Below are 56,620 nucleotides of genomic sequence, written 5' to 3'. Positions count from 1 at the left end.
CTCCGGAGGCTTCGAGCGTCATTCCTGAGGTCAGGTGCAGCACGCACTCCGTTCGAAAGCCGGTGCCGTCGCGGGCCACGGTCACATGACCCGAATAGCCGCCGTCGAAATATTTCGACAATGCACCCGCCACACGCGCCTGAACCTGAGACCGGAGGGCTTCGCCGATATCGAGGTTCTTGCCGGATACCCTCAACGTCATCGCATTCTCCTCGCCTGGAGCATCGGACCGATGCCCAATCCCTTGAGTGCCGCATCGTCGGGCAAACCCGGAAGGCCGCACGATGCGCCCGCGCCTCGCTTGGATGCGATCCTTCATGGGTGGCGCGTGGGTCAGATGATGATCCTTAGCCCGGCCAATGCAAGTGTTCAGGTGGGGGCCGGCCCGGTCAGGATGCGAGCCCATGCCCTCTGCGGCGGATTGCCGAGGACGGAATCCGGAGGGCTTCCCGGTACTTGGCCACCGTGCGCCGGGCGACCGCAATACCTTCCTGTTTCAGTTTCCGGGCAATTGCCTCATCCGAGAGCACATCCTTCGGGCTCTCGCCTGCGACCAGCTGCCTGATTCGGTGCCGGACGGCCTTTGCCGAATGCTCGCCCTCCCCCGTGGCGGCGCTGAAGAAGAACCGCATGGGATAGGTGCCGCGTTCGGTGCCCATGGCCTTGTTGGCGGCGACCCGCGACACGGTGGATTCGTGCATCCCGACCGCCTCCGCCACGGCTTTCAGGGTCATGGGGCGCAGGGCCGAAACGCCCTCGCGGAAGAAATCCTCCTGCTGCCGTGCGATCTCGGCGGCGACCTTGAGGATGGTCCGGGCCCGCTGATCGAGGCTGCGCGTGAGCCAGCTTGCCGTCTGGAAGCAATCGGACAGGAAGCTCTTGTCCTCGTCCTTGCGCACCGCCTTCGCCACCTCCGCGTAATAGGACCGGTTGAGCAGGATGCGCGGCAGGGTTTCGGGATTGAGCTCCACCAGGAAGGTGCCGTCGGGGGCGGTTCGCACCAGCACGTCGGGCACGAGCACGTCGATGGTCGCAGGCGTGAAGCTCAAGCCAGGCTTGGGCTCGAGGCGGCGGATCTCGGCCAGCATACCGGCGAGATCCTCCCGGTCGACGCCGCATGCGGCTAGAAGGCCGGCAAAATCCTGCCGGGCGACGAGATGGAGATGGGCCAGAAGCGCCTGCATGGCCGGATCGAGCCGGTCGCGTTCACGCAGCTGAATGGCGAGGCATTCGGCGAGATTGCGGGCACCGACCCCGGAGGGCTCGAAGGTCTGGACCAGCCGCAGCGCAGCCTCGGCCTCGTCCGGTGCAGCCTGAAGCCGGGCCGCAATCTCCGCCGGATCCTCGGTGAGATACCCGGCCTCGTTGAGGCTGTGGATCAGATGCCTGCCGATGGCGCGAAGCCTCGCATCGGCGGTGGCAAGATCGAGCTGCGCCTCCAGATGCTCGGCAAGGCTCGCGGCGCGGGCGAGCGTCGCCTCCATGCCGGCATCGAGTTCGCCGCGGCCGGACACGGAGCCTGGCGAGGACGAGCCCGACACGGCCGCACCGCGCAACGGTGCCGGCCCGGGCACGATCCGTGCGCCTGCGGCTTCGGCCTTCTGCTTGGCCCGAAGAAAGTCGGCGAGGCTCGGCACGGGCGCATCGGCCCGGGTCTCGGCCTCCTGCAGGAGGGGGTTGCGCTCGAGCTCCGCCTCCACATAGGCGGAGAGCTCCGCATGGGAGAGCTGCAGCAGCTTGATGGATTGGACGAGCTGGGGGGTCATGGTCAGGGACTGACCCTGGCGCAGTTCCAGCCGCTGCATCGCACTCATGGCATCACCCGGCAAACGGTCAGGCATGCTTCTTGCATGCCCTTCACGTTACCGCGACCCCTTACCTTCCGTCAAAAGGCAAATGGCACCTCGGTCAGAGACGGAAATCTTCGCCCAGATAGAGGCGGCGCACCTCTTCGTTCGACACGATGGCATCGGGCGTGCCTTCGGTGAGAACGCGACCGGAGTGAATGATGTAGGCGCGGTCGATGAGGCCCAGGGTCTCGCGCACGTTGTGGTCCGTGATGAGCACGCCGAGGCCGCGCCGAGTCAGGTGCCGCACCAGGTTCTGGATGTCGCCCACCGCGATCGGGTCGATGCCCGCGAAGGGCTCGTCGAGAAGCATGAAGGTCGGCTCGCCCGCGAGCGCCCGGGCGATCTCGCAGCGCCGCCGCTCGCCGCCGGAAAGGGCGATGGAGGGCGCCTTGCGCAGGCGCGTGATGTTGAACTCGTCGAGCAGCGCATCGAGCCTGCGCTCGCGCTCCTTGCGGCTGGGCTCCACGATTTCGAGCACGGCGCGGATGTTGTCCTCGACGGTGAGGCCCCGGAAGATGGAGGCCTCCTGGGGCAGGTAGCCGATGCCGAGACGGGCGCGGCGGTACATGGGCAGGCCGGTGACGTCATGGCCGTCCAGGCTGATCACCCCACGATCGGCGGCCACGAGGCCCGTGATCATGTAGAAGATCGTGGTCTTGCCGGCGCCGTTGGGGCCGAGCAGGCCGACCGCTTCTCCGGCACGCAGGTTCAAGCCTGCATCCTGCACCACGGTGCGCCCGCGGTAGCTCTTCTGCAGACCCTTCACGGCCAGGATGCCGGGGCCGCCGAAAGCGGCCTCGCCCTCGGGCCGGCGGGCAACATGAGGGCCCGATCCGGCTGGATGGGAATCCAGGAGGCTCACGTTGGAAGCACCGGGCTGAGAACGGTTGAAGAGCGGTTTCACAGGTGGATCACTGGATGAGGAATCGGAAAAGCGGAGGGCTCAAGCCTCCGGCTTCAGTTCGTCGCCGGTCGCTGCTGTTGGGGCCTTGGCTTGGCGTTGCCGGCTGCAGGCGCTCCGCCGCCGGCCCCCGTGGGGGCAGGGCCGCCGTTGCCGGGCACGAACAGCGCCCGCACGCGGCCGCCGGGCGTCGTCTCGATATTGGCGATGCCGGTATTGATGTCGTAGAGCACCCGCTCGCCCTTGGTGACGTTCGGTCCGTCGCTCAGGGTCGCGTTGCCGGTCAGCATGATCTTGTTGGAGCCCCGGTCGAAGGTGGCGTTCTCGCCTGTCGCGACCTGAGTGCGCGACACGATGGTGACCGGGCCCTTGCAGTCGATCTTCTTGATGGCGCTGTCATCGGCGCCCTGCGGGGCTGGAGCGGCAGCCTGCCCGCCACTCTGGTCCCGCTGCTCGTAGAAGACCGTCATGGTCGTGCACTTCATGGTGCTCTCGCCCTGAACCGCAACCACGTCGCCGGCGAACACCGCACGGCCTTCCTTGTCGAACACATCGAGCTTGTTGGCATCGATCTTGATCGGCTCCTTGCTGGAGCCGAAATTGCCGAAGCCGACCGCCCGCTCCCTGCCGGCTTGAGCCCAGGCCGCCTGCATCGACAGGGGAGTAAGAAGCGCGAGGGCCAGAGCGGCGCGTGTGAAGCTCATCATGGACGGATACTTGTCTGTTGGGCTGGGGGAGCTGCGGAGCCCGTGCCAGCAGCTTCCGGGGCGGGTGGGGTGGATTCCGATGTGGGCTCGAAGACCGTGCGCACGCGGCCCGCAAAGCTCATGACCTTGCCGTTCTCGGTGACCTTGAGGCCTTCTGCCTGAATCTGACCGTTGGTGAATGATACCGTCACAGGGTCGTTGGACGTGACCGTGCCCGCCTTGAAGCGCACGAAAGCCGTCCGGAGCTTGACCTCATGACCCCCGTCAGTGGTGACGAGGATGTTCTCGCGCAGCCTCATCTGCTCCTTCTGGGTATCCAGAACCCCGGAGGAGGCCTGAAGCCTTGCGACGCTGCCGCGCTCGTCGGTCACGATGCGGGCCTTCAGGTCCTTGAGCTGAACGAAATTGGGCTTGCGCACGTCCTGCGTGGCTGCGCTCGCGGTTACCTCATAGGGGCGGTTGTCGTTCTTGAAGCCGGTCAGCTTAGGGCTTTCCATGGTGACATTGGTGCCGCTGACGCCGATGGAGCCGAAGCTCAGATTCTCGATCTTCCGGAATGGGTCGTAATAGATCACGAAGCCGACCCCTGCCATGCCCAGAATGGAGCCGAGCGGAATGGCAACCTTGGCGAAGCGAACCCAGCGGGAATGCCGGCGAGCCTTGCTGAAGGCGCGCGATCGCACGGCCGGCCTCGAGGCCGGGCCGTCATGCATCGTGGTGCCCTGAATTCCCGCCACTGTGTTCAATCCCTTCCGCCTAACCCTCGGCACGGCCCCATGACCCACGGTCATGGCGATGTTATGACGGATAGATATGTTTTATGGGCGAAAGTTTAAGCGCCCGTCAAGAATGGGCGAAAATATCCGTGTCCGGCCAGCCGAGAAGATCGAGCTGGGCCCGGGTCGGCAGGAAGCTGAAGCATTGATGGGCGATGCCGAGCCTGTTCTCCCGCTCCAGCATTCGGTCGAGCTTGTCCTTCAGGGCATGCAGATGCAGCACGTCGGAGGCGGCATAGTCGAGCTGGGCCTGGGTCAGGGTTTCGGCTCCCCAGTCCGAGGATTGCTGCTGCTTGGACAGCTCCACGCCGAGCTGCTCGCGCACCAGCTCCTTCAAACCGTGCCGGTCGGTATAGGTGCGCACGAGCCGGGAGGCCACCTTGGTGCAGTAGACCGGGCGCGGCATCACCCCGAAGGTATGGAACAGCACCGCGAGATCGAAGCGGGCGTAGTGGAAGATCTTAAGCACGCTCTCATCGGACAGGACGCGGATCAGGTTTTCCGGCAGTGGGCTGTCCCGGACGATCTGCACCACGTCCGCGGTGCCGTCACCCCTCGAGATCTGAACCACGCAGAGCCTGTCCCGGTGCGGGTTGAGGCCAAGCGTCTCGGTATCGATCGCGATGGCAGGACCGGGCTGGTAATCCGCCGGCAGGTCGCCGCGGTGAAAGCGTGTTGTCATGGAGGATCCAAAAATGCGCCTAAACAGGCTCTAACCTGTCTCGGCGGCATCTTCAACGCATGAGAAAAGCCCCGCAACGGACGGGGTCTTCCGGATGGCGGCTGCTTGACGGAACCCGACAGCAAACCGAACGCCTGCCCATGAGGGCAAACGACCCCGCCACGCCCGAAGAACCGTCAGGGGGGCGTAAGAGATCAGCATCCAAGGGGAGATCAAGGCTTCGACAGCGGATCCGGGGGCAAGGTGATCTCCTCGCCTGCCGGAACGGCAAGCCGACCGAGAACGCTCAGCAGGGATTCTCGGCTTACGGGCTTTTCCAGCCATGGCACGTCCCGCAGCTCCGGCGGGCAGTCGGCCTTGGGCGGCAGCCCGGAATAGATGGCGAAAGGAACGCCGAGGCTTTTCAAGGCGCGGGCGACCTCCAGGGAGGTTCCATCCTTGATCATGATGTCGAGCACCGCAATGTCGGGTGCATTGCCCTCAAGCCACTGCAGGGCTTGGGCATTGCTCATGAAGACGCCGGCTACCTGGAAACCGGCCTCCTCCAGGGAGGCCTCCAGGGACATGCCGATCAGCGCCTGGTCTTCTACAATCATGCAGCGTGTTTGAGCCATGATGTCCATTGTCCGGTGCCTTGCTTGACGGGGGAAGGGCATCACCGAAAGGCGGCAGCCGGAATGCCTGCAGGGCGAGGAGTGGATAGCGTCCCCGATAGATAAACCTTCATACCTTCATTTTCAGGCAGGTTCATTGACTCATGTAAATCTTGGCCGCAGGTGGGCTCCTTGCGCTTGGGCTGCCGCAGGATTGATCATGGACGCTGTTCCCAATCTCCCCTAAGGTGCGTACGGCAAGCAGCACGACCTGACGCCAGCAAGAGCGGCCCCACACGTCTCCCGGATCGCTTGCAATGGCTCCCTGACGGATTAAGGCCAGGCTTCGCATAGGTTAATGCGGCAGGTGCTCAGGCAGGGTCTTCTTCAGGTCCAAGCTGGAAGGGGTTGGAAGAGTGTCAGTCGAAAACTCCCTGAAGCAGCAGATGCTGGCTTCCATCCCTCATCTGCGGGCTTTCGCCATCTCCTTGTGCGGCAGCGTCGACAGGGCCGACGACCTGGTGCAGAACACCCTGCTCAAAGGCTTGAGCAATTTCGACAAGTTCCAGCCCGGCACCAGCATGCAGGCCTGGCTTTTCACCATCCTGCGCAACGACTTCCTCACCCAGGCTCGCAGGAGCAAGCGCGAGGTCGAGGATCCGGAGGGAACCTGGGCCGAGAAGGTGGCCGTCATGCCCGAGCAGGGCGCGCGGCTCGATTTCACAGATATGCTGAAGGCCTTGAGCAAGCTCCCCGTGGACCAGCGTGAGGCGCTCCTTCTGGTCAGCGCCGAGGGCCTGTCCTACGAGGATGCGGCGCGGATCTGCGGCACCAACATCGGCACCATCAAGAGCCGGATCAACCGCGCCCGCAATCGCCTGGCCGAGATGATGAAGTTCGACACGAGCGACGATCTCGGCCCGGACGGCCTCGTGAAGGCCGCCCTGTTCATGCACGCCTCGCCCTGAGCCTGGCAAGACGCGAGCCCGCCCGACGCAGCTTCCGCGTCCTGATTGCACCGGCCGCGGCATCATATTCGGCCGCCGCCCGCGGATCGAAACGCGACAATGCCTCGACGACCGCATCGATCCGGGACCTCGGCTTCAGCTCGGGCAGGATCCCGTTCGCCACCTGTTCGAGGACGAGCTCGTCCCGCGCCCATGACAGCAGGATGGTGCGCTTCTCCTGTGCGGTGAACCAGGGATGCGCGACCACCTCGGCAGGGCTCCCGAACACCCCTGCGGGCTCGACCAGGGCCTCCGCATAGGACGGTGTCGCGATGGACGGCGGATCGGCCGCAGGCGCGCAACCCTGCATGCCGGTGTTTCCGGGGCAGCGGTCGGTAGGTGTCAGTTGGTTCATCCGATCCCTTCCTCGATGAGCCGACAGGGCGCCCGGACGACCGGGCGCCCGTTGCGGGCGGCTAATGCTTGGTCTTCTCGCCCGCATGGTTGATGGCGATACGCTTCACCTGCGCGCTCGTCTGAGCCGATCGGGGCAGGGTCACGGTGAGAACGCCATTCTCGAAGGTGGCGTCGACCTTGTCCTCCTCGACCGCCTCGCCGAGGTGGATGCGGCGCTCGAAGCGGCCGTAATAGCGCTCGCTGAAAGCGCGCTCCTTGTCCTCGATCTCGGACTTCTTCTCGCCGCGGATGGTCAGAACGCCGTCATGCATCAGCACCTCGACATCCTTGCCGTCGAGGCCCGGCAGCTCTGCCGACACGCGAATGCTCTTGTCGGTTTCGACGACTTCCACCTGCGGCCAGCCTGCCATGCGGCCCATGGAGGCCAGCGGCATCGTGTCGAAGCCCCGGAAAACATCGTCGAAGAGCCGGTTCATCTCGCGGTGCAGGGTCATGAAGGGATCGCCCTCGTCGCGATAGCGGCTCGGGGTCGTCTGCTGGTTGCGACCCCAGGGGATGAGATCGCGCATGTTCATGGTGTCTTCCTCCTTTCCCGTAGACAGGTGGGTTCGGCGCCGGAGGCCTGCCGGCGCCGAGGGTTTTCGATGATCAGGGCTTAAGCGGCTTTGCCGTGCTCGATCTGCTGGGGGCGGCTGCCCTGGTTCAAGCTCTTCACCCCATGGCCGGAATTGATCTCGATCCGGCGGGGCTTGAGCGCTTCGGGCACCTCGCGCTTGAGATCCACCGTCAGCAGGCCGTTCTCCAGGCTCGCACCGGTGACCTTCACATGGTCGGCCAGATTGAAGGTCTGCTTGAAGGCGCGGGTCGCGATCCCGCGATGCAGGTACTGCTTGCCCTCTTCAGAGCCCTTTTTCTGGCCCGTGACCAGAAGCTGGCTCTCTTTCTGGGTCAGCTCGATCTCATCGGGCGAGAAGCCGGCGATGGCCATGGTGATGACGTACTGGTCCTCGCCCGCCTTCTCGATGTTGTAGGGCGGCCAGTTGGTCATGGGCTCGACCTGGGCGGTTTGATCGAGCATGTCGAGCAGACGGTCGTAGCCGACCGTCGAGCGATACAGGGGTGAGAAATCGAAGGCTGATCTCATAACCATATCCTCCATTGAGCAACATGGACATGACAGCGCCGGACACCCGCCGGCGCCCGCAACGCCAAGCCTTTGAAAGGCCTCGGCAATTATAATGTTAGGAACGATTTTTCCGGTTTTCAAGGGGGTCTGAGAACCTCATTCACGAAATCAGGAGCCTCCCGAAACGGGCTGGTCACCGGGCCTGCCCGGCACTACCATCGGGTCGCTTCGACCAAGGAACGACAGACATGCTTCGTGCCCTCTCCCTTGCCGTCCTCACAGCCTTGGCCCTTCCGTCCCTTGCGACGGAGGCCCCTGCCGACAACACGGTCGTCGCCCAGAGCAGCCCGGCTCCGCAGCAAACACCCAAGCGGGATTGCGAGAAGAAGCAGGACGAGGGCGTCAGCGCCTGAGGCCACTGCAGCGGCGGCCGCCCGTCAGGGTTGGACCAGGGGGGCCGGCTCCGCGAGGAGAGGGGCGGATCGCCCGCCCGGCGCCTCGTCCGCCGGTGATTTCCGTCGGCGCAAGGCCGCGTTGACCTCGGCCCCGAAGATGAAGATCGCCGCTGAGATCTGCAGGAAGATGAGGACCGTGAGAATGCCCGCGAGGCCCGCATAGGTGGCCTTCACATGGGTGACGTTGGCCAGGAACTCGCCATAAAGGGTCGCGCCCACGAGCCAGAGAACCAGGGTGGCGGCAACACCCGGCACCACATCCGTCAGGCGCCGGCGGGTGTCGGGCAGCCAGAGATGGGTTGCGGCAAGGCCCGCCACCAGCACGATGGACGCAAGCGCGTAGCGGACCACGTCATAGGTTGGACGCAGGGCTCTCAGATCCGGCATGTAGGACACGGCCGTGCGCCAGATCGAAGGCCAGAGCACCACCAGCACCGACGAGGCGACGAGGGCTGCGGCTCCGATCAGGATGAAGCCCACGCCGATTAGCCTCGCCTGCCACCAGGGCCGGAACCGCTCGACCCGGTAGGCCCGGCACAGGGCGACCCGTAGGCTCTCGACCCCGTTCGTGGCAACGAGCAAGGTCAGGACCGCGCTGATCGTCAGCACGTTCCGGCGTGGGACAAGACCCTTGTCGGCCTCGCGGGCCAGGGGACCCGCCACCCCTTCGGGCCAGAAGTCGAAGAGCAGATGGACGATCTGCGTGGAGATACGGCCAGCGCCGAGAAAGGCCGCGAGCGCCGCAACGCAAACCAGAAAGGGAAACAGCGCGATCACCAGCGACAGGGCCACATGACTGGCCATGGCCAGGCCATCGTTGCGCGAAAAGCTCACGCCCGCATCGGCAATGGCGGCAAGAGCGGACCGGGTGCGGGCAGGAGCGGCGGAAGAAGGCATTTCATTCTGCGGGCTCGGAGGATCGGCAGATCGTGCAGGCTGGCATCTTGCCCGATCCTTGGCCTCGATGCCGTCACGGACGCATCAAGGCCAGGGTCCATTGTGTCCCATCCGGATGACCAGAACCTTACCCGGTAACCCTCCTGCCCCGCCTTCGAGTTTTCCCTTGCGTCATAGCAGGCTGGACTACCCCTCCGATCGGCAGCAGTATGGGGGCTCAAGCGGTTGGCTGAGGATCCCATGAATCCGATGAGCCCGCAGAAGCAGAAGGTCGAGCGGCGGCTGGCGGCTCTCTTTGCCGCCGACGTGGCAGGCTACTCGCGGCTCATGGAGGCCGACGAGGTTGGGACGCTTCGTACCCTCGCGGCCCATCGCGCGATCATGGACGGCCTCATCGGCGAGCATGGGGGCCGCATCGCCAACACAGCCGGCGACAGCATCCTGGCCGAGTTCCCCAGCGCCGTCGACGCGATCCAATGCGCTGTCGAAATCCAGGAGCAGCTCGATCATGCGCCGGAGGGCCGACGCCTCCAGTTCCGCATCGGCGTGCATGTGGGCGACGTGGCGGTTCAGGGCGGCGATCTTCTCGGCGACGGCGTCAACGTCGCCGCCCGTCTGCAGGAGCTCGCCCATCCCGGCTGCATCTGCGTCTCGGAGGCGGCCTATCATTCCGTGCGCAAGCTCCTGCCCTTCGCATTCAGCGATATGGGGCCGCAGAAGGTGAAGAACATGGAAGAGCCGGTCAGGGCTTACGCCCTCAAGACGAGATCCCTCGCACCGGCGCTCCCGGAATACGCCAAGCCCCTGCCGCTTCCCGACAAGCCCTCGATCGCGGTTCTCCCTTTCACGAACCTGAGCGGAGACCCGCAGCAGGAGTATTTCGCGGATGGTCTGGTGGAGGACATCATCACGGGTCTGAGCCGGGTGAAGTCCTTCTTCGTGATCGCTCGAAACTCCTCCTTCACCTACAAGGGGCGGGCCGTCGACGTGCGCCAGGTCTCCCGCGAGCTGGGCGTGCAATACGTTCTGGAAGGGAGCATCCGGAAGGCGGGCACGCGGGTTCGCATCGTCGGCCAGCTGATCGATGCGATCACCGGGCACCATGTCTGGGCCGACCGCTTCGACGGGGACATGAACGACATCTTCGAATTGCAGGACCGGATCACGGAGAGCGTCGTGGGCGCGGTCGAGCCCAGCATCCGGCTGGAGGAAATCCGGCAGGCTCACAACAAGCCGACCGACTACGTCAGCGCCTACGACCTGTACCTGCGCGCCCTGCCCTGCTTCTACAAGATGACCCAGGAGGGCTTTGCCGATGTGCGCAAGCTGACGAACGAGGCCTTGAGCATCGATCCCAACTTCACCCTGGCCAAAGCGCTCGGCGCCTATATCCGCAGCATCTCGGTGAGCCAGTGCTGGCACGAGCCGGACGATATTCGCGTGGCGATCCGCATGGCGCGCGAGGTAATGTCCGAGGCGCGCGACGATCCGACGAGCCTGCGGTTTGCCGCGCAGGTTCTCGCCTACAGCGCGAAGGAATACGAGGCGGCGCTGGGCGCCATCGAGCGCTCGCTTTATCTCAACCCGAACTCGGCCCAGAGCTACACGAGCAGCGGATGGGTGAACACCCACGCGAGCCGCCCCCTCGTCGGCATCGATCATTTCCACAAGGCGATGCGCCTCAGCCCCGTGGACCCCGAAAAAGGGATCGCGCTCTCGGGAATCGGCATGTGCTACCTCATGCTCCAACACTACGAGGACGCGCTGAAATGGGGCGAGGATGCCTTACGCGAGATGCCAGGATACGGCTCGTCCTACCGGGTCGTCATCGGAGCGCTCGTAGGGCTTGGACGACTGGACGAGGCACGCAAGGCGGCCGGCCGCCTGATGGAGGCTTTTCCCACCTATACGCTGAGCCTGCAGCGGCAGATCAATCCCTGGCGCGACCAGGCCTTTGCCCAGCGCTATCTCGACGCGCTTCAGATCGCAGGCGTTCCCGAGTGACCGCCGCTTCACGCGTCCCGGCTTCGAGCCTCGTTCGCCAGTTTGATGAGCATCGGGCGCACTTCGTGCGGGCCTGACAGGGGCTTTGGGAAGGGCAAGCGCAGGATCTCGTCGCCCAGCGCCATCTGGATTCCCTCGGGATCGATCCCGATCAGCTGCCACGCCCCTTCCCGCGCACCGCAGAGCCGGGCGGCATAGAGCGCCACCGCATCGGCGTGGTCAGCGTTCATGTGCTCGATGGCGCCGGCCTCGAAATCGTAAAAATCGAAGAAGCCGGAGATGTCGGTGAGCAGATCCTCCGCCGTCATCCGGTAGGCCCGCCCGAAGCCGCCATTGAGGCTGCCCGATGCGACGGCAAGGCGCCAGAAGGCGAAGTCGGGAAAGTCCGCATAGAGCGCGGCCTTGGGATGCTGCAGCAGGTAGCGGCGGCGGATCTGCCCGTCCCGCTCGGAGCCGCGCTCGATCCGCTCCGCCCGGGCCAGCAGGGTCAGGCGCGGGTGGGCGAGCGGATCGCCCTTGCCGATGGCGGACAGGAGCAGCGAGCAGCGCGGGTCCGCCTCCATCAGCCGGGTATGCACCGACAGTTGCGAGGTCAGGAGAACGGGCGACCCATCGAGATCGGACCCGACCGCCACGAGGCTCGCGAAAGGGATGCCGCTTTCGGCATCGTTGGTGGCAAGGGCGCCGGAGCGCACGGTCCGCATCAGCTTTTTTGCAAGCCCGCGGGCCTCGTCGTCGACGGGCAGGACCGGATCTTTCGCCATGAGGCCTCATCTGCTCCTTGTCTTGTAGCACGCGGCCCGGCGGTGCTTCCCGCGAAGGCCTCGAACCGCGCAACCCGATCGGCCTTCAGGCTCCGGTCCTCGTTGCGGGAGCGGTTGCCGAGGAACGGCGGGTCGACGACGTAGATGGACCGGCGGCCATCCATCCTCAAGGGGCCGCCGATAGAGCTCATTCTGAGCTCATGAGAGCGGCGCATCCACGGTGCAGACCACGCCTCCGGTGCGGAACTCCATGCGGACCGTTCCATTGAGATCGTGGGCCAGGCTCCGCTCGATCAGCCGGGAGCCGAAGCCCTTGCGGGCAGGCGCCTGGACGGGTGGCCCTCCGCTTTCCTCCCACCATAGATGGAGATAGCCTGAAGGCTCGGCCTGCTTCACCTCCCAGGCGATCCTGATCTCTCCCGTGGCATTGGACAGGGCGCCGTACTTCACGGCGTTCGTTGCCAGCTCCTGAAGCATCATCGCAAGCGACAGGGCCGTACGGGGCGGCAGGCGAACCTTCGGTCCCTGCAGGTGAAGACGGTCCTCCCCACGGCTGGAATAGGGAGCGACGGCCTGCTCCACGATCTCGTAGAGGTCCGCCCCCTCTCAGTTCTCCCGCGTCAGGACGTCATGGGCCCGCGACAGGGCGAACAGGCGGCCCTCTATGGCCGTCTTGGCCTCCGCTGCGGTTTCCGCGTTGCGCAGGGTCTGGCTTGTAATGGACTGGACGGTGGCCAGGGTGTTCTTCACCCGGTGGTTCAGCTCGTTGATCAGGAGCGTGCGCTGCTCTTCCGCCTCCTTCTGATCGGTAATGTCCCGCTGGATCCCCCAGAGGCGCTTCAGCTGACGATGTTCAACGACGCCGATCATGCTGTTGGCGAAGTATTTGCGGCTGCCGTCGGCATCATGCTCGACCGATTCCACGCCCGTGATGCTGTAGCCGGACCGGATGATCAGCGCGAGGTATGCTCTTGCCTCGGGATCGGAGGCAGGCAGCGGAAAGTCGAGGGTCTTGCCGATCAGATCCTCGGCGCGGGCAAGCCCGTACATCCGGGCCATGGCATCGTTGCAATCGACAAAGCATCCGCTGCGATAGGCCAAGTCGATCTGCTCTTCCACGGACAAGGATGTGTCGAGAGGAGGGTTGAACTCCAGGAGCCAGATACCCTCCGAACTGTGCGCGATAAAGGAGCGATAGCGCTCTTCGCTCTCGCGCAGGGCTGCCTCGACGGTCTTTTCGGCGGTCACATCCCACTGAGCGCCAAGGGAGCGCAGGAAGCGGCCCGCGGGGTCGCGCAGGAGCTTGGTCCGCGCCGTGATCCAGCGCGCCTCACCCGTATCGGCGCGTCTAATCCGGAACTCGGAGTCGAGCTGGAAGCAGGCAGGATCCGCAACGGCAGTTCGCGTTTCGGACTCGATGCGCGCCCGATCGTCCGGATGCAGGAGGCCGATCCATTCCTCATACGAGAAGGTTTCGGCTCGCTCTGCAGGCAATCCATACAGATCGAGATACTCCGGTGAAGCGGTCGCCTTGCCGGTCGTCCGGTCGAACTCGAAGCTGCCGATCCTGGCCGCCTCCTGCACCTGCCGGAGCCGCACCTCGCTGTCCCGCAGCGCTTCCTCCGCGCGCTTGCGATCGGAGATGTCGTTGAAGAGCACGGCCACCTGGCGCTCATGCGGCTGGCCGATGCGGAAGGCATAGACGTCGAACCAACGCCCCATGGAAGGGGCGTGGTTGACGAAGCGCGCCGGCTCACCGGTGAGTGCGACATGGCCGTAGATGTCGAACCAGAACAGCTCGATGTCAGGCACCAGCTCGCGGATGGTTCTGCCCAGCGCGCCTTTTATCCCGGTCTGCTGCTCGAAGACCCGGTTGATTTCCATATAGCGGTAATCGACCGGCTTATCATGCTCGTCGAGGATGAGCTGCAGGATGCAGAAGCCTTGGCCCATCGATTGGAAGAGCGCACGGTAGCGCATCTCGCTCTCGCGCAGCGCCTCCTCCTTGCTCTCGCGCAGGGCTTCCTCGGCTTGAACCCTCTCGGTTGTTTCGGTCGCTGCGCAGTAGAAGCCTGCGATCTCACCTTCCTCATCGCAAACGGGTGTCCAGCAAAACGTGAACCAGCTCATCGGGCGGCCGGGACGACCCACGAGAGGAACCGGCTGGTCGATGAGGTGCTGCGCCTCGCCCGCCATCGTCGCCTCGACAAGCGGGCGGTACTCGTCCCAGATCTCCGCAAACAGCTCGGCATAAGCCCTGCCGAGGGCGTCAGGGTGCTTGGTGCCGAGGATGGGGATGTAGCTGTCGTTGTAGAGGGATGTGAGCGCAGGCCCCCAGGCGATGTAGATGGGCTGCCGCGCATTGAGCATGAGGTCGACCAGGGTGCGCAGGCTCTGCGGCCAGGCATCGATGGGTCCAAGCGGCGTTGCCGCCCAATCGTGATTGCGGATGCGCTCGCCCATTGCGCCTCCGCCCCTGGGCCAATGAAGCTTTCCTGCGGCTTTCGGAGCCATGTCTCGATCAAGGTTCTGAGGTTGGACTGCCGTCCCCATAGCGGCAATATCATTCATCGGACGTTTGCCTGTTCCTGGTCTGCGGCCGCTCAAGCGCCCCTGTCGTGGGCAGCCCGGCTGACGCCACGGATGCCGCAGCATCGCCCGGCTTGATCTGCGAGCCGATGGAGAAGGTGAATGTCGGGATCGAGGAACCATCGAGGCTCTTGGAGGCTGTAGGCATGTGTTCCCCTGTGCGTCACGCACATATTAGGTTATAACAGGCACACATAAGCCGAATAAGCGTGCGATCAAGCAGGAAGGCTCATCAATGAAGCCGCCTTTCGGCTAGATGCCCCAGGCTGACCCACCGGGAGGCTGCTCCGGGCAGGATGCAGGGTCTCGTGTCGACAGCCCGCCTGCGTCAGCCAAAGGTGTAGGGGCATACGGAATATTCCCGTAGGGCAATGTAGCGTCCTGCCCCGGAGCCTGCTGCGACCAATCCTTGAACGCTGCGGTCCGGAACGGGCTCAACACTATCCTGGACCCGGATCGAAGCGCCGAACAGGCGGCCAGCCGATCCCTCCTCGAGCAAGCGTTACGAGATGCCGACGCAGCAACGTCAGCCGGTTTCCCGAAGCGTTGCAAGGATGACCATCGGTGTTGTCCGGCTGTGGCGAAGGCGACCGATCCCCCATCGTAGTCCTTGCGGCACCGGCGTGCCGCCTGTGGCCGCTGGTCGCTTGCAAGGAACCGGTCCGGCAGAGGCACGTTCGCTCCGATTGCCACATCTGCGGAGGCCTCGTTGGACGCCGACACTAGGATCACCTTCGATCGCATCGAGAGCTACATTCAGGGCTTTTGGTGGATTCTGCCCAATCTCGGCATCGCCCTTATCGTCCTCGTCCTGTTCCTGGCTGTCGCCAGCGGCGCGCGGCGCGCGGTCCTTCGGGTGTTCAAGCAGCGCAGCCGCCCCGATCTCGCTACGATGCTGGCGGGCGCCGCACGCTGGGGTGTGATCGGGCTGGGCCTGCTGATCGTCGCCACCATCATTTTTCCGTCGATCAGCCCGGCGGACCTGCTTTCAACCCTCGGCATCGGCTCCATCGCCATTGGCTTCGCCTTCAAGGATATCCTGCAGAACTGGCTTGCCGGGCTCCTCATCCTGCTACGCCAGCCCTTCCGGCAGGGCGACCAGATCATCGTAGGCAAGCATGAGGGCACGGTCGAGCACATCGAAGCACGGGCGACGCTGATCAAGACCTATGACGGGCGGCGGGTGATCATCCCGAACAGTGCGGTCTATACGGATGCCGTCACGGTCAACACGGCATTTCCGCTGCGCCGCAGCCAATACGATGTGGGGATCGGATACAGCGACGACATCGACCTCGCCTGCGAGATCATCGTCGAGGCTGTCCGGGGCGTCGACGGCGTGGCGGATGATCCGTCGCCGGAGGCCTTCGCCTGGGAGCTGGCCGGCTCGACGGTCAATATTCGCGTTCGCTGGTGGACCCACTCGAAGCGCTCCGAGGTGGTTCACGTTCAGGGGCGCGTGATCCGCGCCGTGAAGAAGGCGCTGTCAGAGGCCGGGATCGACCTGCCGTTTCCCACCAGCATCGTTCTCCTGCACGATCAGACAGAGGATGCGGACGGGGATCGTCGCCGGCAGCGGGAGGGCTGGCCTGCGGGAAGCAATCCACCCGCTCCCCGTCATCTGAACGAGATCGCCGTTGCGCAGGAGACAGGGAGCGAACTGTCGGAGAGCATGGCTCGGCCCGCCCGTCGTCGCACCTGATCGGGGCGGGCGCCCTGCATTGTGCATGCTTTGCCGCGCGGCCATCGGCGGGCTCTTGCCGGAGCATTCCAATGGCCGTGGGAAAGTGCGTTCCTGCCATCAGATGCCTCGCGACATTCCCTGGAGGCCGCCACATTTATCGGTAATCCGTCGGGCTTAACCACTTTCATCCTTTGTTGGTGAGGCGTCTCCCGCACATGCACGCCGGCCAATGCACCGGCATGCCGAACTAAGGACATATTCCGGTAGAATACGGCAGGTCGGCTCTTTGTCCGGGTGTTCCTTGAGACGAGCATGGCAGCACGGGAAGTTCTCAATCTCGTTCTGGAACAAAGCGCCAAGCTCATTGTTAGTAGCCGGGTTTCACCCCAGGCAAGTTTGTGTGCGTGAATGCAGCGTAGCCCGGCCTCCCGCTGACGGCTGTCCTGTCAAGATCATCCATTTACCCTGTCGCGAATCCGCAGATGTACAGGGTGGGAGCAATCACGCTTATGATCTCACTTGATAATGCTTCTGCATTCGGGAGCTTCTTTCTGGGCGGATTCGAATGTTCGAGCCACCGGCGCAGTGACGGCCGCAGGCTTGATCTCCTCGCAAGCACAGGACACGACCGGCTGGCCGGGAAGGACTACAGGCTTCTCTCGCAGCATGGGGTCCGCGCCGTCCGAGACGGCCTGCGCTGGCATCTTATCGAAACGGCGCCCAGCCGCTACGAGTGGGACAGCTTTCTTCCGATGCTGCGGGCCGCGAATGCCGCCGGAACCCGCGTGATCTGGGATCTGTGCCACTACGGATGGCCGGATGACCTCGACATCTGGTCCCCTGCTTTCATCGACCGTTTCGCGCAGTTCTCCGCAGCCGCCGCTCGCGTCGTCATGGCTGAAAGTGAGGATGTGCCCGTCTACTGTCCGGTCAACGAGATGTCGTTCTGGGCCTGGGCCGGTGGCGAGGTGGGCCGCTTCAATCCGTGCGCCCACGGGCGCGGCGTGGAGCTCAAGCGTCAACTGGTGCGCGCCACCATTGCGGCCATCGATGCCATCCGGGCCGTTGACCCGAGAGCCCGCTTCATCACGGCGGAGCCGCTGATCCATGTCGAGGCAGGGCTCGGAGACGAGGAACACGTCAGAAGAGCGCACGCCTACCGGCAGACCCAGTTCGAAGCCCTCGACATCCTGTCCGGCGCCAAGGAGCCCGAGATCGGGGGAGCGCCCGAATACCTCGATATCGTCGGTCTCAACTACTATCCCGACAACCAATGGTATCATGGCGGCACGACGATCCCCATGGGCCATCATGCCTACAGATCCTTGCACGAAATGCTGGCCGAGGCGCATGGGCGCTACCGTCGTCCGCTCCTCATCGCCGAGACCGGCGCGGAAGGGTCCGGCAGGCCTGCCTGGCTCCATTATGTCTGCTCGGAAGTGCACGCTGCTCTGGATGCCGGCGTTCCCGTCGAGGGGGTCTGCCTCTACCCGATCGCCGACTATCCTGGATGGGACAACGAGAGGATCTGCCGTGTGGGTCTCCTGTCCGTCCCGGATGCGAAAGGTCAACGCACGGTCTGCCCGCGCCTCGCCCGCGAATTGAGGCACCAGCAGGCGCTTCTTGCAGAGTTGCGGGCATTCGATGCAGCCTCTGCGCTGCCCCTTGCTGCGGAGTAGGCCCATGTGGAGGGATGATGGCCTTTCAGTGGGCCCCAAGGGCCGCCCGCCCGAACGGAACGCCCCTCATCTGGCTCCGCCGGCAGCGGCACCATCCGCCTTTCTCCAGGGACCCTATCGGTTCGTTCTTCACTATGTCGTCGGCAGGCGCTGGCAGTTCGCGGCCCTGCTCCTGACCGTCGCCGGAGCGGCAGGCTGCGCCGTGGCCGTGCAGTACGTGATGAAGCTTCTCGTCGACGGCATGGCGGGTCCGCGCGAGGCGAGCGCGGCCGTCTGGTCGGCCCTCGTCATGTTCGTGACGTTCATTGCCGGCGAGAGCGTTCTGTGGCGCGTGACGGGCTGGCTTGCCTGCCGGACGACCCTGAGCGTCGGCGTGGACATGCGTCTCGACCTGTTCAGCTACCTGAACGGTCAGCCCATGCGCTACTTCGCCGACAACCTCGCAGGCTCGCTCGGCCAACGCCTGACAGCGACGGCAGGAAATTTCGGCGCGTTAACGAACACCATCGTGTGGCGCATCCTGCCTCCCTGCATCGAGTTCATCGGCGCGCTGGTCATCTTCCTCACCGTGGACTGGCGCATGATGCTGGTTCTTGCCGTCATCGTGACGGCGGTGACGGGCGGGCTCATCTGGTTCGGCGAACGCGGGCGCCCGCTGCACCGGACCTATGCGGGCCATGCGGGCGTCGTCGCCGGCGACCTGGTGGATGTGATCACCAACATGTGGGCGGTCAAATCCTTCTCGGCCCGCGCCCGCGAAGCGGATCGTCTCGCCAAGGGGTTCCGTCAGGAGGCCTTCGCGCAGCGCCGCAGCTGGCTTTACCTCGAGAAGGCGCGCGCCCTGCACGACATTGCCCTCTGGATCATGGCAGGCAGCATGCTGTCATGGGCCGTTCATCTGTGGAGCGTGGGCCAGATCACGCCGGGCGACGTGGTGGTCGTCTCGACCCTGACTTTCCGCATCCTCAACAGCTCGCGGGATCTCGCCCTGTCGCTCGTCGAAACCGCGCAGTACGTGGGCTATATCGAGGATACGCTGCAGGTCATCGCGCAGCCGCAGTCGGTGGTGGATGCGCCGAACGCCAAACAGCTTGTCGCCAAGGGCGGCGCGGTGGAACTCCGGAACGTGCGCTTTTCCTATGGCGACAATCGCTCCGATACCCTGCATCGGCTGAACCTGCGCATCCCGGCCGGTCAGAAGGTTGGAATCGTCGGCCCATCGGGAGCCGGCAAGTCCACTCTGGTTCATCTGCTGCAGCGCTTGTACGACGTCCACTCGGGCGAGGTTCTGATCGACGGGCAGCCCTTGACGGAGGTGAAGCAGGACTCCCTGCGCGCCGCGCTTGCCGTTGTGCCTCAGGAAATCACGCTGTTTCATCGCACCCTCATGGAGAATATCCGCTTCGCCCGCCCGGAGGCCACGGACGAAGAGGTGTATGCCGCTGCCCGCGCCGCCTGCTGCGACGCCTTCATCCGCGCAACACCCGATGGCTACAACACACTGGTCGGCGAGCGCGGCATGAAGCTGTCGGGCGGACAGCGGCAGCGCATCGGCATCGCCCGGGCGTTCTTGAAGGATGCGCCGATCATCATCCTGGACGAGGCAACCTCCGCGCTCGACACCGAATCCGAGATGGAGATCCAGCGGTCCCTGGTGCGCCTCATGCGCGGCCGCACGGTGATCGCCGTGGCCCACCGCCTCTCGACGCTCACGGCCTTCGACCGCATCATCGTGGTGAAGGGCGGGCAGATCGTGGAGGACGGGACCGCGACCGAGCTGCGCCAGCGCGGCGGCCTGTTCGAGACCATGTGGCGCCTCCAGGCGGAGGGCCTGTCCGTGGATGAGGCGGAGAACGCCGCATAGTGGGGAAGCGATTTGGCCATGAGCCCGCCATCCATGAGCCCGCCATCGTCGATGCCTCATGCCCACCCCTCCCCGGCTGGTCATGGGGCGCATGACGGCAACGACCTTCGATTGACCCTCGGATTCGTGGCCGCAGCGCTGATCCTGCGACTGCTTTCCTTCGTTTATTCGGTCTACAACTACGACGAAAGCCTCTACATCCTGATGGGAGCCGAGATGTCGCGAGGGCATCTGCCCTTCACGACGGTTTGCGATCTCAAGCCCTTCGGACTTTTCTCGATCTTCGGTCTCTTCACGGCCCTGCCCTTCGACGGGGTGATGGTTGCGCGCCTTGCCGCCTGCCTCGTCGTGGGTCTGACGGCCGACCTGATCCGGCGGGTAGCAGGCCACCTTTTCGACGACGCGGATCACACGATCGGGATCGTGGCGGGCCTGGCGTTCATCGTCTTCACCCTGGCAAATGGGGGTGTGGCCGCGCAAGGCGAGCTCTTTCACGATGCATGCGCGGTCCTGGCGCTGTTCATCCTGCTGCGCGCCATGCGCCGTGGAGCCCTCCCGTCCTGGAAGGCGTTCATGGCCTCAGGCCTCGTCCTGGGCGTGGGCATTCAGATCAAGCAGTCCGTTGTCTTCGACATGGCTGCGATCATGGCAGGAACCGTGCTGCTCACCATGCCGGGCAGGTGGCCCACCCTGGCCTATATCCGTTCGATCCTGCCGGGCATGGCGCTTCTGGTCGCCGCAAGCCTTGTTCCCACCCTCGGGGTCGTCGGCATCTACTGGCTGACAGGGCACCTGGACGCGTGGGTGGCGGCCAATATCACGGCGCATCAGGTTTTCTATGGCCTGAGCCGCCCCTTCGAGATCGACCCAGCACTGCGGGCCATGTGGGAACAAGCGCCCCTGTGGTTTTCGGCGATCCTTGCAGCCTTGCTTCTCGGGCGCCTGACCTACGGCGATGCGGAGCGAAGGGCCGGCCTGTTCCTGCTGGTCTGGGTTGCTGCGATCATGGCCTGCATCGTGTTCCTGCGGATCGCTTCAGACCATTACTTTCTTCAGTTCCTGCCGTCTTTGAGCCTGCTCACGGGCCTCCTGGTCGGACGGGCGGTCCTGGCGAACGTTTTGGCATCGGGCACGCGGACGGGCATCATCGGGGCCCTGACGTGCCTCGCGTTCTTTGCCATCGCAAAGGAGCCCCTGATCCACACCGGCTACATCCTGTGGGACCGGGTGGTTCACGGCGAGCGCTTTGCCGGCGACACGCCCCGGCGCATCGCGGCGGACATCAAGCCCGAGCTGCGTCCGGACGACTCCCTCTACGTCGTCGGCTTTCAGCCGCTGGTCTACTACGTGACAGGCGCAAAGCTCGCCACGCGCTTCGCATTCACGGGCCTGCCTCACCGCGACTATCCCGGACGCGACGGATGCCCGTGGGTCGAGCAGAAGGTCGAGATGCAGCGGGTGCTCGACTCCAGGCCGCGTTTCATCGTGGTGGAGGACGGAATCTTCTTCCACCAGCTCGATCCAGCCGTGAAATCGATCCTCGTTGAGAGGCTCGCAAGCGACTACCGGCTGCGCAGGCGCTATGAGCAGCACCACCTGCACCACCTGTACCCGTTCGAGCGTTTCGTCATGAACGGCGGCGCCCCGGCTGAAGTGTACGAGCTGGCAAGGGACAGCCGGCTGAGTTCCGCGCAATAAGGTCGCAGCCCCCTGAACCAGCCTTGCTTGCCTTCGGTCGACGGGGCCTCAGTTTCAGCCCACGGCTTCCTTTTGGGTGCCATGCCCTAGAGCATCGTGCGCAAAAACCGGGTCCACTTTTTGGGTCCGATGCTTTGGCTAAGGGTCAGCAGGAAACGACACATGTCGCTTCCTCTGTCACCGGAAACAGTCTATTTCATCCAGAGTTGCCGTTCAGGCATCTTCCGGAGCCTGGAGGGGGCCGCGCGTCAGTCATGTCTATCCGCGCCCGGCTCCTCTGGCTCGTTGTGGCTCTTGCCCTTCCCCTCACCCTGGTCGGATCGGCGGGGCTTTACACTGCCTATTCTTCAGAAAAGCAGATCGTGGAGGTGCTCCTGCGCGACACCGCCCGCGCCCTCGCCCTCGGGGCGGACCGGGAGGTTGGCAAGGCCGGCATCATCCTTCGCGTGCTCTCCAGCTCGGCATCCCTGCTCGAAGGAGACCTGGCGCGCTTCCATGAGCGCGCGGTTGAGGTGACGAAAGGCAGCAGCACTTGGATCGGCTTGTTCTCGCCCGATGGGCAAAGCCTGCTGAGTACGGCTCTGCCATACGGCACACCCCTGCCCAGGAGCACCAGAGGGGAAACCTTCCAACGGATTGCCCGCACCAGGCAGGTCGAGCTCTCGGGCCTGATCAAGGGGGCCTTCACCGGTCAGCCCCTGCTGGTCATCGAGCACCCGGTCATCCAGAATGGGGAGGTTCGTTACGTCATGGGGCTCGGCATGGGCACCGACGCCCTCCAGGCCCTTACCAGGGAACTTCAGGTTCCCGATTCCTGGATCGCCACCATGCTCGATCGGGACGGGAAGGTGGTTGCCCGTTCGCGTGACATCGAGCGTCAGATCGGTCAGGTGGTTCCCAGGTCCCTGCTGGACGCCATGGCGTCCCAGGCCGAAGGAGCTTTGTCGCTGATCTCCCTGGACAACACGCCCGTGATCTCGGCCTTCAGCCGCTCTCCGGAATACGGGATCGTCGCCGTTGTCAGCTACCCGCAATCCGCTTTTGCCGCCACGATGCAGCGCTCGCTCGGATGGATCATCACCCTGATCGCTCTTTCCGGCGGCGGGATCCTGGCCGCTGTCGTCCTCGCAAGGAGTATTGCGGATCCTGTCGTGAACCTGAGAAAGGCGGCCAAGGAGCTCGGCTCAGGAAGGATTCCCGAATCGCGCGCGACAGGGCTGGTCGAAGTCGATCAGGTTCAGGAGGCACTGATCTCCGCGGGTGTGGACCGACGGCAGGGAGAAGCCCAGATCCGGGACAGCGAAATGCGTCTTCAGCTTGCCCTGGAAGCTGGCGAGCTCGGGTCCTGGGAATATGACCCGGCCGGAGGCTCGCTGATCGCCTCCGCATCCTGCAGGACGAATTTCGGGCGCGGACCCGAAGAGCCGTTCTCCTACGAGGATCTGATCTCATCCATCCACCCCGAGGATCGGGAGCATCGCCGCCAGATCGTTTCACAGGCAATTGCGGAGAAGACAGGCTTCGATGTCGAGTACCGCGTGTTCTGGCCCGACGGCAGCCTGCATTGGATCCACGTGCAGGGCCGGCCGGCCGAGCGCCCCGACGGTATCCGTCTGATCGGCGTCTCTCAGGATATCACCATACGCAAATCCGCCGAGGCGCAGCAGGAGCTGCTGCTTCACGAGCTGAACCACCGGGTCAAGAATACCCTTGCGACCGTGCAATCGATCGCCGCCATGACCGCCCGCTCCTCGGCCGATCCCGCAAGCGCCTGGACGACCTTCGATGCCCGCATCCGGGGAATGGCGAAGACCCATGATCTGCTGACCGAAACCCATTGGGTGGGAGCGTCCCTGAAGGACATCCTGAGCAACGAGCTCGAGCTCTACCAGGACTCGATGCGCCAGCGGATCTCCCTTCGGGGAAGCCCGGTGTCTCTGGAGCCCAGGGCCACCCTGGCTCTTGGGCTTGCAGTCCATGAGCTGGCAACGAATGCCGCGAAGTACGGCGCCCTGTCGGTGCCTCAAGGTCGGCTGATGGTCAAATGGGTCAATGTGCGGATCCAAGGACTGCCACATCTCCTGATCGAGTGGGTCGAGACGAACGGTCCTGTTGTTTCTCCCCCAACCCGGCAGGGCTTCGGCTCCCGATTGATCCAGCGCGGTCTCGCTCAGGAACTCGGCGGTGAGATCAAGCTCAACTTCGAGCCCGCCGGTTTGCGGTGCGTCATCACCTTTCCGCTCCACCGGATCGAGGAAACCCAGCCCTCCGTTGCCGCATCATGAGCCATAGCTGACCCGGCGGCTCGTTTCTGCCTGCTGGGTCGCTTTGGACAGCTCCGGCGCATCGGCCGCAGGGTTCATCAATGGAGCCTTCACCACGCAGGTGACCCCGGCGGGTTCATAGGAAAGCCGGACCTCGCCCGACAAGTCGTTGGCCAGCATGCGCTCGATCAGCCGTGTGCCGAAGCCCCTGCGGGTCGGCAGTTCAACGGTGGGACCGCCTTCCTCCTCCCACCGCAGCATGAAGAGCGGCGGACTGCTGCCGGCGGTCGTCCATTTGATCGTGACGCGGCCTGACGAAACGGAGAGCGCCCCATATTTTGCAGCATTGGTTGCCAGTTCGTGGAGTGCCATCGCCAATGCGAGCGCCATGCCGGGCGCTAGCCGAAGGCGAGGCCCATCGATCTCGAAGCGCTTGCCCGCCTGACGATGATAGGGCTCGAGAACCTCCATGATGATCTCGCGAAGCTCGGCCCCTTCCCAGTTTTCGCGGGTCAGCACGTCGTGGGCGCGCGACAGCGCAAAGAGACGATCGTTGAAGCTGTTGAGCTTCAGGGCAGCTTCTCCGCTCATCCCGCGGAAGCTCTGCCCGGCAATGGCCTGGACGGTGGCAAGGGTGTTCTTGACCCGATGATTGAGTTCGTTGATCAGGAGCCGCTGGTGCTCCTCCCACCCTTTTCGCTCTGTCACGTCCTCGAACACCCCCACCTCGCGATCCGGTTGCCCCTGATCGTCCCGGTAGAGCTGGCTCAGGCTGGCGACGTGCCGGATTGAGCCATCGGGCAGACGGATGCGGTATTCCGTGTCCAGCCGTCCGTTGCCTCGAAGCGTCGCCTCGATCTCGCTGGCCACCCGTTCGCAATCATCCGGCGCCATTCGGCCGAAGTAATCCTCAGCACTGCCTCCTTCGCCTTCGCCAAAGCCGAAGATGACCCGGGTGCGTTCGGAGGCCGTGACCGTGTTGTCGCGAAGGTTCCAGTCGAAGGTGCCGAGCGCCGCGATATCGAGCGCCGTGGAGAGGCGTTCCTCACTGTGGCGCAGAGCAATTTCCGCAAGCTTGGACTCGGAGATATCGACGTTGCAGCCTGTAAAGCCGAGGAACTGCCCGTCTCTGTCGAAACGAGGAACCCCCTCGCAGCGAAGCCAACGGGTCTGGCCTTCACGATCCCTCACCCGCACATTGACGCTGACGGGCTCCCGCCTTTCGAGGGCATTCAGGTACGCCGCGTGGAAGCTTTCGAGATCCTCCGGATGAACAACCTGGGTCCATCCTTCACCCTCGACGTTGCTGGCCGGGCTGCCGAACAGCGTCTCGTAATGGCGGTTGGCGAAAACGATCCGGCCCGTCTCGTCGCTCATCCAGATCAGGGCCGGAGCACTGTCCGCCACGGTGCGAAAGCGCTCCTCGCTCTCCCGCAGGGCGATCTCCGCCCGCTTCCGGTCAGTGACATCGTGTCCTTCGGCAAAGATGCCCGTCACCTGCCCCTGGTCGTCCATCACGGGCTGGTAGACGAAATCGACATAGCGGGTCTCGGGTGGGGCATCGTGCCGGCGCTGAAGAACCATCGGCACCTCGCGTCCGACATAGGGCTCGCCTGTCGCATATACCCTGTCGAGCAGTTCGAGGAGATCCTGGCCCTCGAGCTCGGGAAGCGCCTCCCGCACCGTCTTGCCGATCAGATCGCGGCTGCCGACGAGTTCGAGATAGGAGGCATTCGCCAGCCGGAAGATGTGCTCGGGTCCGGTGACCATCGCCATGATCCCCGGGGCTTGGGTGAAGAGGCGCTGCAGGTACTCCTTGTCGGCCTTCAGGGCCGCACGAGCCTCTACCTCCTTGGTGGTCTCGGTGCAGGCGCAGAACATGCCGCCGATCCCGCCTGTCTCATCGCGCACGGGGCTATAGGAAAAGGTGAAGTAAACCTGTTCGTCGAAGCCTTTGCGGCGCATGATCAGCGGCAGGTCTTCATGGAAGGTCGCCTCCCCGGCCAAGGCCTTGCTCACATACGGCTCGATGCTGTGCCAGATCTCGGGCCAGATGGCCTCGAAGCGGCAGCCCATCGCCTGCGGGTGCTTTGCCCCGAGGATCTCCGCATACCCGTCGTTATAGAGAAAACCCAGTTCGGGCCCCCACGCCAGGAACATGGGGAACTTGGAGTTGAGCAGGAGGCTCACGACCGTGCGCAAGCTCGGCGGCCAGTTCCTCGGCTGTCCGAGGGGAGACGCCGACCAATCCATGGAGCGCATGACCGCTCCCGCTTCGCCGCCCCCGGCCAGGAAGTACAGTCCGGGCGTTGTTACCTGGTCGAACATGCGTTCACTTTCGACGCTTCTGCTCCTCGGGTCGGGCCCGAGACAGGATGAACGGCCCGCCTGCCTTCCTGGCAACGGCCCGGCAGGCTATCAAGCAGGGCATAAGAAGCCTGCTCCGGGTTGCAAAGCCCGGTCAAAGTCAAGATGAGCGGCATCGGCGGCGGAATACGAAAGGTTGGAGGAAAAGCGTTTCGATGCCTAAATAGGTTCAGGCCCTGCCTGGGCAATGAGCCGTCATGACGCGCTCCCGTTCTGCTCGCCGGATACCTCAACCACCGGCGTCATCGCTTTTGATGATCGACCGGATCTTCTGCGCTAGGGCGTCCACAGCAAAAGGCTTGGTGATCATCTGCATTCCCGGCTCCAGGAAGCCCGCCGCCAAGGTCGCGTTCTCAGCGTAGCCGGTGATGAAGAGGATCTTGAGGTCGCGGCGTCCTTCCCGAGCCGCATCGGCGAGCTGGCGCCCATTCAGCCCCGGCAAGCCTACATCCGTGATCAGGAGATCGATGCGCCGCCTGGATTGCAGGATCCTGAGCCCTTCCGGTCCGTCCGCTGCCTCCAGGGTCCGGTAGCCGAGATCCTCCAGCACCTCGACGATCAGGCTGCGCACCACCGGCTCGTCCTCGACCACCAGAACCGTCTCGCCGGACTCGGCCCGCGGCGCCTCGGCCAATGTCGCCGCTTCGATCTCCGCTTCCGTTTCGCCACGATAGCGTGGCAGATAGATCTTGATCGTGGTTCCCTGCCCGACCTCGCTGTAGATCTTGGCGTGCCCCTCCGACTGCCGCGCAAAGCCATACACCATGGAAAGGCCAAGGCCGGTGCCTTGCCCGATGGGCTTGGTCGTGAAGAACGGATCGAAGGCCCGCTCAATCACATCCTGCGCCATGCCTGTTCCCGTGTCCGTCACGCAAATGCAGACATATTGGCCTGGCTTCACGTCCCGTTGAGCGGCAACATACGCATCGTCGAGATGGGCGTTGCAGGTCTCGATCGTCAGATTGCCGCCGTCCGGCATGGCATCGCGGGCATTGATCACGAGGTTGAGAAGCGCGCTCTCCAGCTGGTTGGGATCGCACAGCGTCGGCCAGAGACCGCCCGCCAGCACCACCTCCAGCGTGACCGCCTCGCCCACCGTGCGCCGGAACAGATCTTCCAGGGAGGCGACGAGCGCGTTCGCCTGAACGGGTCTGGGATCGAGTGGCTGACGGCGTGCGAAGGCGAGCAGCCGATGCGTCAGCGCGGCCGCGCGGTTCGCTGAGGTCGTGGCCGCGGTGATGTAGCGTTCGACAGCCTCCGTCCGTCCCTGCGCGATACGCGTGCGCAGCATGTCCAGTGAGCCGATCACCCCGGTCAGGAGGTTGTTGAAGTCGTGAGCGATGCCGCCCGTGAGCTGGCCCACCGCTTCCATCTTCTGGGACTGCCGCAGAGCCTCTTCCGTCTCGCGCAACGTTTCGGCCGCAGCGCGCTCGGCCGTGATGTCGCGACCGATGGCGTAGAACAACCCCTCCTTCGGCACGGCCGTCCATGAGATCATGCGGTAGCTGCCGTCCTTCGCCCGAAAGCGGTTCTCGAACCGGAACGTCTGTATACCCTGGTCGAGGCGTGCAAGCTCCGCGAGCGTACCCTCCACATCGTCCGGATGGATGAGGCCCAGGAAGTTGCTGGCCAGAAGTTCCGTCTCCGACCAGCTGAGCATCGCGGTCCACGCCGGATTGATCGCCAGCAGGGTTCCGTCGGCCCGGCACACATCCATCAGGTCCGTGCTGAGCTGCCAGATCTGGTCCCTTTCCCGGGTCCGCTCCTCCACCTCGGCTTCCAAGGTCTCGTTCAGGCGCCGCAGCGCCTCCTCGGCGCGCCGGCGCTCCTCGATCTCCCGCTGCGCTTTCTGGAACAGGCGGGCGTTGTCGATGGCCACCGCCGCTCCTGCGGCCAGCCCGACGATCAATCGTTCGGAACGCGCGTGGAACACGCCGGGCTGCGCATGTCCGAAGAACAGGCCGCCGATCACCTCCCCCGAACGCGACGTCACCGGCACGGCCAGATAGCTGCGGACGGGCAGGTGGCCCGGAGGCATGCCCCGGTGCGGCTCCGAGTGTCCGTAGGCGGGATCCTTGGTGATGTCGTCCGACCGGACGATCCGCTCGCCGTTGAATGTGGGAGCGAAGACATGGGTGTTGCGCGGCATCGGGAACTTGGAGAAAGCCTCGCGCGGAACGCCGGAGATCGCGTAGAGCATGTAGCTCTCGCCCGCCTGATTCTCCACGTTGTAGAAGAATGCGCCGAACTGGGCCCCGGTGAGCTCGACACCCGCATCCGTTACCTTTTGCACCAGCCGATCCAGGTCGAGTTCGGATGCGGCGGCCGCAAGGGCCGTGTTGAGGATCTCCAGGGCATGGGTCTCCTCCAGCAGGGCGTCCTGGCTGGCGCGCCGCTCCGAGATGTCCTCCGTGGTGCCGTACCACTTGACGATCCGGCCGTCTTCGCCGCGCCTTGGAGAAGCGCGGGAGTGCATCCAGCGGTACTCGCCGGTTTGCATCCTGGCCCGGTGCTCGATGTCGTAAGGCTCGCCCGTCGCAACGGAGTGCGCCCACGCCTTCAGGGATGGTTCCAGATCCTCCGGGTGCATGGCCTGCGCCCAGGTCTCGCCCAGTCCCGTGGTGCCGGTCCACTCCTGCCAGCGGCCGGCAACGCGGTCGAGCTGGCCATCGGGCAGGGCGGTCCAGGTCACCTGGGGATTCAGCTCGACCGTATGGCGGTAGTGGTCCTCCGCCTCGTGGAGCAGAGCCTCCGCGCGCTTGCGTTCGGAAACGTCGCGGTAGAAGACCGCCAAGCCATCGGGAGCCGGATAGGCCCGGACCTCGGTCCAGGCCTCCCGTCCGTCAGGCCACACGTACAGGTTCTCGAACGTGACCGGCACGCGCTCCGTCATGGCCTTCCTGTACAGCCTGCCCAGCGGCGAGTTCTCCGTGTTCGGCCAGACCTCCCAGTGCGCGCGCCCGACGATCTCGGCCTCGGCCCGCGTGTCCAGCCGCAAACCGGCCGGGTTGATCCGGATGATGCGGAACTCCCGGTCGAGGAGCACGAAGGCCTCGTCCATGCCGTCGAGAACGCCCCTGGCGCGCTCCTCGCTCTGGCGCAGGGCCTGCTGGCCGAGGACCTTGCCGGTCGTTTCCGTCGCGGCGCAGAACATGCCGGCAATCTTGCCGTCGTCGTCCCATATCGGGCTGTAGGAGAAGCTGAACCAGGCATCCTCCCGGTAGCCATGGCGTTCCATCGGGACCAGCAGATCCTCGTGCCAGCTCGCCTGGCCGTTCAGGGTCTGGTCCACGAGCGGTTCGATCTGCTCCCAGATGTCGGACCAGACCTCGGCGAAGGGACGGCCGAGGGCGCCGGGATGCTTGGCGCCGAAGATCGGAGCATAGTCGTCGTTGTACAGGAAGGCGAGTTCCGCCCCCCAGGCAATGAACATCGGCTGCTTCGCGTTGAGCATCAGGCGCACGAGGGTGCGCAGGGTCCACGGCCATGTTTCCGGCTGGCCCAGAGGCGACGTGCTCCAGTCGTGCGCCCGCATGCGAGAGCCCATCTCTCCGCCGTCATCCAGGAAAGGGTCAGCAGCGCTGGGGCTCCGGCTGCTCTTGCTAGTATCCATCGGGGTCCTCGGTGGCAGCTTAAAGGCCCGGTCGAGCGCGCCGGCGTGAATCAAGCCGAACAGACCAACTCCAGCAGGCATCCTGAACCGGTCCAACCTTGTTGTGGACCAAGATCATGGGTAATCGACAGAGGTATTCCTCATAAAGCGTATGGTATGCCATTGGGTGCAAAGGGAGCGAAACGAAGGTGTGACGGGCATACAATCTAGAACCACCTGAAGGGATCTCAACGCCGGCACCGCCTATTCGGCGAAGAGCCAGGCACATCGGTCCCGCCAAGGAGCAAGCCCACTGCTCTGGTCACCTCTAGCACCGAGAAGGCTCCTGAGCAGACGGACGAGCGTTCCACGGTGAACAGGCTTGCCGATGAACAAAGCTCCGTCCGGAGAACCGCCTAGCTTTGGAGCCGCCCGCCCAGAGGCAATCAGCACCCCAATCTCCTGCCGCTTGGCGCGAATTTGCCGAACCAATTCAAAGCCGTTCATGCTCCCGCGCGGCATCTCCACGTCAGTGTCAACAGCCTGAATGCCCGAGACAGCTTGCAGCATGCCTGACGAAAGCGGGTTCAATGATCTTTGCGCCTAATGCAAAGGTTCGAACGAATGTAGGCGAATAGGTTAAGATTCCGCTTCGTGCGACAGAGATGGACTGTCCTGTCAAGACGTTGGATCAGGTTCCGGTCAGCACGCACGATGCACGCTATGCCGCCGGAAGGCGCGTGAGTGAAATGGTCGGGGCCTCCGCCAAATACCCGCTCCCTGCCGTCGCACCCACCTCATATGGGATTGTCCATGAACGAGGTTCAGGAGAACAAGGCGGATACTGCTGAACGGACCGTGTCTGAGCGCCACGTTGAGGCTGTTCGGCAGCAAGGTGGCGTGTTCGTCGAGGCAGCTCGCCGCACCCGCATGCCGATGCTCGTGACCATCTCGAAGCCCTATCATCTTTGTGATCTGACCGACGATCTTCGACGTGGTTCCGGAGCTTTGATGGAGGACGCGCTTTTCTCGCCAATCGATGCAGGTGCAGCATTTATTATGCCAATCGAGTGGCGTTCAATGAGCGGGCATTCCAGTTGCACTGGGGAGATTTTGGCCTTGGAAGGATTGCTGGGTGGAGGGGAGAGAAGATACTCGGCTGCCCAGCGCCCCATCTCCTCATGCGGCAGAAGCACCGTGGTCAACTCGGGCCTGAGGTGGAAAGCCATCCAGTCGTCGTCATATCCAACGACCGATACGTCCAATGGGATCTGCTTTCCCATGTCCCGTAGGGCCTCGTAACAGCCGATCGCCATGCGGTCGCTGGCGCAGAAAATCGCTGTCGGCGGCTTCTCCAAGGCCATGAGGGCTTGCGTCTGCTCATATGCCTCCCGGAGAAGCCATTTTCCGGTGCGAACCAGCTTAGGGTCGAAAGGCGCTCCCCAACTCGACAGCGCTTGCTTGTAACCCTGCGCCCGGTGGCGCGCAGCTTCCATCCAGTGTTCACCGTTGATGAAGGCAATCCGCTGATGTCCGGCCTTCAGGAGCGCCTCGGTCGCCGTACGAGCGCCGAGAACGTCGGCAGGCACGACGGACGGGTAATGTCCATCATTCGAGTGACAGTTCAAAAGAACCGTGGGGATCGGCCGCAGGCGGTCCGGGGGTGATACCGAGCGCGTGGAGAGCGTCGCATAGATGATCCCGACCGTGGGCTGTCCGAGCAGAAGATCGAGCGCGGCCTCCTCAAGCCAGCGCTCGCTGCGGGTCATGACGATGTTCAGGACGCACCCGTGCTGGGCGGCAACCTCACGGGCTCCCTCAAAAAGCGGCGTCGCGAAAGGGCTGGTCGACACCTCATCCACGAGCATGCCGATGGAGCGCAAGGCGCCTGAGCCAACCACCCGCCTGCCTGCTTGATACCCAAGCTCCTCCGCCGCCTTGAGAACGCGGGATCGGGTGGTGGCGGAGATCCGAACGCCACCGACCCCATTCATCACCAGCGATACGGTCGCCTGGGAAACCCCCGCCTTTTTGGCGACATCGCTCATGGTGGCGCGCCGCTGGAACGTCTTGACCGTGCTCTTGTCCTGGCGGCCCATAAAAATCGACCTGTACTGGGTTGAACCGACTTTAGTCGGCTCTGTTTCAGATGTGTCTTTACGTTGCTAATAAAATAACTAAAAGTACAAGGATCCGTTGTGGGTTGCGCCTGCCTCGTTTGGCCGGATCCCATCTTCCTCCACCCCAAACGCCCCATGTCCTTCGAGGCTATCCCAATGACCCTGGTATACAAAGCTTTCGCCCTGGAAACGGCTGCGCGGCCGACCGCCGGCCAAAGAGCAATCCTTTCCCTCGATGGCGCCTGGGATTTCCAGGTTGAAGGCGAAGACGCCCTGCGCGTCGCCCGCGTGCCCGCTCCGTGGCAGGCGCTGTTCGACGACATGCGGCACGCCACTGGAACAGCTTTGTACCGTAAGCGGTTCACGCTTCCGCAGGACTGGGCCGGGCGCCAGATCGCCGTCTGCTTTGGCGCTGTCAATCACCTGGCCGAGGTCAGCCTGGATGGGCGTCCGGTCGGAACCCACGAGGGCGGTTATTTGCCCTTCGAGTTTGTTCTCGGTACGGACCTTCAGGGGGAACATGAGCTTGAAGTTCGTGTGACCCTGCCCTCCAGTGAGGCCGATCTTTATCCCGATGCCCCCTTCCCGGAGGTCCCGCACGGCAAGCAAAGCTGGTACGGTCCGCTCGGCGGCATCTGGCAATCCGTGCGCTTGGAAGCCCGCAGCGTGCAGCATGTGACCCGAGGCGCCATCACGTCGGATCTCGCGACGGGCAACGTGCGCGTGCGCGTCTCGCTCGCAGGTTCACCCCAGGCGGATCTTACCGCCACAGTATATGCTCCGAACGGCACGGTTGCCGCTCAGGCTAAGAGCGCAGTTGCCGGCCAATCCGAGACGGAGATGGCTTTCCGCATCGACGCTCCGGCAGCATGGTCTCCGGATGAGCCGAATCTCTACCGGCTCCATTTGCAACTCGGCAAGCGGGAAGACGTTCTCGACAGCTGGAGCGACAGCTTCGGCTTTAGAACGATCGCGGCCAAGGACGGTCGCATCCTTCTCAACGGCAAGCCGCTCTATCTGCGCGGCGCCCTCGATCAGGACTACTATCCAGACGGGATCTGCACCCCGCCGTCGCTTGAATTCCTGGAGGACCAGCTTCTCAAGGCGAAGAGCTTCGGCCTCAACTGCCTGCGCATCCACATCAAGGTGCCGGATCCGCGCTACTATGAGGTGGCGGATCGCCTCGGCATGCTCGTGTGGACCGAGCTGCCGAACTTCGACCACTTCACTCCGGCGGCTGGCGAGCGGGCGAAGGAAACCCTCAAAGGCATCCTCGAACGCGACTTCAACCATCCGTCCATTATTGCATGGACGATCATCAATGAGGATTGGGGCACCCAGCTTCCCGAAGACGAAGATCACCGTCGCTGGCTTGCCGACATGTATGACTGGATGAAGGCCCTCGATCCGACCCGCCTCGTGGTTGACAACTCGCCCTGCCAACCGAACTTCCACGTGAAGAGCGACGTCAACGACTACCATTACTACCGCTGCCTGCCGGAGCGCCGCGCGGAGTGGGATGCCCTCACGGAGGAATTCGCCAACGCCGCCCCATGGACCTACAGCAACCATGGCGATAGCCAGCAGACCGGCAAGGAGCCGCTTCTCGTTTCCGAGTTCGGCGTGTGGGGCCTGCCGCATCCGAACAAGTTGATGAACGAGGATGGCTCCGAACCGTGGTGGATGGAGACGGGCCAGAGCTGGGGCGACGGCGCGGCCTACCCGCATGGGCTCAAGGAGCGCTTCAACGTCCTCCGGCTCGATCGGGTCTTCGGCAATTTCGAGAAATTTGTCGACGCCACCCAGTGGCACCAGTTCACCAATCTGAAATACGAGATCGAGTCTATGCGCTCGTACTCGTCGATCAGCGGCTACGTGCTGACCGAGCTGACGGACGTGCATTGGGAAGCGAACGGCCTCATGGATATGCGCCGCAACCCGCGCGTATTCCAGGAGCGCTTTGCAGAGGTCAACACCGATCTGGTCATCGTTCCGAAGGTGGAGCGCTGGGCATATTGGTGCGGAGAGACCATCGAGATCGCCCCATCCATCGCCGCGGGCATGGTGGTGCTGCCGGAGGGCTGCACCCTCGAATGGTCGCTGGAAGAACACTCGGACAGCGGGCGCTTGGCCGTCAAGGCGGCCGAATCGATGTCGGTGCAGGTGCTCGATAAGATCATCATCGCCGCTCCCGAGCTCTCTGCACCGGCTCAGCTCGTGTTTGCGTTCACCCTGCTTGACGCTTCCGGCGCTGAGCTTGCCCGCAACAGCCTTGAGGTATCGGCTTACCCGCGCCTGAAGGTGGACGCATCGCTACGCGTTTGGTCCGTGCACGAGGAGATCCTCGGCCACCTCACGGGTTTGGGCTATTCCGCTGCCTCCAGCGCCGGTGAAGCCGATGTCGTCGTCGTGCGTTCCGTCGATGCCGAGGATGTGGAGGCCATCCGTCGGGGCGGACGGTACCTTATGTTCGCAGGCGATGACCCGGATCAGAAGTTTATCCGCCGCGACGAGCCGCCGATGCAGCCCCCCTACATGCACGATGATGCCGACCCGTCGACGGACGGCGGCAGCACCACCCGTGCGCGCCGTCGCGCTTCGGGTACGGGTCTGTCCGATATGGACCGCCGCTTCCCGACCATCGGCATTCACCAGCGCAACGGCACCATGTGGCGCGGCGATTGGATTACCAGCTTCAATTGGCTCCGCCGCCATGCCGCCTTCGCCCGGTTTCCGGGCGGCCCGATGCTGGACCTCGCCTTCGAGCGGGTTCTGCCGCACCACGTGCTGACCGGCTTTCGGCCTTGGGAGCTCGAGTCCCGCGTTCATGCCGGTGTATTCGTCGGCTGGGGCCACAAGCCCGCAGCCCTGATCGGCGAGCGGCCGTTCGGCAAAGGCAAGATGGTGATGAGCACGTTCCGTGTAAGGACGGATGCGCCCGGCTTCGACCCGGTTGCATCTTACCTCGTGGACGCGCTGTTGCGGACTACCCTGACCCGCTAGAGCATTTTCAGGTGAAGTCGATCCGTTTCACCGTTGAAAGATGCGGCACAGCCAAGAAGGGAGCTGCTTCCATGTCAAAGGAGGCAGCTCTAGATGAACGGAAAAACCGGCGCGGAGAAACACTCGCGTGAGGATTACTCCAGGACGAAAACGCCCCGGTTCCGAAAACCGGGGCGTTTTTATGCACCAGAAACAGCTTTGCTGGCTGTCTTACTGCTGAGTGCGGCAGAAGAAACCCTCGAGCATTTCGGAACGAAAATCGTCCGAAACAGCTCCAGGGGAAGAACGCCCCGCCGCCAAGAGCGGCAGGGCTACTGCAATCACCGTACGCGGCGGAAGAGGCGCTCAACCTTGCTCTGGGCCTCGGCCAGGGCATCCGCCGTGGACTTGTCCGTCAGAAGAGCCGCGCCGAAGCTGTCACGCATGGCGTCCTGAGCCGGGCGCTGGTTCTGAACCATCGGAACGGCGCGGGCCATTTGAGCGGTCTGGGCGTAGGCGTTGCGGAACGGCAGTTTCGCGTAAGCTTCGCTCTGCAGCACCGAGGTCCGCACAGGCAGGTGGCCCGTCTTGGCCCAGCTGATGCCGTTGTCGTTGAGGTATTTCAGGAACGCGATGGCGGCAGCCTTCTGCTCAGGCGTGCGGTTCTTCTTCGGCATCACCCACATGTGGCTGTCGGACCAAGTGGCCTTGCCGAAGATCGGCGGAAAATCGGCAACCGCATAAGTCTTGAAGCCGATCTTGCCCTCCGCACTCAGGCTCGCCAACCTGTTGACCGCCCAGGTCCCGTTCACCATGATGGCCGCCTCGCCCTGCTGGAATGACTGACTTGCCTCGCCATTGCCGTGCGTTGCGACCGCAAGGCCATCCTTGTAAAGCTTCTGGATGAAGTCTAGAGCCTGCTTGCCCTGTGCCGTGTTGATCGTCGGCTTGCCGGTCTCAGATGAGAAAACATCCGCGCCCTGCTGCCACATGAGCATGTTGAACACGCGCACCGGCATCGCGTCGTTGCGGGCATCCATGCTGATGTAACGCTTGCCCGTCTTTTCCTTGACGATCCGCGCCTGTTCGAACAGTTCCTGGGCATTCTTGGGAACGATCGGGGCGCCGCTGGCATCGACGAGGCCTGCCGCCTTCATGATGTCGACATTGACGTGCCAGAGCAGAGCATGGATGTCGAACGGCAACCCCCAGGTCTTGTTCTCGTAAGTGACCGCCTCACGTGCTGGCTTTGCGAAGTCATCAAGGTCGACTCCAGCCTTCGTGAGATCCTCACCGATCGACTCGATGAGATCGCGGGCGACGAAGTTCGGCAACGTGCTGCGGTGCATGACGGCAATGTCTGGCGCCTCATTGCTGGCGAGCTTCGTCGAGAGCAGATCGTAATAGGCATTCCAGTCGACGTTCTGCGTATTGACCTTGATGCCATCCTTGTTCTCGGCGTTGAACTTGTTGGTGAGAACTTGAATGACGCCGCATTCGCCGCTGGCCTTATCAACGTCCGTCACGTTGGCGTATTCGTCGGCGCAGCCGCCGAAGAAGCGCAGGAAGCTGATCTCGGTCTTCACCTGTGCGAAGGCAACCCCGGGAGCCACGAGGGCTCCTGACAGCAACAAGGACAGAATCGATTTCTTGAGCACTTCTTCCTCCACATTGCCCCGGATTCGGGGCGTTTATAGGACCCGCGTCACTGCGCGAGCTTATTTCCCCGTACTCAGCGCAATGCCGCGCACCAGGTATCTCTGGAAGATCAGGTAAACGATCACAATCGGCAGGCTCGCGAACACGGCAGTCGCCATGATGAAGCCGAGCCCCTCGGTCTGGGCAAAGTTGCCCTGGAGCGAAGCCAGTCCGACAGTGATCGTGTACATGTTCGTGTTGGTGGCCGACACAAGCGGCCAGAAGAAGTCGTTCCAGCTGTGCAGGAACGTGTAGATCCCGAGCGTCACCAGAGCCGGGATCGACAGGGGGAGCATGATGCGCCGGAAGATTGTGAAACGGCTGGCATTGTCGATGGCAGCCGCTTCCTCGAGTTCCTTCGGCACGGCCTTGAAGAACTGGGTCATCAGAAACACGCCCACAGGAAGCGCCACGCGGGGAGCCATCAAGGCAAAGTGCGTGTTGTGCAGGTCCCAGCTGGTGACGACCGCATGAAGGGGGATCACGAGGGTCTGCTCCGGCACCATGAGGCCCGCGAGCACGATGATGAAGAGCGTGCGCTTGAACGGAAAGTCCAGTCGGGCGAAAGCGTAGCCTGCAAGCGACGCCACCACCAGAGTGAGCGCGGTCGTTCCCAGAGCGACGACCGCGCTGTTCAACAGCCAGCGAGGGGTCATCGATACGAAGAAAATGTCGCTGAAGTTCTTCAATGTGAAGGGAATAGGCAGAAGGCCGGACGTCGACATCGCCAGGACGTCATTCGGCTTGAACGACATCGCCACGATCCAGATCAGCGGAATCATCCAGAGGGCGGCAAGGCCCACGAGCAGCGACCTGATCAACCATTCGGAGGTGCGCTCGGAACGGAGCTGTCTTGCGGCCATGCTCAGTCCTCCTGACGCGAGATATAGAGCTGGAGCATCGAAGCCAGGAACATCACCCCGAACAGGAACAGCGACATGGCCGAGGCATATCCCAGCTGCCATTCATTGAAGCCGGTTTCATAGATCGTCTGCACCATCGAGCGCGTCCGATCCGCCGGCCCGCCTCCGGTCATGATCAGCGGCTGGCCGAAGATCTGTAATTGTCCGATGATTTGAAGGACGACGACCAGCACGATCGTGCGCTTGAGGGAAGGCAGCGTGATGCGCGTGAGACGACGCCAGGCCGAAGCGTTATCGATACGCGCGGCATCGTAGAGTTCCTGCGGGATCTGCTGCAGGCCCGCAAGGAAGAGGATCATCGGAAACCCGACGGACCACCAGACGGTCGTGATGGTGAGGGCCGGCATGGCCCAGTCGGGAGATCCGAGGAAGGCGATAGGCTGCAGGCCCAGGCTATTGAACAGATGAGCGAAAAGACCGCGATCCGGGCTCAGCACCATAATCCAGATGAGCGTTGCGACAGTGACGGAGAACACGCTCGATGTAAAAAAGATAACCCTGAGCACCGCGTGGAACCGGTTTTCCCGGTTGAGGGCCAATGCGAGCCCCAAGGAAGCCGCCACCATGACAGGAACCGTGATAGCGGTGAACAGGAGCGTATTCCGGATTGAGACGCGAAAGATCGGATCCTCGAACATGTCCCAGTAATTGGCGAGGCCGATGAACTTGCGCAGCGTACCGACCAGTTCCCAATCGTGAAAACTGATCCAGACTCCCCAGAAGAAGGGATATGCCAGAAACAGCACGAAGAAAATGAGGTAGGGAGCCAGGAACGCGAGAGCTGCAAGGCCGTCACGACGTTTCGCAGACGATTTCGGCTCGAATGCGAAGCGGGGCGAGATGCCGATATGTTTTGGGGAGGTTGCTGAGTGAGCCGCCGTCATCGCGTCAGACCTTCAGGGCAGCGGCGAGAGCCTGCTCGGTCCGGGACAGAGCCGTTCCGTCCTTATGGAAGAGGTGGCAGTGTTCCGGATCGGCGCTCAGCCGCACGGTGCTGCCGATCCCGATGCTACCAGCCCCTCGATCCTGGAAGATAATGGTTTCGCCCGTCGGAAGGCTCGCATACACGACCGTCTCGTTTCCAAGCCGCTCGATCACATCCACGCGGGCGGCGAAACCTTCCGATCCGGACGCCTGATGCAGGCTCTCGGGTCTTACCCCGACGATCACCTCGTTTCCGGGGCGGAGATCCCCAGGCACGACCTGCGCCGCCAGTGTGCCGCCGACTGAAAGGGCTATTGTGACACCCTCGGATCCAATAGCCTGCACGCTTCCGGGCAGGAGGTTGATCTTCGGGGAGCCGATGAAGCCTGCAACGAACGTATTCCGAGGTGCGTGGTAGAGTTCCAGCGGACGCCCGGCCTGCTCCATACGTCCTTCGTTCATGACCACGATCCGGTCCGCCATGGTCATGGCCTCGACCTGATCGTGGGTGACGTAGATCATGGTCGACTTAAGCTGGTGATGCAGCTTGGCGAGTTCGATCCGCATCTGCACGCGCAAGGCAGCATCCAGATTGGAAAGCGGCTCGTCAAAGAGAAACACCTTCGGATCACGTACGATTGCCCTGCCGATGGCAACACGCTGACGCTGCCCGCCGGACATCTCGCGCGGCTTGCGATCCAAGAGAGGTTGGATGCGCAGGGTTTCCGCCGCAGCCGCCACGCGCCGCCGGATTTCGTCCTTCGGAACCCGCGTGTTTTCCAGGCCGAACGCCATGTTCTGGGCTGCCGTCATATGGGGGTAAAGGGCGTAGTTCTGGAACACCATAGCGATATCCCGACCGCCCGGGGCCACGTTGTTGACGACATCGCCGTCGATGACGATGTCGCCTCCGCTCGCATCCTCAAGACCTGCGATCAGGCGAAGAAGAGTGGATTTTCCGCATCCAGACGGCCCCACGATAACCGTGAAGTCACCTGGCTCAATCATCAGGTCAATTCCATGCAGAACCGGAAAAGCGCCAAAGCTCTTGCGAACACCGCGAACCTCAACGGATGCCATCGTTCCCCCTTCAGCCGTCATTGGAGGACTGCCCCCAATCCACCTGGTCAGTTGCAGACCAACCCAGTGCCGTCAGTTATATTATGATCAAACGCCAGCTCAGTGTGATTAGTTATGATGTAAATTTGCAGATATCAGTAAATTCTCTCAAACCGAACCTGGCCAGCGATGATCGTCATGTGGCTGGAGCGGCGTCTGAGCCACTTACCTCCCTGGAGGGTCTACGACGCGACCTTCATCTTCACGCAAGACTTCAGGTTGGCGACGCTGGCAGCCAGATTGTTGAAGAGGGTGTTCAGAGTCGGCAAGGGTCTGAAGATGAGCGCTCCTGCTCTCAGCGTCGGCTAAGCAGTGTTTCGACTCGCCACTTCCCGGCCTGATCCATCACGAGCATGTGAGCTGAAGGGCTTGCCGTGGCATCCTTCAAGGAGAGCAGTAAGGTTGAAGGATAGGATCTGGGAAATCCTCCCTCCGATCTCTGTGTTCCAGGAGGTCTGCCGACACGGGTTACCCCGGCAGCATGCAAGCTAGGTAGCATGAACCATCCGGGCCAGCTCATGGACCGCCCGCTCAGCTAGGGTCTTGGGACCGGCGCGCAGATTTCTCCATTGCGCCTCCAGATCCGTCAGAGCCTTGAGGTGCTCCTGCTTCGCTGCTTCGGGATCTTTGGTCCCGAGGCTGAGCTTGACCTCTCGCTTGCCAATGATCGGCTGGAGGTCGTCGGGGACGCCCTTGCGAAGCTAGTAACTTCCGGTCTTGGGATGCTTTTAGGGGCGTGACATGGAAAAGGCCATGTGTACCACTCGGACGGCTCTCCGCCTTGATTTACCTGGATTCTTCTGCGGAGCAACACCTTAGGGTGCTGTTGGTGCCCAGGAGAGGAGTTGAACAACCCTTAAATTTCAAAGACATAAGCTTGGTGCTTAATGAAGTTCCACCCCGTTTCAACCCAATGTGCCTCAACAGTTTTTAGCACCTTTGCGGCCTTCTTCTGCCCTCGTTTGGTAGACCATACCGTCTGAAAGCGAAGTGATTGGTCGGCACTGGCCTCATCAATAATATTGCTTTTCATGGATTTTTGCGAAACAGGAGACAAAGTCCTCTTAAAGCGACTGTATATCTCATCGTGCTATGAACGACGTGGCATGGACTTCTACCTTATCTGCTTGGAACCTACTCGGCCTGTTCACATTTGGTTCTCTATATGACTGATGGAGCAGCGATGGTGGAGCGACTCAGCGATTTTCCTTGGGTGATCGTCCGGGTCGATTGCCCACTCTGTCCTCACAGGAGGGGGCAGTGTCGGCTCGCCCGTTTGGCTGAGAAGTACGGAGCCGACATCCAACTATGCGATCTCATGGACAAGATCGCGTTTGACTGCCCGTGGAAGAGCCATCCAGGAGAGCGGCCCCCTAATCAATACGATCCCAAGTGCAAGGCTCGCTTCACGGACTTGGAGGCGCTCAGTTCTCCTCCACCAGACGTCCCGCCGATGATGCGGAAGCTGACAGTGATAGAGGGCGGGAAACGATGAAGGAGCTTCGTGGAGACGCGATCCTATTGACCCTTCAGAACCAGTCCGCCACAGCAAGACTATGCTCATACCACGTCCTGGTGAGAGCGACTCGTCGCAGCCTCAAAGCGCCTGATGTGTGATTCATGTCCATCGGCGTGCGTGAGTGGGCGCACCAATGATGATCAGCGGCACTTGGTATCACTTCCCATTTGGCCAATTGCTCGTCACCGCAATCAGCTACCCGGTTACATGGGCACCCGAGGCGCAGACCGAGTCCGCCTTTAAGGTGATCCCATAAGACGCTGTGACCTTCTGCTGACTGCGGTGTTCGGTACTGGAGGTATCCTCCGACACGGCCATGGGAAATCCAGATGCTCTATCTATCCGTCGTATGGACAGTCATTGGCCTTGCCGCCATTGCTCGCTCCTACATCCTGCTCATGGGAGAGAACACGCCAGAGGCGCGGCGCAAAACCGCAACGACAACCCGTGTGGCTGGCTTCACCCTGATCGTCGTTGGAGCGATTCAGATGCTGGTCTGGGTTTTCACAGCCTGAAGTCTGTTAGTTTCCCTCCACGACTGTGTTCCCTCCCCGTGAATGGCGGTTATTCTTGTGTTCATTGGCGGCGACAACTCGGGCCAAGAGGTCCAGAAAGACTTCTCGCTCGCGCTCTGAAAGGCACCCCATCATCTCATCCCGGACTGACAGGATAACAGGATAAAGCCGGGAAAACAGTTCGAGCCCCTCCGGTGTGAGACTGAAGAGAGGACGGCGGCTCCCTTCATTATCTACCCGGCAAATAAGCCCTCGATCCTGAAGGTGCCTTACCATCCGCTGAGCACTGGCAGGATCAACCCCAATCCGCTCGGCTAATCGGTGCTCGTCAATTGCGGGAGCATCATGCAGCGACGCAAGCACCGTTGGCTCAACCAATGTCAGCCCCTCGGGTCTGGCAACTTTCAAGGCGGCTGTTGAGAGAATTCTATGTAAGCGCCGCGTCAAGTTGAACAGGTTTTTGCGGTGGACGGCTGGAATAGCGCGGGACAACGGATTGGTAGGTGGGCGGGTAACATAGGCATGGATGGGTGTGCTCAGGTTCTTGAAGAGTTGCGGTCCAAGGTCCTCAAGAGGCACCGACAGTGCCTTGTAGGCGTATTGGTAGGCCGACTCTGGAAGGCATACACATCCGGGCGGGGCCAGCTTCTCCATACGTGCTGCAATGTTGACCCCATCCCCGAACAGATCGCCATCTCTGACAATGATCTCCCCAACATGAACACCGATGCGAAAGATCACCCGTCGCTCTGATGGTATGTCCTCATTGGCGTCAGCAATGCGCTCCTGAATTTCCAAGGCGCACCTGACGGCGTTAATGGAACTCGGAAATTCAGCAACAATGCTATCGCCAGCAGTATTCGCGGTGCGGCCATCAAATCGGCTGATCTGCCGATCAATGATCTCACGATGTGAGTTTAGCAGCGCAAAGGCACTGACCTCATCAACACTCATCAGCCGCGCATAACCAGCCACGTCTGCGCAGAGGATTGCGGCAAGACGGCGTTGGATCACTGGTCGCGGCTTTTTCATAGGCAGCGCCCCGGAAGAGGCTAATGAAGAGAACGCAACGCAATGGACGCTCAACCTTGAGTGTACTGCTCCGCTGATACACAACTTCACTCCCCGCTAAACGAGGGTAAGAAGCACGGGTTCCTTAAAAACCCATTCCGCTGAATTTTTTGCTCACCAAGGTGGGGAGTTGCCCCAATCATGAAATCACGGGCAGCAAAGCCTGTGTATTCTATAACGATACGGAAACACGCACTCACTCGTCAAACGACCGAACAAGGTTTGATAAAGCTTGCCGACAAACCGGAACAGTGAGCGACCCTCCTCGTTGCTGATCTAACGCTAAGAACAGAGCAATTAGGTTAGGAAACGCCGATGGGCCGTGCAGTCTCTGATGGCTGGCCGGAAGACGACAATGTCGTTGTGCCACCAGCATGGCGCGGCACCCGTCCCTGGATAGGCATGCAGTCTGAAGCGCAGGCGCGGATCAGCAAAACCCTGCGCGACATGAACGCTGAACTGCTTCAGCAGCCGTTATCACCAAGGCTGACACGGTTGATCCGCGCTATCGAGGTGGGCTTGGAGACACCTCTTCATGACCGTTGAGGGCTCAGTACGGAGCGACCTGATCGCGGCTATCCCGCACCTGCGCGCTTTCGCCATGTCCCTTACGGGCCACCGCGACCGCGCAGACGACCTCGTGCAGGATGCCATTACGCGGGCGTGGGCGAACATCCACAAGTTCGAGCCGGGTACCAACCTGAACGCGTGGCTGTTTACGATCCTGCGTAACCTCTTCCATTCGGACTACCGCAAGCGCAAACACGAGATTGAGGATGCGGACGGGTCCTTTGCCGCGCGGCTCAGAACACAACCGGATCAGCAGAGCCATCTCGACTTGGAGGATTTCCGCACTGCTCTGGCGACGCTGCCGGTGGACCAGCAAGAAGCATTGCTGTTGGTCGGGGCCCACGGGATGTCCTACGAAGAGGCCGCTGAGGTATGCCAAGTGGCGGTGGGCACCATCAAGAGCCGCGTGAACCGTGCACGAACGAGGCTGGCGGCCCTGTTAGACCTGACCAGTGAGGGCGAACTCGGACCTGACGATGTGACCAAAGCAGCACTGGCTGCTCGGTAAGCTGCCGCTGCAACCTACGACATAATGAGGTCTGCTGGCTGAAGGTGACAGCCGGGCCGGTACTCTTATAATGCTGCATGCGGTGAAGGGTTTGTGATGGCGCGTTACATTGTCTCCACGGAAGACAGAATGCTCGATGTCGTGGAGAGGCTGATGGTTGAGCGTGGCGTGGTGATCGTCTCGCGCGAAGAGATGTTCGATGCTCTGGTGATCGAGACTGATAATCCTCTCATGGTGAGCCGGATCGAAGGTGTGCTTTGGATTAGAGCGGCCCCTTGAGCGAAAAAGCAAAACGGACAGGAAGGATAGCGCAAGTGTTTTTATTCATGATGACAACAGCGGCAGCGGCTGGTCATCAGCCTCTCGACTAGTGACACACCTGAATGACAAAATTTCACCAGCAGATCGACGATCTCGAAGCTGACATTGATGCCCTGTCTGATGCGGCAGAGCAATGTCGGAAGAGCATCATCGTCGCGAAGGTGGCAGTGATCGTTGGCATCGTACTATTCGCAACATCAGTTCTCGGCCTTGTCCGCTCCGATGGGACAATCCTGGTCATCGGCATCGCCGTCGCAATTGCCGGTATCGGCTTGTTCGGGTCCAGCCGGGGCTCAATGGACCAGTTGGTTGACAAAATTCGGGTTCGAGAAGCCCGTCGAGCCGAGATGATCGATGGGATGAACCTCCAAGTCGTGCAGGATCAGTAACTGGATGCTGCAAACCGGATGAGGAGATCACGGCACGAGCGGAGATGTGGCGCTCGATGCTCAAGGCACCATTAGTAGCCTTTCCACATTCCGGGGGTGGCAATCTCCAGCAGGTGGCCATCAGGGTCACGGAAGTACACGCTGACCCCACCCCTTGGCCACTGCGTTTGGCCCTCCAGCGTAACCCCTGCCTCAGTCAGATGCTGCTGCCACTCCTCCAGTTCGTCCTGCGGGATCGAGAAGGCGACGTGCATCGGGCCTTGACCGTCATGCGGAGGGATTGATCCGCCTGGGGTCTCAATCGGGTGAAGGGACCCACCCTGCGGAAACAGCAACAGAACGCCGTTTCCTCCCACGTCATAGGCTCGCATGCGGTGATCGGCGTGAATACAGGGCAGACCAAGAACGTTGCTATAGAAGGTCGCAGCCTGCTCCAGGTCTGCTACGTACAAGGCAGTCTCAAGAACGCGGTTGAGCTTGGGCATAATTGGTCCTCTATCTCTCTGCTGATCAAAACCGCTTCAGAGGCGAGCGGGTACGACGATTGCAACCGCATATAAGTAGGTCGGAATGCCGGTCGGTGCGGGTGCCTTCCTGCGCGAGGATGGAGCCGGACCAGCTTAAGGTGACGGCAAGAAGGATAGCTCGCCTATCGGGCAGATGAAACTCCGCCGCCTGTCGATCCGTAAAGACCAGCGCTGTTGCTCTTCGGACATCACTCGGAAGTGTCCATTGCCTCGACAGCGATCGTCTGGATAGGTTGGGCACTACAAAAAGGGCGTCCCGCCGAGGATGCTGAAAGAAGGGGTGCAGCGTGTCCGTACAATCGACTGCAACGATTCAGGATGCGTTTCTCAAGCATCTGCGCGACAACAAACTTGATGTGACTATGTTTCTCGTCAATGGGATCAAGCTTCAAGGCCAGATCAGGCAGTTCGATAACTTCACAGTCCTGCTTGTGCGAGGGAGTAGCACTCAGGTTGTCTACAAGCATGCCATTTCGGCAATCTACCCAGCCGAGGCAGTTTAACTGGTTAACCCACCTTCATCTGGGTAAACCAGCCCCTCCAAGCCCCGCTGGGGATGCGATGCAGGTTCTCACGTGGAGCTATTCGGTTACGTAGAGGCGATTTTTTGCCTTCTGCCGAAATGCGTTACAATGGACGAGCTATGTCGATCTGACAGGAGCCCACATGAAGAAAGCGCGTAAGCTCTACGAAAGCTCAAGCGGTGACCGCTGGTACCTGATTGGAGACCCTTCAGGGGCTGTGTTCATCCGGCACGAAGCCAATGTAGCTTCTGGAGGGAATGTGGAACATGAGGACATCGTAGCCTTCCTGAGTCGCAGCGCAGGCCCAGAACAGCAGGAACTGCTGCGCCTGATCGGAACCTTAGTCGAGGAACACCCCGTCCACGCGTGAGATGTTTTATGAAAGAACTTCGTTGTTGCCGGTCCAAAGCTTGGCGAAAGTAGTCATCCAAGGCTACGCAAATTCAGGAACTGATCGGCGGCTATAGAATTGTTTGAACATACGGACCCACTCTACTTCCCGCATTCCCCTTGTGCACTGGGTCCAAGACTTACGAGAGATTGCTCGACCCGGCGCTTGCGAAAGCAGCCGGGTTCTTTTTGACTCGTTGGTCCAGACCCACACCGTGCTTGTCAAAAGGCCGAGGCGGGTTGTCGAAGTGCTTCGGGCGGCGACATAGGACCCAGCGGAGCACCTTGTTGATCAGGTGGGAAACACCCTTGGAAATCTATGCAGTACCACCAGCACTCACGCGTAAAGGCATCAGCGTGGCTGTGTGAGTGCGAGCCAGGGAACCGGTACCCGATCCACCGCAGCCAAGCCGCAGGACGGCTGAACCAAAGAAAGGCCATAGGAGTTGAAAAAGCCTAAGCAGATTGCCGACATCGGATCTTCATCTCAACAGGAGCATGATTATGAACGAGAGGCATGAAGTGAGTTCAGGACAAGCTGACGACGCGCAATCCACTGGTGCAAAGCAAGCCGGTGGGAGTGGACCCGCCCCACAAGAGACCGCTGGCACAACTGGAAGCTTGGCTGATCAAGCGGCCACAACGATCTCTGATATCGCGAACAGTGCTTCCGACATCGCTCGTGGGGCTTACGACCAAGGACAGCGGTATGCTCGTGAAACAAGCGAACGGTACCCACAGGCCCAGCGCTACTATCAACGAGCCACCGAGACCATCGGACACCAATTCACTGAGGCCCCGCTTGTGTCACTGCTGGCAGTCGGAGCGGTCGGCCTTGGTATGGCCTGGATGATTGGTGGTCTCACCAGAAACCAGGAACGTGCGCCATCTCATGCCAGATCCCGAGGCGACTACCCTGGTCAGCGCACCGGGAAGCCTCTGATCGAGAGCGACCGGGTTGAAGGAACTGCTGTCTACGACCGCAGCGGCAAACGTATCGGTACCGTCGAGCGGGTGATGATCGACAAAATCAGCGGACGTGTTGCTTACGCTGTGATGTCGTTTGGCGGCTTCTTTGGGCTCGGCACAAGCGAGTATGCTGTTCCTTGGAGTATGCTCGACTACGACCTTCGCTTGAAAGGGTATCGCACCCAGATCACGGCAGAGCAGCTTCGGAATGCCCCCAGACTCTCTGGTCGTCGCGGTCAGGACTGGCCGGATCGCGGGAGCGAGCAGGACCTGCACGACTACTATCAGGTGTCCTACTACTGGGTACTTGCCTGACGCACCGGCTCGCCCGCCTAAACACAAAGGAGCGGCCCACGGAGGCCGCTCTGCTATTCTATCGTGACGAGCAAAATCGGCAGATGGTCGCTACGACAGGCTCCGATCAAAGCAGCCTCAAACCGTGTGAGGCAGTGTTCGCCGGGATCTGAAACGTCAGGGGTTTGCGATCCTGAAATCATGAAAGCCTGAAGAGGATTGACCGGTGCGCAACAGCATGCGTTGGCCTGTCAATTCAGCCGAGCCACCCATTATCGCCTGCGCGAAGATCCGAGCCGGGCCGAAGCACCCACCAGCACCAGTCAGAGCCGACTGCCTTGCATCAGTTCCGCCACGGGTCGGCTCCCATTTGGCAGTTGGTGCTGCGCTCGGATTGAGCCTGGGTCGGCACGATCAGAGCCTCGGGAGCTACGCCAGCAATCTCGCGAATGATCTTGGTCTTGATCGCCTCGGCGAACTGATGGCGCTCACGAACTGGGATCATGAATGCGCCGGGACCAGCGATGACACAGTCACGGTAATATTCATCAAGGTTTTCTGAATCCCAGTAGTTTGTCGGTCGGTTGAGCAGGAGCGGAAGGCCGTTGATGATGACGCCCTGAGCCACTGCGTCCTCCCTTGCGTCGGTGATGGAGCGCCCCTGGTTGTTGACCCCATCCCCCGAGATGTCGATCACCCGCCGTACCGCTTCGACATTGCTCTCGCTCAGAAGCTTCATACTGGCGTCGATTGCTCCTGAAATGGAGGTACGAGGGCCTCGTCTGATGGGAGCCTGCGCCAGCCGGTCAGCAAAGCTAAGGGCGTCCTCGGGGCCTCCGATTTGCGTCCATGGGACTGTAATGTACTGGATCGGGGAGCCTGCCCATTCCAGGTAGACGACTGCGATGCGCCCCAGCATGCCGCTGCTGATGGCTTTGTGAACCAGGGGTGACCGGAACGCCTCGACAAAGCCTTGCCGTTGAAGCTCCTGCTCCTCTGGGTCCATAGAGTTCGAGATGTCTACAGCCAGCACGAGGGCGAGATCGACCTCGTTTTCGGCATTTGCTGGAGTGAGGTGAAAGAAAAGGCTGAGGACCATGAGGGCCACAGTCGCAAACCGGTTCAGCCTCACCATTCCTTGCCTCCTACGGGCGAGGAGACTGAATTGGGTCAATGGTACTCACAGGCAAGATCAGAAGGACCAAGATGGCGAAGCAGGAAAAGCTTGATTGTGAAGTCGCAGGCGACATGGTCCGTTCATGAAGCCGCCAGCCACTCACGGAGTTTGGTCCAGCGCTTCTTCATCTTCCCACCTCTGACGGCCATGGCGACAGCTTTCTTCTGCCCCACCAGCACGACCAGCCGCTTGCCACGGGTCACGCCCGTATAGAGCAGGTTGCGCGCCAACATCGAGAAGTGCTGTGTCACGACCGGAATGATAACGGCGGGATACTCCGAGCCTTGTGACTTGTGAATGGTGGTCGCATAGGCGGGTACCAGCGTGTCGAGCTCGCCAAAAGGATACGAGACCTCCCGCCCGTCAAAGGAGGCTATCAACGCCCCTTCCTCGTCGTCGATCCGGACCACCATCCCAAGGTCACCATTGAACACCTCACGGTCATAGTCGTTCTGGGTCTCCATCACCCGATCACCAGGCGAGAAGCGCCAGCCAAACCGCTCCACCTTGGATGGAGGATCGGGATTAAGTACTTCCTGAAGCTGGATGTTGAGGTTGCGGGCTCCCAGCACACCCCGGTTCATGGGGCAGAGCACCTGCACATCCTTCATCGGATCGAGCCCGAACCGGCGTGGCATGCGTTCCTTGATCATCTGGATGATCTTCGGCACACCTTCCTCGGGATCATTGATCTCGACGAAGTAGAAGTCGCTGTCCTCTCCAGCCTTTGGCGGATCGGGCATCTGGCCCTTGTTGATCCGGTGAGCATTCACCACGATCCGGCTTTCTGCCGCCTGCCGGAACACCTCAGTCAGACGGGCGACCGGGATACGCTCGGAGGCAATGATGTCGGCCAGCACCTGTCCAGAGCCCACTGAAGGCAACTGATCCACATCGCCCACCAGCAGCAGCCCTGCTTCTGGCGGGATGGCCTTGGTCAAGGCATTCATCAGCGGCACGTCCACCATGGAGGTCTCGTCCACCACCAGCAGATCACAGTCGAGCGGGTTCTCCTCGTTCTTCGAGAACCCACCGTGCTTGGGATCGATCTCCAGGAGGCGATGGATCGTCTTGGCCTCCAACCCAGTCTGTTCGGTCATGCGCTTAGCCGCCCGACCTGTGGGCGCCGCCAACGCGACGCGAACGCCTTTGGCGACCAACACGCGCAGAATGGTGTCGAGAAGGGTTGTCTTGCCGACGCCTGGGCCACCGGTCACCACGGCTACCTTGGAGCCGAGCACCAGCTTCAGCGCTTCCCGCTGCGAGGCCGCCAGGGTTTTGCCCGTGCGGCTTTCCACCCATGGAATGGCCTTGTCGATATCGATCTCAGGCCAGGGCAGTGAACCAGACGCCCGTTCGATCAGCCGAGACGCAATGGCTTGCTCGGACAGATGCAGACCCTTGAGGAACAGACAGGTCTCGTCACCGATGGTGTCAGAGATGATCTCTCCCTTGGCCAACTCCTCGACAATGGCTGTGCGGATCAGGATTGCATCCACTTCGAGCAACTGCTCGGCCAGCCTTGTAAGGGCCTCGACCGGCAGCGCGCAGTGGCCCTCGTCGGTGGCAGTCTGAAGGGCAAACGAGATACCGGCCCTGATGCGCTGAGGGGCAGTCTTCTCCATGCCGAGCTTGGCCGCGATGGCATCCGCCGTCTTGAAGCCGATCCCACGCACGTCCTTGGCCAGCCGGTAGGGGTCCTCGGTCATGACCTGAATGGCCTCATAGCCATAGGTCTTGAAGATGCGCACCGCTCTGGCTGTTCCGACCCCATGGGCATGCAGGAAGATCATGATCTCCCGCACCGCCTTCTGCTCGGCCCAACCTGAGACGATCCGAGAGGCTCGCATCGGGCCAATGCCAGAAACTTCGGTCAGACGCTCGGGCTTGGCCTCGATGATCTCGAAGGTGTCTACCCCAAAGGCAGCAACAATGCGCTTGGCCATGGCAGGGCCGATGCCGCGCATCTGGCCCGAGGCCAGATACTTCTCAATGCCCTCGGCCCCGGTCGGTGGTGTGGTCTTGAGTATCTCAGCCTTGAACTGGAGGCCGTGGGTGCGGTCGCTGATCCAGATGCCACTGGCCGTAATCCATTCCCCAGCAGAAACAGAAGGGGTATGGCCAACCACTGTCACAAGGTCCCGTTTGCCCCGTGTATGCACCTTCAGGACGGCAAAGCCATTCTCGGCATTGTGGAAGGTGACGCGCTCCACCGAGCCCGCAAGCGTTTCCAGGACGGGTCTCTGATCAACTTGTGAGGGTCGAAACATCTGGTTCATGGTGCCTGCTGAGACGATCTCTCAGCCTCTCTGACTGTAACAATGGATGGCACCGCTGACGAGGATGCTCTCCTTCTGAGTTGAAGATGTTCTCGTTTTGTTTCAGAGCTTTTTTATGGCGATTCTCGTAATTTAGGCTCCGCTCCTGCACTTAGCGCGTTCAGTTGCGCCTCATGGTCGACAAGCACGAAAAGGGAGTATCAAGCGGGCTATGCCCGTTTTCCACAGGAGTCGCAAAAGATGGTTAACGACTACGCAACGGCTCGATACCAATAGTGTCTGAGGGTTGGGAGGCGGTCATGGAGAGCGGCGCGAACACAGGTAAGCAAAGTTCAGTGACATCCGATCTTGAACTGTTGCGCCGCATCGGAGCCGACCTACGCTCCGTTTATGCCGACGTGATCCGGCAGCCTCTGCCCCGCAACATCGAGGTGGCACTGTCTCGCATCGAACAGGAGCGCAGCCGTGCTGGACACCACAACCAGCGGCTTGCTATCTGACGCCTCTACTGAGTAGGTCACACTGCTGCCAGAAGCGCCATGGCGGCAAAGACAGAGACGACCAGGATGGCCGCGCCAGTCCAGTCCACCCCTCGTGGTCGACTGTGAAAGCCCAGTTCACGGCAAACTTTCATTCCCTTGGCTCCTGCGGACTGAGGGAAGGAATACGTTGGCTTATTGGTAATATAATCCAAAAGCTTGGGAACAGCAGGTTGCTCAAACGTAGTATATCTGAATCGCAGCGATGGTGAGCGGATGGCCCATTTTCCATTGGTGCTTGTTCCGATCGATTGTCCCCTGTGCCCGATCATCCTTTTGCGGAAAGCTGACCCATACAAAAGAGTGTTCGCTTTTGTCGGGCATCGAACAGACAAGAGCATCCGTCTCCAGTATTCCCCGATACGCCTTCAGCAGCCACCCAGTCACAATCTGCCGCCAAGCACCTGAACTCCCACGTAAAGAGATCAGGAACTGTGACATGGCAAATGTGTGTCGAAGGAGAATAGTTTAGGGATGAACGTTTCTTGAAGACTGGTATGTGCTGAGCTTGAGCGCCTCGAAAAATGTGCGGCTCAGCACAGCCAGTCGAGGGGTCACAATGCAAAACCAACAGCCCGTTTCCTCGGCGCTCAACCGCCTGATCATCGGTGCAGATCGAGCCTTTGACCTGCACGGTTCGTTGCAGAGCACGTCACGCACCCTGTCCAACCTCGACTTTGAGCATCAGCATGAGGTGCAACGGGTGGAGCGCGGCAGGACCGATCCCGCGCTGAAGAGGCAGATTATCGACAACCTGAAGCGACGCCACCGCGAGCGGCGTCAGCCCTATGTGGCGTTGGTTGCCGAACTTCAGAGCCACCTCTCATTAACGGTCTCGGACGAACTTCAGGCGATCGGCTAATCTCTCAGCGTGACCGGCTCATCCGCGCCTATGGCAGAACTTTCGAGCGCCCTCATGGGCGCTTCTTTTTGCCTGTGATCTCGATCCGCAGCGGAGTTCAGTCAGAGTTGGGTGTCTTCGCGGTTTAAAGCCAAGCTTAATCCCGCTGATCTGATTGACGATCAACTCTAAGACTTTCGTTTTACTATGCTTTGTCTGAATCACGACAGACAAGCTTCCTACGATGTATTTATAGTTCCTTAACATCGAAATCCGACCAGGGGGCACGGATGACTGCGCAAACGCTGACGCTTGTACAAAATTACACATCTCAGTCTGATCCAGCCGTTCCAACGGCTCTGATCTGTGACAGCTTCCTTCTCCGCTCAGGGCTTCAGCACATCCTGCGGGACACGCCGTTTGTGATCGCCGAGGCAGCATCTGTCACAGGCCCAAAGCGACTTCAGTATTGTGCTCTCAACACAGCATTGATGATCATCGAAACCACCCAGAACAGCGGTCGTGTGCTTGAGGTGATCCGGCAGGTGAAAGAGCGGTCGCCAGAGATGCGGATTGTTGCTCTGGCTGATCAGTTCGATCTCGGCTTCGTGCGCACGGCACATCAGGCTGGCGTGACCGGCTTCTGCTTAACCGCCACGGCTCCTGACGTTCTGATCAAGTCGCTGGAACTCGTCATGCTCGGCGAGAGTATAGTGCCTTCGGTGGTCCTGCGCTCGCTCATGGATGCGGCTCCCCAGAGGCAAGAGCAGCCCCTTCAAGACAACACGGCAGAGCCGCAGCTTTCCGATCTGAAGTCGTACAAGCTGTCCGCGCGGGAGACGGAAGTCCTGAGCTATCTGAAGGAGGGGACGCCGAATAAGGTCATTGCCCGACAGTTCGATATCACGGAAGCCACCATCAAGGTTCACGTCAAAGCGATCCTGCGCAAGATTGGCGTGGCTAACCGTACCCAAGCTGCCATGTGGGCAAGCGAGCGTCTGCCGCGACAAGATGGACCTTCCGTGAATAAGTGAGATGCTGATGGCCGAAGTTGCGGTTGGGGATAAGGTCAGGGTCCATTTCCATCCTCCGAATCTGATGAGGAGCTTTTGCGAGGGAGTAGTCAGGCGGGTGGATGTGACAAGTCCAGAAGGGCGCTTCTTCGTGATGGAAGTCACGCACGAGGTTATCCTCGACCGAGAGCACCGGATCAGACCCGGTTTCCAGGATTACGTCCGCTACGAGTCCCGGAACGACTTTCCGGGTCGGGTCGAGATACTCTCCCCCGCAGCACAGGAGGTGGAGAGGGAACCCGCGCCTGATCTAATGCTGGTGGAACCGCCAGAGGCCAACCGAGAGGCTGATGAGCATCATCGGGTTGAACTGGAGGTCCACTCAGAATTTGAGATCGAACGAACGCCCGACGCGGACGTCAACCCTGAGCCATTTCAGGTTCAAGCTGGACCTCAGCCTGTTCGCAAGCGGGGTGGGCTGATGGCCGCTTTGTTCAGCCGAAGAAGGTAGCTGCAACCTGCCTCACCGGCTTGTGCGTCTTACACGCTGCCGGTGGTGTCAACTCTCATGTAGAACACGATACCAGGGCAGCCCGCTTTGGTGCCGCATGTTGAGCCACCCTGATCCTTCGGATCGGTTCAGAGGAACAGGTCAAGCTTCACGGCGTTGGCGTTTGTCCTCCAGAAGGCATCCCCCCATGCACCAGCATAGTTTCAGGTCTGCTCTGGTTCTTTCCCTGCTTGCTCTTCCGCTGGCGGCTTGCCAGACCGACCCCGGACGAGGGTTTGCCTCTGGGGTGGTGGGCGGTGCGGTGGTCGGCGCAGTCGTAGGCGGTCCGGTTGGTGCGGCTGTTGGTGGCGTTGCTGGCGCGGCAGTTGGTGGAATCCTGACCTCTGAGGAGACGACACGGGTTCGCACCTATGTGGCCACGCAACGGAGCCGCTCGGCTCAGGTCGCCGAGCCGGTGAGAGTGGGGCAACCTGCGCCAGCAGGCGCACGGCTTGCGCCACTCCCGGCCAGTGTCGGACTGCGGAACCCTTATCGCTATACGGTTGTGAATGACCGGACCGTGCTGGTTGATCCCCGCACCCGTGGGATCGTCGACATCATCGAGTAAACGCCTCACCACACTGGCTCCGAGGAGCACGCCTCGCGGGGCCGGTGCTTGGCGGTTTCCGATAAACCACAGTTTCCTGCGAGATTGAGTTTGTTCGGACAGAACATGCTTGGTGCGCAGATGATTAGAAGCTGCCGTCAGTCAAAGTTCCTCCAGCAAGCACAGGCTCTTGAGCGCTGGGCGGAACGTCGCGAACGTGCTGTTCTTCGGCTTGAACTCAACCTCAAGCGGTTGGCTGATCAGAACCGAGCCGATCAGGCTGCTCATCTGCGGTTTGCTGCCCAGTATCTGCGCCATGCGGCTCTGCGCGACCGAGCGCAAGCTGCTGCTCTGCGAAGAGCGGTTCATCTCGCCCTCCATACGACCTTGGCAAAGCCAGTTCTGAGTCCGCCCAAACATTACCGGTCGTTGCTCCCTTGGATGGCTCGGCGCGCAAAGGAGTTCACTTGAGATGCTGCGCGAGTTCCTTCTGGACCTCACCAGTTAGGCTGGCCATGGCCGTGACAGCGTGACCAAGGCGGCTCTGGCACCAAGGTAATCTGCTGTCTCCCACACAAGCAATAGTCAAGCTTGCCTGTTCAGGTTAGATTCAAGCCTGACGGCCTAAGGCTTACCCGATGACCAAGCACCCTAACAGCAGACCACTTGTTCTGGTTCTGGAGGACGAGGCTCTGATAGCTCTCTCCCTTCAGGATGATTTGCAGGATGCAGACTACGAGGTTGCTGGTCCCTTTGCGACTTGCTCTGCCGCCCTGGAGTGGCTCCAAACTGCCACGCCTGACATGGCCATTCTCGATACCACTCTGAAGGACGGCCCCTGCCGTGAGATCGCCTTGGAGCTAAGCCATCGTGAGGTGCCTTTCCTGATCTACTCGGGATACCAGGAAGATCGACAGCTTCTGTCCGAGTTCAACCATATCACCTGGATTGAGAAGCCTGTTCCGGCTGCGGCTCTACTCCAAGCCTGCCAGCAGCTTCTGGTCGGCTGCGACTAAGTTGCCCGGGGAAACAAACGGTCTCGTTCGAACTAACATAGGTTAAGCACGTTCTCACGGTTGGTGTCAGTGGTAATCCCCTCGTGTTGAACGACAAATTGCATCCTTCTTGGACGGAGAGTGACCGGCTCGCAGCCCTGCGCAGCTACCGGGTTCTCGACACGCCGCCAGAACCTGCGTTCGACGATCTTGTGCGGCTTGCCGCTCGCGCCTGTCAGGCTCCGATTGCTCTCATCAGCCTCATCGACGAACGCAGGCAGTGGTTCAAGGCCGAGGTGGGGCTTGGCGTTCGAGAGACACCGCTGGATCGTTCCATCTGCCTTACCGCCATGCTTCAGCCTGGGTTGACCATCGTTCCTGACCTGAGCGAGGCCCCTCGCTTTGCTCACAACCCGCTGGTGACGGGCGAGCCCAACTTGCGTTTTTACGCAGGGGCTGCGCTGAGAACACCTGATGGGGAGCCGTTAGGAGCACTGTGTGTGCTCGACTGTGTGCCGCGCGATCTCACAGAGGATCAGGCTGCTACCCTTACCCTGCTGGCGCGGCAGGTGATGTCGCAACTGGAGCTTCGCCGAGCTATCGCGGAACGGGATGAGCGGCTGGAGGCTAGCCATAAGGTCGAGCAGCGGCAGGCCTTGCTGGTTCGCGAGCTTCATCATCGGGTGAAGAACACCCTGGCCACCGTCCAGGCGCTCGTTGGAGCCACGGGCCATTCCACCGGCAGCTTTGATGAGTTTTACCGCTCATTCTCGAAGCGCATTGCCTCTTTGGCGAAGACCCACAACCTGCTGACGGAGGACTACTGGCAGACAGCCTCGTTGCGGGAAATCGCTCTCACGGAGCTAAAGCCGTTCGCCGAGAGCCGACAACCGCGCTTTATGTTGATCGGACCACCGGTTGAGCTATCGGCTGATCTGGCGGTGCCGGTGGGCATGGCGCTCCATGAATTCACCACGAATGCTGTTCGGTACGGGGCTCTGTCAGTTCCAGGCGGACACGTTGAAGTCAGGTGGAACGTGGGTGAGACTGACGGTGTCAGGAAGCTTCATCTGGAATGGCGGGAGTTCGGTGGTCCACCCGTGAGCGAACCGCAGCACAAGGGCTTTGGCACAACCCTGCTCCAGCGGGTTCTGCCCATGCAGTGCCGTGCCGAGGTGGAGGTTCGGTATAACCGGGAGGGTCTGCGGTTTCGCATGGATGCGCCCCTGGTCGAGCAGCGACTGGTTCCGGCATACTGACGCCTGCGCGTCAACGAACTTCGGTGATCATCGCCTTGAACACCCCAGCCAATGAGGTGATGCCCGTCTGCCATCCGATGTGAGAACCGAAATTCTTGTCTGTGAGCGTCACGGGTGCACGCTAATACCAAGTCCCACTGATCAGAACTGATGCGCCCATTCACGCAAGCCGATGGACATGATGGTCCAGGGCTGATCTGC

At 61.8% G+C, this 56,620-nt stretch carries 52 protein-coding genes and 1 pseudogene (1 of these 53 cut by a window edge); 24 read left to right on the top strand and 29 right to left on the bottom strand.

The annotated features are described in order from the left end of the window. From hpf to JKG68_RS09100, 7 genes are all read right to left on the bottom strand, one after another. On the bottom strand, positions 1 to 202 hold the 5' portion of the coding sequence (gene hpf, locus JKG68_RS09130) for a ribosome hibernation-promoting factor, HPF/YfiA family (RefSeq protein ID WP_202058476.1). It extends 374 nt beyond the left edge of the window; only the first 202 of its 576 coding nucleotides appear in the window; its start codon is at positions 200 to 202; the stop codon falls past the left edge of the window. 187 nt (positions 203 to 389) lie between these two features. Then, the gene (gene rpoN / locus JKG68_RS09125; protein WP_202058667.1) at positions 390 to 1,814 is read right to left on the bottom strand and encodes an RNA polymerase factor sigma-54; all 1,425 of its coding nucleotides are present in this window, start codon (positions 1,812 to 1,814) and stop codon (positions 390 to 392) included. A 94-nt stretch (positions 1,815 to 1,908) separates the two neighbouring features. Continuing rightward, complete coding sequence (lptB, locus tag JKG68_RS09120; protein WP_246515264.1) at positions 1,909 to 2,703, bottom strand: LPS export ABC transporter ATP-binding protein; 795 nt, start codon at positions 2,701 to 2,703, stop codon at positions 1,909 to 1,911. A gap of 104 nt (positions 2,704 to 2,807) precedes the next feature. Beyond that, positions 2,808 to 3,458 (bottom strand): LptA/OstA family protein, encoded by a 651-nt coding sequence (locus JKG68_RS09115; protein ID WP_246515252.1) that lies wholly within the window; start codon positions 3,456 to 3,458, stop codon positions 2,808 to 2,810. Then, on the bottom strand, positions 3,455 to 4,141 hold the full coding sequence (gene lptC / locus JKG68_RS09110; protein WP_202058472.1) for an LPS export ABC transporter periplasmic protein LptC: 687 nt from the start codon (positions 4,139 to 4,141) through the stop codon (positions 3,455 to 3,457). The genes JKG68_RS09115 and lptC overlap by 4 nt, the downstream gene beginning before the upstream one ends. Positions 4,142 to 4,301: 160 nt before the next feature. Continuing rightward, a complete protein-coding gene (locus JKG68_RS09105; RefSeq protein ID WP_202058470.1) occupies positions 4,302 to 4,916 on the bottom strand; it encodes a ribonuclease D in 615 nt (204 codons plus the stop codon). Between the two features lie 212 nt (positions 4,917 to 5,128). After that, entirely contained in the window at positions 5,129 to 5,530 is a 402-nt protein-coding gene (locus JKG68_RS09100; protein WP_202058468.1) for a response regulator, read from the bottom strand. A gap of 395 nt (positions 5,531 to 5,925) precedes the next feature. Here JKG68_RS09100 and JKG68_RS09095 point away from each other — a divergent pair, with 395 nt between their 5' ends. Then, the gene (locus tag JKG68_RS09095) at positions 5,926 to 6,477 is read left to right on the top strand and encodes a sigma-70 family RNA polymerase sigma factor (RefSeq protein ID WP_202058466.1); all 552 of its coding nucleotides are present in this window, start codon (positions 5,926 to 5,928) and stop codon (positions 6,475 to 6,477) included. Here the strand turns inward: JKG68_RS09095 and JKG68_RS09090 are convergent. From JKG68_RS09090 to JKG68_RS09080, 3 genes are all read right to left on the bottom strand, one after another. Next, positions 6,458 to 6,871, bottom strand: coding sequence for a hypothetical protein (locus JKG68_RS09090; protein WP_202058464.1), 414 nt, complete (start codon positions 6,869 to 6,871; stop codon positions 6,458 to 6,460). The genes JKG68_RS09095 and JKG68_RS09090 overlap by 20 nt on opposite strands. Positions 6,872 to 6,932: 61 nt before the next feature. Beyond that, positions 6,933 to 7,448, bottom strand: a complete 516-nt coding sequence (locus tag JKG68_RS09085) for an Hsp20/alpha crystallin family protein (protein ID WP_202058462.1) — start codon at positions 7,446 to 7,448, stop codon at positions 6,933 to 6,935. A gap of 80 nt (positions 7,449 to 7,528) precedes the next feature. Continuing rightward, a complete protein-coding gene (locus JKG68_RS09080; RefSeq protein WP_202058460.1) occupies positions 7,529 to 8,017 on the bottom strand; it encodes an Hsp20 family protein in 489 nt (162 codons plus the stop codon). A 230-nt stretch (positions 8,018 to 8,247) separates the two neighbouring features. On the opposite strand from JKG68_RS09080, the gene JKG68_RS09075 reads away from it, so the two are divergent. Beyond that, positions 8,248 to 8,412 (top strand): hypothetical protein, encoded by a 165-nt coding sequence (locus tag JKG68_RS09075; RefSeq protein WP_202058458.1) that lies wholly within the window; start codon positions 8,248 to 8,250, stop codon positions 8,410 to 8,412. Positions 8,413 to 8,436: 24 nt separating this feature from the next. Here JKG68_RS09075 and JKG68_RS09070 read toward each other — a convergent pair whose 3' ends face one another. Next, the gene (locus JKG68_RS09070) at positions 8,437 to 9,351 is read right to left on the bottom strand and encodes a YihY/virulence factor BrkB family protein (protein WP_202058456.1); all 915 of its coding nucleotides are present in this window, start codon (positions 9,349 to 9,351) and stop codon (positions 8,437 to 8,439) included. A gap of 240 nt (positions 9,352 to 9,591) precedes the next feature. On the opposite strand from JKG68_RS09070, the gene JKG68_RS09065 reads away from it, so the two are divergent. Next, on the top strand, positions 9,592 to 11,355 hold the full coding sequence (locus JKG68_RS09065) for an adenylate/guanylate cyclase domain-containing protein (RefSeq protein ID WP_246515250.1): 1,764 nt from the start codon (positions 9,592 to 9,594) through the stop codon (positions 11,353 to 11,355). Positions 11,356 to 11,363: 8 nt separating this feature from the next. Here JKG68_RS09065 and JKG68_RS09060 read toward each other — a convergent pair whose 3' ends face one another. From JKG68_RS09060 to JKG68_RS09045, 4 genes are all read right to left on the bottom strand, one after another. After that, positions 11,364 to 12,119, bottom strand: a complete 756-nt coding sequence (locus tag JKG68_RS09060) for a HugZ family pyridoxamine 5'-phosphate oxidase (RefSeq protein WP_202058454.1) — start codon at positions 12,117 to 12,119, stop codon at positions 11,364 to 11,366. Positions 12,120 to 12,317: 198 nt separating this feature from the next. After that, positions 12,318 to 12,701: a sensor histidine kinase gene (locus tag JKG68_RS09055; RefSeq protein WP_202058452.1), complete on the bottom strand. Its 384-nt coding sequence runs from the start codon at positions 12,699 to 12,701 to the stop codon at positions 12,318 to 12,320. Positions 12,702 to 12,725: 24 nt separating this feature from the next. After that, positions 12,726 to 14,582, bottom strand: a complete 1,857-nt coding sequence (locus JKG68_RS09050) for a PAS domain S-box protein (RefSeq protein ID WP_202058450.1) — start codon at positions 14,580 to 14,582, stop codon at positions 12,726 to 12,728. 100 nt (positions 14,583 to 14,682) lie between these two features. After that, positions 14,683 to 14,856 (bottom strand): hypothetical protein, encoded by a 174-nt coding sequence (locus JKG68_RS09045; RefSeq protein WP_202058448.1) that lies wholly within the window; start codon positions 14,854 to 14,856, stop codon positions 14,683 to 14,685. Between the two features lie 561 nt (positions 14,857 to 15,417). Between JKG68_RS09045 and JKG68_RS09040 the strand changes: the two genes are divergently transcribed. From JKG68_RS09040 to JKG68_RS09020, 5 genes are all read left to right on the top strand, one after another. After that, the gene (locus tag JKG68_RS09040) at positions 15,418 to 16,410 is read left to right on the top strand and encodes a mechanosensitive ion channel family protein (RefSeq protein ID WP_202058446.1); all 993 of its coding nucleotides are present in this window, start codon (positions 15,418 to 15,420) and stop codon (positions 16,408 to 16,410) included. A gap of 491 nt (positions 16,411 to 16,901) precedes the next feature. Then, positions 16,902 to 18,071, top strand: coding sequence for a glycoside hydrolase family 1 protein (locus JKG68_RS09035; protein WP_202058443.1), 1,170 nt, complete (start codon positions 16,902 to 16,904; stop codon positions 18,069 to 18,071). A 4-nt stretch (positions 18,072 to 18,075) separates the two neighbouring features. Further along, entirely contained in the window at positions 18,076 to 19,935 is a 1,860-nt protein-coding gene (locus JKG68_RS09030) for an ABC transporter ATP-binding protein (protein ID WP_202058440.1), read from the top strand. A 51-nt stretch (positions 19,936 to 19,986) separates the two neighbouring features. Beyond that, on the top strand, positions 19,987 to 21,633 hold the full coding sequence (locus tag JKG68_RS09025) for an ArnT family glycosyltransferase (RefSeq protein WP_210346276.1): 1,647 nt from the start codon (positions 19,987 to 19,989) through the stop codon (positions 21,631 to 21,633). A 254-nt stretch (positions 21,634 to 21,887) separates the two neighbouring features. Further along, positions 21,888 to 23,918: a sensor histidine kinase gene (locus JKG68_RS09020; protein ID WP_202058431.1), complete on the top strand. Its 2,031-nt coding sequence runs from the start codon at positions 21,888 to 21,890 to the stop codon at positions 23,916 to 23,918. Here JKG68_RS09020 and JKG68_RS09015 read toward each other — a convergent pair. The 3 genes from JKG68_RS09015 to JKG68_RS09005 form a co-directional block, all read right to left on the bottom strand. Further along, positions 23,913 to 26,225 (bottom strand): PAS domain S-box protein, encoded by a 2,313-nt coding sequence (locus tag JKG68_RS09015; RefSeq protein ID WP_202058423.1) that lies wholly within the window; start codon positions 26,223 to 26,225, stop codon positions 23,913 to 23,915. The two genes, JKG68_RS09020 and JKG68_RS09015, sit on opposite strands and share 6 nt — an antisense overlap. A gap of 268 nt (positions 26,226 to 26,493) precedes the next feature. Next, on the bottom strand, positions 26,494 to 29,877 hold the full coding sequence (locus JKG68_RS09010; RefSeq protein ID WP_202058421.1) for a PAS domain-containing hybrid sensor histidine kinase/response regulator family protein: 3,384 nt from the start codon (positions 29,875 to 29,877) through the stop codon (positions 26,494 to 26,496). A gap of 941 nt (positions 29,878 to 30,818) precedes the next feature. Further along, on the bottom strand, positions 30,819 to 31,955 hold the full coding sequence (locus JKG68_RS09005) for a LacI family DNA-binding transcriptional regulator (RefSeq protein ID WP_202058415.1): 1,137 nt from the start codon (positions 31,953 to 31,955) through the stop codon (positions 30,819 to 30,821). Between the two features lie 177 nt (positions 31,956 to 32,132). On the opposite strand from JKG68_RS09005, the gene JKG68_RS09000 reads away from it, so the two are divergent. After that, positions 32,133 to 34,979 (top strand): glycoside hydrolase family 2 protein, encoded by a 2,847-nt coding sequence (locus JKG68_RS09000; protein ID WP_202058413.1) that lies wholly within the window; start codon positions 32,133 to 32,135, stop codon positions 34,977 to 34,979. Between the two features lie 320 nt (positions 34,980 to 35,299). Here the strand turns inward: JKG68_RS09000 and JKG68_RS08995 are convergent, their stop codons facing one another. The 6 genes and pseudogenes from JKG68_RS08995 to JKG68_RS08975 all read right to left on the bottom strand — a co-directional run bounded on the left by JKG68_RS08995 (position 35,300) and on the right by JKG68_RS08975 (position 40,655). Beyond that, the gene (locus JKG68_RS08995; RefSeq protein ID WP_202058411.1) at positions 35,300 to 36,616 is read right to left on the bottom strand and encodes an ABC transporter substrate-binding protein; all 1,317 of its coding nucleotides are present in this window, start codon (positions 36,614 to 36,616) and stop codon (positions 35,300 to 35,302) included. A 60-nt stretch (positions 36,617 to 36,676) separates the two neighbouring features. Next, positions 36,677 to 37,519: a carbohydrate ABC transporter permease gene (locus JKG68_RS08990; RefSeq protein ID WP_202058409.1), complete on the bottom strand. Its 843-nt coding sequence runs from the start codon at positions 37,517 to 37,519 to the stop codon at positions 36,677 to 36,679. A 2-nt stretch (positions 37,520 to 37,521) separates the two neighbouring features. Continuing rightward, positions 37,522 to 38,463 (bottom strand): carbohydrate ABC transporter permease, encoded by a 942-nt coding sequence (locus tag JKG68_RS08985; protein ID WP_202058407.1) that lies wholly within the window; start codon positions 38,461 to 38,463, stop codon positions 37,522 to 37,524. A gap of 4 nt (positions 38,464 to 38,467) precedes the next feature. After that, a complete protein-coding gene (locus tag JKG68_RS08980) occupies positions 38,468 to 39,583 on the bottom strand; it encodes an ABC transporter ATP-binding protein (RefSeq protein WP_202058405.1) in 1,116 nt (371 codons plus the stop codon). A gap of 527 nt (positions 39,584 to 40,110) precedes the next feature. Continuing rightward, positions 40,111 to 40,308 (bottom strand): annotated as a pseudogene (locus JKG68_RS34670) (DUF6538 domain-containing protein); the annotation flags it as partial. A 170-nt stretch (positions 40,309 to 40,478) separates the two neighbouring features. After that, a complete protein-coding gene (locus JKG68_RS08975) occupies positions 40,479 to 40,655 on the bottom strand; it encodes a hypothetical protein (protein ID WP_202058399.1) in 177 nt (58 codons plus the stop codon). An 815-nt stretch (positions 40,656 to 41,470) separates the two neighbouring features. Here JKG68_RS08975 and JKG68_RS08970 point away from each other — a divergent pair. Next, entirely contained in the window at positions 41,471 to 41,656 is a 186-nt protein-coding gene (locus JKG68_RS08970) for a hypothetical protein (protein WP_202058397.1), read from the top strand. Positions 41,657 to 41,662: 6 nt separating this feature from the next. On the opposite strand, the gene JKG68_RS08965 is transcribed toward JKG68_RS08970, so the two are convergent. Continuing rightward, positions 41,663 to 42,688, bottom strand: coding sequence for an adenylate/guanylate cyclase domain-containing protein (locus JKG68_RS08965; protein WP_202058395.1), 1,026 nt, complete (start codon positions 42,686 to 42,688; stop codon positions 41,663 to 41,665). Positions 42,689 to 43,042: 354 nt separating this feature from the next. Here JKG68_RS08965 and JKG68_RS08960 point away from each other — a divergent pair, with 354 nt between their 5' ends. The 4 genes from JKG68_RS08960 (at position 43,043) to JKG68_RS08945 (ending at position 44,515) form a co-directional block, all read left to right on the top strand. Continuing rightward, positions 43,043 to 43,273, top strand: a complete 231-nt coding sequence (locus JKG68_RS08960) for a hypothetical protein (RefSeq protein WP_202058387.1) — start codon at positions 43,043 to 43,045, stop codon at positions 43,271 to 43,273. Then, positions 43,263 to 43,805 carry a sigma-70 family RNA polymerase sigma factor gene (locus JKG68_RS08955; RefSeq protein WP_202058385.1) on the top strand — a complete coding sequence of 181 codons (543 nt, stop codon included), beginning with the start codon at positions 43,263 to 43,265 and terminating at the stop codon, positions 43,803 to 43,805. The genes JKG68_RS08960 and JKG68_RS08955 overlap by 11 nt, the downstream gene beginning before the upstream one ends. 96 nt (positions 43,806 to 43,901) lie before the next feature. After that, positions 43,902 to 44,084, top strand: coding sequence for a hypothetical protein (locus JKG68_RS08950; RefSeq protein WP_202058383.1), 183 nt, complete (start codon positions 43,902 to 43,904; stop codon positions 44,082 to 44,084). Between the two features lie 104 nt (positions 44,085 to 44,188). After that, a complete protein-coding gene (locus JKG68_RS08945) occupies positions 44,189 to 44,515 on the top strand; it encodes a hypothetical protein (RefSeq protein ID WP_202058381.1) in 327 nt (108 codons plus the stop codon). A gap of 71 nt (positions 44,516 to 44,586) precedes the next feature. Here JKG68_RS08945 and JKG68_RS08940 read toward each other — a convergent pair whose 3' ends face one another. Continuing rightward, positions 44,587 to 45,000 (bottom strand): VOC family protein, encoded by a 414-nt coding sequence (locus tag JKG68_RS08940; RefSeq protein ID WP_202058379.1) that lies wholly within the window; start codon positions 44,998 to 45,000, stop codon positions 44,587 to 44,589. Positions 45,001 to 45,329: 329 nt separating this feature from the next. On the opposite strand from JKG68_RS08940, the gene hfq reads away from it, so the two are divergent. From hfq to JKG68_RS33330, 3 genes are all read left to right on the top strand, one after another. Continuing rightward, the gene (gene hfq / locus JKG68_RS08935) at positions 45,330 to 45,545 is read left to right on the top strand and encodes an RNA chaperone Hfq (RefSeq protein ID WP_202058371.1); all 216 of its coding nucleotides are present in this window, start codon (positions 45,330 to 45,332) and stop codon (positions 45,543 to 45,545) included. A 163-nt stretch (positions 45,546 to 45,708) separates the two neighbouring features. After that, positions 45,709 to 45,936 carry a hypothetical protein gene (locus JKG68_RS08930; protein ID WP_202058364.1) on the top strand — a complete coding sequence of 76 codons (228 nt, stop codon included), beginning with the start codon at positions 45,709 to 45,711 and terminating at the stop codon, positions 45,934 to 45,936. 524 nt (positions 45,937 to 46,460) lie between these two features. After that, a complete protein-coding gene (locus JKG68_RS33330) occupies positions 46,461 to 47,240 on the top strand; it encodes a PRC-barrel domain-containing protein (protein WP_246515248.1) in 780 nt (259 codons plus the stop codon). A 322-nt stretch (positions 47,241 to 47,562) separates the two neighbouring features. On the opposite strand, the gene JKG68_RS08920 is transcribed toward JKG68_RS33330, so the two are convergent. Both JKG68_RS08920 and recD2 read right to left on the bottom strand, forming a co-directional pair. Then, positions 47,563 to 48,354: a DUF1194 domain-containing protein gene (locus tag JKG68_RS08920; protein WP_202058362.1), complete on the bottom strand. Its 792-nt coding sequence runs from the start codon at positions 48,352 to 48,354 to the stop codon at positions 47,563 to 47,565. A 122-nt stretch (positions 48,355 to 48,476) separates the two neighbouring features. Beyond that, positions 48,477 to 50,675, bottom strand: coding sequence for an SF1B family DNA helicase RecD2 (gene recD2 / locus JKG68_RS08915; RefSeq protein ID WP_202058360.1), 2,199 nt, complete (start codon positions 50,673 to 50,675; stop codon positions 48,477 to 48,479). 335 nt (positions 50,676 to 51,010) lie between these two features. Here recD2 and JKG68_RS08910 point away from each other — a divergent pair, with 335 nt between their 5' ends. From JKG68_RS08910 to JKG68_RS08890, 5 genes are all read left to right on the top strand, one after another. Next, positions 51,011 to 51,175, top strand: a complete 165-nt coding sequence (locus JKG68_RS08910) for a hypothetical protein (protein WP_202058358.1) — start codon at positions 51,011 to 51,013, stop codon at positions 51,173 to 51,175. Positions 51,176 to 51,713: 538 nt separating this feature from the next. Then, the gene (locus tag JKG68_RS08905) at positions 51,714 to 52,076 is read left to right on the top strand and encodes a hypothetical protein (protein WP_202058356.1); all 363 of its coding nucleotides are present in this window, start codon (positions 51,714 to 51,716) and stop codon (positions 52,074 to 52,076) included. Positions 52,077 to 52,546: 470 nt separating this feature from the next. Continuing rightward, a complete protein-coding gene (locus tag JKG68_RS08900; RefSeq protein ID WP_202058354.1) occupies positions 52,547 to 53,089 on the top strand; it encodes a LuxR C-terminal-related transcriptional regulator in 543 nt (180 codons plus the stop codon). 7 nt (positions 53,090 to 53,096) lie between these two features. Next, positions 53,097 to 53,579 carry a hypothetical protein gene (locus tag JKG68_RS08895; protein ID WP_202058352.1) on the top strand — a complete coding sequence of 161 codons (483 nt, stop codon included), beginning with the start codon at positions 53,097 to 53,099 and terminating at the stop codon, positions 53,577 to 53,579. Between the two features lie 187 nt (positions 53,580 to 53,766). Continuing rightward, positions 53,767 to 54,186 carry a DUF1236 domain-containing protein gene (locus JKG68_RS08890; RefSeq protein WP_202058350.1) on the top strand — a complete coding sequence of 140 codons (420 nt, stop codon included), beginning with the start codon at positions 53,767 to 53,769 and terminating at the stop codon, positions 54,184 to 54,186. A 141-nt stretch (positions 54,187 to 54,327) separates the two neighbouring features. Here the strand turns inward: JKG68_RS08890 and JKG68_RS08885 are convergent, their stop codons facing one another. Next, a complete protein-coding gene (locus JKG68_RS08885; protein ID WP_202058343.1) occupies positions 54,328 to 54,534 on the bottom strand; it encodes a hypothetical protein in 207 nt (68 codons plus the stop codon). Positions 54,535 to 54,803: 269 nt separating this feature from the next. Between JKG68_RS08885 and JKG68_RS08880 the strand changes: the two genes are divergently transcribed. Together JKG68_RS08880 and JKG68_RS08875 are read left to right on the top strand one after the other, a co-directional pair. Then, positions 54,804 to 55,181: a response regulator gene (locus JKG68_RS08880; protein WP_202058341.1), complete on the top strand. Its 378-nt coding sequence runs from the start codon at positions 54,804 to 54,806 to the stop codon at positions 55,179 to 55,181. Positions 55,182 to 55,264: 83 nt separating this feature from the next. After that, positions 55,265 to 56,419 (top strand): sensor histidine kinase, encoded by a 1,155-nt coding sequence (locus JKG68_RS08875; protein ID WP_202058339.1) that lies wholly within the window; start codon positions 55,265 to 55,267, stop codon positions 56,417 to 56,419. Positions 56,420 to 56,620: the final 201 nt, after the last annotated feature.

The sequence above is a fragment of the Microvirga aerilata genome, assembly GCF_016743775.1.
Lineage (GTDB): Bacteria > Pseudomonadota > Alphaproteobacteria > Rhizobiales > Beijerinckiaceae > Microvirga > Microvirga aerilata.
Note: the sequence above shows the minus strand (reverse complement) of the source record. Positions and strands in the feature narration are given on the sequence as shown.

Coding starts and splice junctions, on each gene's coding strand:
- rpoN (WP_202058667.1), bottom strand. CDS start 1,814: ATGAGTGCGATGCAGCGGCTGGAACTGCGCCAGGGTCAGTCCCTGACC.
- JKG68_RS09115 (WP_246515252.1), bottom strand. CDS start 3,458: ATGATGAGCTTCACACGCGCCGCTCTGGCCCTCGCGCTTCTTACTCCC.
- JKG68_RS09105 (WP_202058470.1), bottom strand. CDS start 4,916: ATGACAACACGCTTTCACCGCGGCGACCTGCCGGCGGATTACCAGCCC.
- JKG68_RS09100 (WP_202058468.1), bottom strand. CDS start 5,530: ATGGCTCAAACACGCTGCATGATTGTAGAAGACCAGGCGCTGATCGGC.
- JKG68_RS09090 (WP_202058464.1), bottom strand. CDS start 6,871: ATGAACCAACTGACACCTACCGACCGCTGCCCCGGAAACACCGGCATG.
- JKG68_RS09085 (WP_202058462.1), bottom strand. CDS start 7,448: ATGAACATGCGCGATCTCATCCCCTGGGGTCGCAACCAGCAGACGACC.
- JKG68_RS09080 (WP_202058460.1), bottom strand. CDS start 8,017: ATGAGATCAGCCTTCGATTTCTCACCCCTGTATCGCTCGACGGTCGGC.
- JKG68_RS09075 (WP_202058458.1), top strand. CDS start 8,248: ATGCTTCGTGCCCTCTCCCTTGCCGTCCTCACAGCCTTGGCCCTTCCG.
- JKG68_RS09070 (WP_202058456.1), bottom strand. CDS start 9,351: ATGCCTTCTTCCGCCGCTCCTGCCCGCACCCGGTCCGCTCTTGCCGCC.
- JKG68_RS09065 (WP_246515250.1), top strand. CDS start 9,592: ATGAATCCGATGAGCCCGCAGAAGCAGAAGGTCGAGCGGCGGCTGGCG.
- JKG68_RS09060 (WP_202058454.1), bottom strand. CDS start 12,119: ATGGCGAAAGATCCGGTCCTGCCCGTCGACGACGAGGCCCGCGGGCTT.
- JKG68_RS09050 (WP_202058450.1), bottom strand. CDS start 14,582: ATGGGCGAGCGCATCCGCAATCACGATTGGGCGGCAACGCCGCTTGGA.
- JKG68_RS09045 (WP_202058448.1), bottom strand. CDS start 14,856: ATGCCTACAGCCTCCAAGAGCCTCGATGGTTCCTCGATCCCGACATTC.
- JKG68_RS09035 (WP_202058443.1), top strand. CDS start 16,902: ATGATCTCACTTGATAATGCTTCTGCATTCGGGAGCTTCTTTCTGGGC.
- JKG68_RS09030 (WP_202058440.1), top strand. CDS start 18,076: ATGTGGAGGGATGATGGCCTTTCAGTGGGCCCCAAGGGCCGCCCGCCC.
- JKG68_RS09025 (WP_210346276.1), top strand. CDS start 19,987: ATGCCTCATGCCCACCCCTCCCCGGCTGGTCATGGGGCGCATGACGGC.
- JKG68_RS09020 (WP_202058431.1), top strand. CDS start 21,888: ATGTCTATCCGCGCCCGGCTCCTCTGGCTCGTTGTGGCTCTTGCCCTT.
- JKG68_RS09015 (WP_202058423.1), bottom strand. CDS start 26,225: ATGTTCGACCAGGTAACAACGCCCGGACTGTACTTCCTGGCCGGGGGC.
- JKG68_RS09010 (WP_202058421.1), bottom strand. CDS start 29,877: ATGGATACTAGCAAGAGCAGCCGGAGCCCCAGCGCTGCTGACCCTTTC.
- JKG68_RS09005 (WP_202058415.1), bottom strand. CDS start 31,955: ATGGGCCGCCAGGACAAGAGCACGGTCAAGACGTTCCAGCGGCGCGCC.
- JKG68_RS09000 (WP_202058413.1), top strand. CDS start 32,133: ATGACCCTGGTATACAAAGCTTTCGCCCTGGAAACGGCTGCGCGGCCG.
- JKG68_RS08990 (WP_202058409.1), bottom strand. CDS start 37,519: ATGGCCGCAAGACAGCTCCGTTCCGAGCGCACCTCCGAATGGTTGATC.
- JKG68_RS08985 (WP_202058407.1), bottom strand. CDS start 38,463: ATGACGGCGGCTCACTCAGCAACCTCCCCAAAACATATCGGCATCTCG.
- JKG68_RS08980 (WP_202058405.1), bottom strand. CDS start 39,583: ATGGCATCCGTTGAGGTTCGCGGTGTTCGCAAGAGCTTTGGCGCTTTT.
- JKG68_RS08975 (WP_202058399.1), bottom strand. CDS start 40,655: ATGAAAAGCAATATTATTGATGAGGCCAGTGCCGACCAATCACTTCGC.
- JKG68_RS08970 (WP_202058397.1), top strand. CDS start 41,471: ATGCTCTATCTATCCGTCGTATGGACAGTCATTGGCCTTGCCGCCATT.
- JKG68_RS08965 (WP_202058395.1), bottom strand. CDS start 42,688: ATGAAAAAGCCGCGACCAGTGATCCAACGCCGTCTTGCCGCAATCCTC.
- JKG68_RS08960 (WP_202058387.1), top strand. CDS start 43,043: ATGGGCCGTGCAGTCTCTGATGGCTGGCCGGAAGACGACAATGTCGTT.
- JKG68_RS08955 (WP_202058385.1), top strand. CDS start 43,263: ATGACCGTTGAGGGCTCAGTACGGAGCGACCTGATCGCGGCTATCCCG.
- JKG68_RS08950 (WP_202058383.1), top strand. CDS start 43,902: ATGGCGCGTTACATTGTCTCCACGGAAGACAGAATGCTCGATGTCGTG.
- JKG68_RS08945 (WP_202058381.1), top strand. CDS start 44,189: ATGACAAAATTTCACCAGCAGATCGACGATCTCGAAGCTGACATTGAT.
- JKG68_RS08940 (WP_202058379.1), bottom strand. CDS start 45,000: ATGCCCAAGCTCAACCGCGTTCTTGAGACTGCCTTGTACGTAGCAGAC.
- JKG68_RS08930 (WP_202058364.1), top strand. CDS start 45,709: ATGAAGAAAGCGCGTAAGCTCTACGAAAGCTCAAGCGGTGACCGCTGG.
- JKG68_RS33330 (WP_246515248.1), top strand. CDS start 46,461: ATGAACGAGAGGCATGAAGTGAGTTCAGGACAAGCTGACGACGCGCAA.
- JKG68_RS08920 (WP_202058362.1), bottom strand. CDS start 48,354: ATGGTGAGGCTGAACCGGTTTGCGACTGTGGCCCTCATGGTCCTCAGC.
- recD2 (WP_202058360.1), bottom strand. CDS start 50,675: ATGAACCAGATGTTTCGACCCTCACAAGTTGATCAGAGACCCGTCCTG.
- JKG68_RS08900 (WP_202058354.1), top strand. CDS start 52,547: ATGATCATCGAAACCACCCAGAACAGCGGTCGTGTGCTTGAGGTGATC.
- JKG68_RS08895 (WP_202058352.1), top strand. CDS start 53,097: ATGGCCGAAGTTGCGGTTGGGGATAAGGTCAGGGTCCATTTCCATCCT.
- JKG68_RS08890 (WP_202058350.1), top strand. CDS start 53,767: ATGCACCAGCATAGTTTCAGGTCTGCTCTGGTTCTTTCCCTGCTTGCT.
- JKG68_RS08885 (WP_202058343.1), bottom strand. CDS start 54,534: ATGAACCGCTCTTCGCAGAGCAGCAGCTTGCGCTCGGTCGCGCAGAGC.
- JKG68_RS08880 (WP_202058341.1), top strand. CDS start 54,804: ATGACCAAGCACCCTAACAGCAGACCACTTGTTCTGGTTCTGGAGGAC.